Origin of the sequence: Mycobacterium gordonae (assembly GCF_002101675.1) — a bacterium.
Taxonomy (GTDB): Bacteria; Actinomycetota; Actinomycetes; order Mycobacteriales; family Mycobacteriaceae; genus Mycobacterium; species Mycobacterium gordonae.
Genome location: NZ_LQOY01000248.1, coordinates 1 through 57,671, shown reverse-complemented (window position 1 = coordinate 57,671; position 57,671 = coordinate 1). Strand labels below are relative to the sequence as shown.

Here is a 57,671-nt window from a genome sequence, read left to right as displayed (position 1 = left end):
GCAACTCGACGCTGGCCACCGACACCGCGCAGGCGAGCGGATTGGCCATGAACGTGGGCCCGTGCATCAGGGCGCCAGCGGTACCGGCGCTGATGGCGTGCGCGATATCGGTGCTGCACAGGGTGGCGGCCAGGCTGAGGTATCCGCCGGTCAGAGCCTTGCCCACGCACATGATGTCCGGGCTGACGCCGGCATGGTCGGCGGCGAACAGCTCACCGGTGCGACCGAAGCCGGTGGCGATCTCGTCGAAGATCAGCAGTACCCGGTGCCGACGGCAGATGTCGCGCAGGTCCGACAAATACTGCGGGTCGTGGAAGCGCATCCCGCCCGCGCCCTGTACCACGGGCTCGACGATGACGGCGGCCAGTTCGGCCGCATGTTCGGCCAGTTGGCCCTCGAACGCCGCGCTGTAGGCCGGGTCGTAGGCGCGTGGCACCTGCGGCGCGAACACTTGCGGAACCAGGACGTCGGCCCACAGCGAGTGCATGCCGCCCTCGGGATCGCAGACGCTCATCGGCGTGAACGTGTCGCCGTGGTAGCCGCCGCGCCAGGTCATCAGGCGATGCTTGGCCGGCTCGTTCAGGCTGCGCCAGTACTGCAGCGCCATCTTGACCGCGACCTCCACCGACACCGATCCCGAGTCGCTGAAGAACACGGTGTCCAGGCCCGCCGGGGTGATCTGCGTTAACAGCTGGGCCAACCGGGCCGCCGGCTCGTGCGTCAGACCACCGAACATGACGTGGTTCATGGTGCCCAGCTGAGCGGTCATCGCCGCGTCCAGAACCGGGTGACCGTGGCCGTGGATCGCGGTCCACCAGGAGCTCATCGCGTCCAGTGCCTGGACCGGGTGGCCGTCGCGGATCAGCGTCAGCCAGGCCCCGCGGGCGGCCACGGCCACCACCGGGGGTATCGCTTCGCGACCAATCGTGCTGTAGGGGTGCCACAAGTGAGCGGCGTCGATCGCGCTGATCTGCGCGGGCGTCAACCCGGGTTTCGCCTGTCCGCCCGTTGCCACGAAAGCCGACCTTAGTCGGTTGCGGTCGCAGAAAACCCGTTCATCGGGAAGCATGCAGGGCATGGCAGCACCCGATCAGTACCGCGGTACGGGCAAGGACCTGGAGAAGGAAGCGGCCGCACCGCGGGTGATCAGACTGCGCCTGGTCCCCTGGGACGTCGTCACCATGTTCGTGCTGCTGGGGTTGCTGATCGCCGCGGTGACGCTGACCAGTTGGCCCACCCGGCTGTTCTCCTTCACCGACAACGTCTGCCAGGGCGAGGACTGCCCGATGGTGCCGTTCGGCGTCAATTACTACATCTACCCACTGGTGTGGGGCGGCATCGGGGCGGCCGGAACCGCCGCCCTGCTGGGCCCGTTCGTGTCGCTGGTGAAGGGCTGGTTCATGTCCTTCTGGCCAATCGTCGCGGTGGCCGTACTGAGCCTCGCCTCGGTAGTGGGCCGCGCCCTGACCGATTTCAGCAACACGTTCGGGCGCTGAAGTCGCCGGGGCAACATCACGCGGCGGCATCATCTTTGAGACCGAAATCACAACTGCCATCACGAGATTGATCCTCCCCATCACCGTCGGGTCACGGTCCTACAAATAATGTTTCGCCGCTCTGGCGCCTACTTACCTCTGTTGTCAAAGTGTCTGTAGTGACTGGTGTGATTCACTCGGGCTGACCCTCCAGGGCCTCACACCATCAAGTCCAGCGGCGCTCGGCCCCGAAGAGGCGGCCCTTCGCACTGAACGGCGCGGATGCGCGCGGTCACCGCGCTGAGGCACAGAGGGGCCACCCGGGCCCCAGGAAACGAGGGAACGAAATGAAACGCGTCTACGCCTTCGCGATCGGGCTGGTGATGTTCGTGGCGCCGATGGCGACTGCCGCGGGCATAGCCTCCGCAGATCCCTACACCCGCAGCAATGACTACCAACAGGTGGCCGACACGGTGATCGCGCGCGGACTCTCGCAACGCGGCGTCCCGTTCTCGTGGGCCGGCGGCGGTGTCACCGGCCCCACCCGGGGCACCGGTTCGGGCATCAACACCGTCGGCTTCGACGCCTCGGGCCTGATCCAGTACGCATACGCCGGCGCCGGGCTCAAGCTGCCACGCTCCTCCGGCCAGATGTACCGGGTCGGCGAGAAGGTTCTTCCGCAACAGGCCCGCAAGGCTGACCTGATCTTCTACGGCCCCGAGGGCACCCAGAGCGTCGCGATGTACCTGGGCAACGGTCAGATGCTCGAGGTCGGCGACGTCGTGCAGGTCTCGCCGGTGCGCAGCAGCGGCATGGCGCCGTACCTGGTGCGGATTCTGGGGACCAATTCGTTGCAGACGGGACCGGTGCAGCCGGCGCCGCAGGCCCCCGCCCAGACGGTCCCCGGCCAGCAAGCCCCGGCCCAGACGGTGCCCGGTCAGCAAGCCCCGGCTCAGGCAGTCCCGGGCCAGACCGTCCCGGGCCAGACCGTCCCAGGCCAGACCGTCCCAGGCCAGACCGTCCCAGGCCAGACCGTCCCCGGCCAGACCGTCCCGGGCCAGCAAGCCCCGGCCCAAACGATCCCCGGCCAGCAGGCTCCGGCCCAAACGATTCCCGGCCAGCAGGCTCCGGTCCAGCAGGCGCCGCTGCAGCAACAGGCCCAGGTGCCACCGCTGCAGCAGGTGATCCCCCAGCCGCCGGCCCCGCTGGTACCGACGCCCCAGCCGCCGCTGCAGCTGCTGCCGGCGCAACCGGCACCTGCCGTCACCGCCCCGCGGTAAACCCGGGCAGCTCCCCAGGTTCTCCTCACAGCCGCCGCTTGCTCCGCAAAGGAGCAGGCGGCGGTTTTCGGTAAGTTAGCGGTGACCATGCCGACGCCGACCCTGCCCCAGAGCCCGGCTGCCACCGCGCAGTCCGGCGGCATGGGCACGCGTTCCTCGGGCTTCTACCGGCACGATCTGGACGGGCTGCGTGGCATTGCAATCGCTCTGGTTGCCGTGTTCCACATCTGGTTCGGCCGGGTGTCGGGCGGAGTGGACGTGTTCCTGGCGTTGTCGGGGTTCTTCTTCGGCGGCAAGGTGCTGCGGGCCGGGCTGGGCGGAAAGTTGTCTCCGGCGACCGAGGTGGTTCGGCTGATCCGCCGGTTACTGCCGGCGCTGGTGGTGGTGCTGGCCGCGTGCGCGCTCCTCACCGTGCTGATCCAGCCCCAGACCCGGTGGGAAGCGTTCGCCGATCAGAGCCTGGCCAGCCTGGGCTACTACCAGAATTGGGAACTAGCCAACTCGGCGGCGGACTACCTGCGCGCCGGTGAAGCGGTCAGCCCGTTGCAGCACATCTGGTCGATGTCGGTGCAGGGTCAGTTCTACGTGGCGTTCCTGCTGGTGATCGCCGCCCTCACCTACCTGCTCCGCAAGCCACTGGGCAGACACCTGCGGACCGTATTCGTAGGGCTGCTGAGCGCGCTGACGGTCGCTTCGTTCGTCTACGCGGTCATCGCCCACAACGCGTACCAGGCGACCGCCTACTACAACAGCTTCGCCCGGGCCTGGGAGCTGCTATTGGGCGCGCTGGTGGGCGCGGTCGTCCCCTACGTCCGGTGGCCAATGTGGCTGCGGACGGCGGTCGCCACGGTGGCGCTGGCGACGATCCTGTCGTGCGGCGCCCTGATCGACGGCGTCAAGGAGTTTCCTGGCCCGTGGGCGCTGGTCCCGGTGGGCGCCGCGATGCTGATGATCTTGGCGGGGGCCAACATGGCCGCCGACCCGGCTACCCGCGGCCGCATGCCCCTGCCCAACCGGGTGCTGGCCGTCGGACCGCTGGTGACGCTGGGGGCGATGGCCTACTCCCTGTACTTGTGGCATTGGCCGCTGCTGATCTTCTGGCTCTCCTACACCGGTCACCACCACGCCAACTTCCTCGAGGGCACCGGCGTGCTGCTGGTGTCGGGCGTGCTGGCGTATCTCACCACCCGCCACGTCGAGGACCCGTTGCGTTACCGGGCATCGGCCGCGCCGGCCGCACCGGTGCCGTGGCAACTGCGGTTGCGCCGACCGACGATCGCGCTGGGATCGGTGGTGGCGCTGCTGGGGGTCACCCTCACGGCCACGTCATTCACGTGGCGCGAGCATCTGGTCGCCGAGCGCGCCGGCGGCAAGGAGCTCAGCGGCCTGAGTTCTGCCGACTATCCGGGCGCTCGCGCGTTGGTCAACCACGTGCGGGTGCCCAAACTGCGGATGCGGCCCACCGTGCTGGAAGTCAAAGAAGACCTTCCCGCATCCACCAGGGACGGGTGCATCAGCGACTTCGTCAATCCGACGGTGGTCAACTGCACCTATGGCGACACCGACGCCCCTCGGACGATTGCGTTGGCCGGCGGCTCGCACGCCGAACACTGGTTGCCCGCGCTGGATCTGCTGGGCCGGCTGCACCACTTCAGGGTGGTGACCTACCTCAAGATGGGCTGCGCGCTGTCCACCGAGCAGGTCCCGCTGATCATGGGTAACAACGCGCCCTACCCACAGTGTCGGCAGTGGGTGGAGACGACGATGGCCAAGCTGGTCAACGATCGTCCCGATTATGTGTTCACCACCTCGACCCGGCCCTGGAACATCAAGTCCGGTGACGTGATGCCCGCCACCTACATCGGGATATGGCAGACGTTGTCTGACAACAACATTCCAATCCTCGGTGTGCGCGATACGCCCTGGCTGGTCAAGGACGGTCAACCTTTCAATCCAGCGGACTGCCTGGCCAAGGCCCGCAACGGCGAGTCGTGTGGGGTGAAGCGCTCGGATCTGCTGTCCGAGCACAACGGCACGCTGGACTTCGTCGCACAGTTCCCGCTCTTGAAGCCGATCGACCTGTCGGACGCGATCTGCCGGCCCGACACCTGTCGCGCGGTCGAGGGAAACGTGTTGATCTACCGCGATCCGCACCATTTGACCCCGACCTACATGCGCACGCTGGCCCCCGAGCTGGGTCGGCAGATCGCCGCGGTCACCGGTTGGTGGTGACACGCCACCCGGGGATGCCCGACACGGATAAGGTCTAGTGATGCCGCCGACGGAGCGTGAGAACGAAGGTTCATACGACGGCGCTGATGGCTCACCCGAATTGGTGACGGTGTGGCCCGGTGCGCCATTTCCCCTCGGAGCCACCTACGACGGTGCCGGGACCAACTTTTCGTTGTTCTCCGAAGTCGCCGACAAGGTCGAGTTGTGCCTGATCGAACGGGACGGCAGCGAGACCCGGATCAATCTCGACGAGGTCGACGGTTACATCTGGCACTGCTACTTGCCCACGGTGACCCCGGGGCAGCGCTACGGGTTCCGGGTGCACGGACCGTTCGACCCGGCCGCCGGCCACCGATGCGATCCGAGCAAGTTGCTGCTCGATCCATACGGCAAATCGTTCGTCGGCGACTTCGACTTCACCCAGGCGCTGTTCTCCTACGACCTGGCGGTGGCGGCCCAGGACCCGTCCGAAACGGGCACTCCCCCGATGGTCGACTCCCTGGGCCACACCATGACCAGCGTGGTGATCAACCCGTTCTTCGACTGGGCATCGGACCGGGCGCCCTGCACGCCCTACCACGAAACGATCATTTACGAGGCCCACGTCAAGGGGATGACTCAGACTCATCCAGGCATCCCGCACGAGCTGCGCGGTACCTACGCCGGCCTGGCGCATCCGGTGATCATCGACCACCTCAAGTCACTGAACGTCACGGCCATCGAGCTGATGCCGGTGCACCAATTCCTGCACGACCATCGGCTGGTGGACCTGGGTCTGCGAAACTACTGGGGCTACAACACATTCGGCTTCCTGGCCCCGCACTACCAATACGCGGCGACCCGTAAACCGGGCGGAGCCGTCGCCGAGTTCAAAGCGATGGTGCGCACCTTCCATGAGGCCGGCATCGAGGTGATCCTCGATGTCGTCTACAACCACACCGCCGAGGGAAACCACCTCGGTCCCACCATCAACTTCCGCGGCATCGACAACGCCGCCTATTACCGCCTGGTCGACGGTGACCTTCGCCACTACAAGGATTTCACCGGCACCGGCAACAGCCTCAATGTTCGGCACCCGCACACCCTGCAGTTGATCATGGATTCGTTGCGCTACTGGGTGCTGGAGATGCATGTCGACGGCTTCCGGTTCGACCTGGCGGCCACCCTGGCCCGCGAGTTCTATGACGTCGACCGGCTGTCAGCGTTTTTTGACCTGGTTCAGCAGGATCCGGTGGTCAGCCAGGTCAAGTTGATCGCCGAACCGTGGGATGTCGGCGAAGGCGGCTACCAGGTCGGAAATTTCCCAGGTTTGTGGACCGAGTGGAACGGGAAATACCGCGACACTGTGCGCGACTACTGGCGGGGCGAGCCCGCAACCCTAGGCGAGTTTGCTTCCCGGCTGACCGGGTCGTCGGACCTGTACGAAGCGACCGGCCGGCGTCCCGGCGCCAGCATCAACTTCGTCACCGCGCACGACGGTTTCACCATGCAAGATCTGGTGTCCTACAACGAAAAACACAACGCCGCCAACGGCGAAGACAACCGTGACGGCGAAAGCCACAACCGGTCCTGGAATTGCGGCGTGGAGGGTCCCACCGACGACCCGGACATCATCGCCCTGCGTTGCCAGCAGATGCGCAACTTTTGGGCGACCCTGATGGTCAGCCAGGGCACTCCGATGATCTCTCACGGCGACGAGATCGGCCGGACCCAGTCGGGCAACAACAACGTCTACTGCCAGGACTCCGAGTTGTCTTGGATGGATTGGTCGTTGGTCGAGAAGAACGCCGACCAGCTGGCCTTCGCCCGCAAGGTGACCCGGCTGCGCAGGAAGCATCCGGTGTTCCGCCGGCGTCGTTTCCTCAAGGGCCGGCCCATCCGCAGCGGCGAAGCCGACAGTCACGACATCGCCTGGTTGACGCCTTCCGGCCAGGTGATGACCGAACAGGACTGGGACAACGACTTCGGCAAGAGCATCGCGGTGTTTCTCAATGGCCAGGCCCTACCCGAACCGAATCGCCGTGGCGAACGCATCGTCGATGACTCGTTCCTGCTGTGCTTCAACGCCCACGATCAGGAAGTCACTTTTGTCATGCCACACGGCGACTATGCACAGCAATGGACAGTAGAGCTGGACACGACCCACCCGACCGGCGTGGCCGAACGGGTGGTCGAGGAGGGCGACGAGGTCGCCCTGCCCGGCCGTTCTGTCCTCATCTTGCGTAAGACGTTGTGACACATGACCTTTCCGATATCAGCAACCTACCGGTTGCAGCTTCGCGGTGCGTCTAGCGGTTTTGCGTTCACCCTCGACGACGCCGAAGGCCTGTTGGACTACCTCGACGAACTCGGGGTGTCCCACGTGTACCTGTCCCCGATCCTGACCGCGGTCGGCGGATCGTCACACGGCTACGACGTGACCGACCCGACCACGGTGTCTGCTGACCTGGGTGGCCCCGACGGGCTGGCGCGACTGTCAAAGGCGGCGCGGGCACGCGGCATGGGCCTGGTCATCGACGTGGTTCCCAATCACGTCGGCATCGACCAGCCGGCGCAGAACGCCTGGTGGTGGGATGTGCTGCGGCACGGGCGTGACTCGGAATACGCCGGCTTCTTCGACATCGACTGGACGTTGGACGACGCGGGACGAATCGTATTGCCTCTGTTGGGCTCTGACGCCGATGTCGCCGATCTGACCGTGGACGGCGACCTGTTGCGACTGGGTGATCTGGCGCTTCCGATCGCCCCCGGCAGCGGCGACGGCCCCGGCCCGGAGGTGCATGAGCGGCAGCACTACCGTCTGGTGGGCTGGCGCAACGGGATCGTCGGATACCGCCGGTTCTTCTCCATCACGTCATTGGCCGGGTTGCGTCAGGAGGATCGAAGCGTCTTTGATGCCAGCCACGCCGAGGTGGGGCGCTGGTTCAGCGCGGGGATCGTCGACGGGGTGCGCATTGACCATCCCGATGGATTGGCCGATCCGGCAAGCTATCTGATCTGGCTGCGCGAGTTGGTGGGACCCGACGCCTGGATCGTGATCGAGAAGATCCTCGCCGTCGACGAGGCGTTGGAGCCTACCCTGCCGGTCGCGGGCACCACCGGCTACGACGTGCTGCGGGAAGTGGGCGGGGTCTTCGTCGATCCGCGCGGGGCGGCCGCCCTGACCGAACTCGTCGAGTCCGCCGGTGTGGATTACGGCGCGATGCCGGAGATGTTGGCGCAGCTGAAGATTCGTGCCGCGACCGACACCCTGGCCAGCGAATTGGCCCGGTTGCGGCGCGCCATCGTGGCGACCGCCGGTGCCGACGACCCGCGACTGCCCGACGCGGTGGCCGCGTTACTGACCCACATCGATGTCTACCGCTGCGACTACCTGGGATTGTCGGCGATGCTGCCCGCAGCGCTGGCGAAAACCGAGGCGGCGCAACCCGATCTGGGTCCGGCGCTGGCCGTGGTGGCGGCGGCGCTGGCGCACGGCGGTGAGCCCGCCACCCGCCTGCAGCAGTTGTGCGGCGCGGTCACCGCGAAGGCGGTCGAAGACTGCCTGTTCTACCGCGACGCCCGCCTGGTGTCACTCAACGAGGTCGGCGGTGAACCGCACCGGTTCGGAGTCGGCGTCGCCGAGTTCCATCAGAGTTCGGCCACCCGGGCGCGGCTGTGGCCGGCAGCCATGACGACCCTGACCACTCACGACACCAAACGCGGCGAAGACGTCCGGGCCCGCATCGGTGTGCTCTCGCAGGTGCCGTCGCTGTGGGGAGAATTCGTCGGGCGTTGGGAGAGTCATGCCCCCTCCCCCGATCGCGCGACCGGACAGTTCCTGTGGCAGAACATCTTCGGCGTCTGGCCGGTGAGCGGCGAGGTCACCGGCCAGTTGCGCGACCGGCTGCATGCCTACGCCGAGAAGGCGATCCGGGAGGCGGCGCAGCACACGTCGTGGAACGACCCGGACTCGGAGTTCGAAGCGGCCGTGCATCGGTGGCTGGACGCGGTGCTGGATGGACCGGTGGCCGGTGAATTGACCAAGCTCGTGGGCCAGCTCAACCCGCACGGCGCCAGTGACGCGCTGGGCCAGAAGCTGCTCGCACTGACCGTGCCGGGCATCCCTGACGTCTACCAGGGCACCGAATTGTGGGACGACAGCCTGGTCGACCCAGACAACCGACGCGAAGTCGACTACCCAACCCGCCGCAGCGCGTTGACGGAGTTGCAACATCCCAAGATCCGCGTCGTCACGACGGCGCTGCGGCTGCGGCGTTCACGGCCGGACTGCTTCCTGCACGGCGACTACGTACCGGTGCTGGCCGCCGGGCAGGCCGCCGACCACATCGTGGCGTTTCGCCGCGGTCCCGGCATCCTGGTGGCGGTGACCCGCTGGACGGTGGCCCTGGCCGATACCGGCTGGGGCGACACGGTGTTGCCGCTGCCCGAAGGATCGTGGACCGACCGGCTGACCGGCGCCATGGCCAGCGGGCCGACGTCGGCCACCCAACTGTTCGGCGACTTGCCCGTAGTGCTGCTGGAGCGTCTCGATGACTGAATTCAAAGTGTGGGCGCCCAAACCCGAGCTGGTGCGCCTAGACGTCAACGGTGACGTGCACGACATGATCCGCTCCGACGACGGCTGGTGGCACGCCGACGTGGATGCGCCACCGGACGCCCGCTACGGGTTCCTGCTCGACGACGACCCGACCGTGTTCCCGGACCCCCGCTCACCCCGGCAGCCTGACGGCGTGCATGAGCGCTCCCAGCTCTGGGACCCGTCGACGGCAGCGTGGACCGACGGCGACTGGGCCGGCCGGTCAGTGGAGGGAGCAGTGATCTACGAACTGCACGTCGGCACCTTCACCGCCGACGGCACCTTCGACTCCGCCATCGCCAAGCTGGACTATCTGGTGGATCTCGGTGTCGACTTCGTCGAGCTGATGCCGGTCAACTCCTTCGCCGGCACCCACGGCTGGGGTTACGACGGCGTGCTCTGGTACAGCGTGCACGAGCCCTACGGCGGTCCCGACGGCCTGGTCAGGTTGGTGGATGCCTGCCACGCGAGGGGTCTGGGGGTTCTCATCGATGCGGTGTTCAACCACCTCGGCCCCTCGGGTAACTACCTGCCGAAATTCGCGCCGTATCTGTCCTCGGCCAGCAACCCGTGGGGCGAGGGCATCAACATCGCCGACGCCGACTCCGACGAGGTGCGCCGCTACATCATCGGGTGTGCGTTGCGGTGGATGCGCGACTTTCACGCCGACGGCCTGCGACTGGACGCGGTGCACGCGCTGGTCGACCTCACCGCCGTCCACCTGCTCGAAGAGCTCGCTACCGAAACCGACTGGCTGTCAAGACAATTGGGCCGGCCGCTGGCCCTGGTCGCCGAGAGCGACCTCAATGACCCGCGCCTGATCACTCCGCGCGAGCAAGGCGGTTACGGACTGACCGCGCAGTGGGCCGACGATATTCACCACGCAATCCACACCGCGGTGTCGGGCGAACGGCAGGGTTACTACGGCGATTTCGGGACCGTGGCAACGCTGGCTCAGACGCTGCGCCACGGCTTCTTCCACGCCGGCACCTACTCGTCGTTCCGTCGGCGCAGGCACGGACGCCCGTTGGACACCACCGAGCAGTCCGGGATCCCGGCAACCCGGTTGCTGGCCTACACATGTACCCACGACCAGGTCGGCAATCGCGCCCTCGGGGACCGCCCGTCGCAGAACCTGACCCCGGGGCAATTGGCCGTCAAAGCCGCCCTGGTACTCGGTTCTCCCTACACCGCAATGCTTTTCATGGGCGAGGAGTGGGGCGCGTCCACCCCGTTCCAGTTCTTCAGCTCCCATCCCGAGCCGGAGCTGGCACAGGCCACCCGGGATGGGCGCAAGGCGGAGTTCGCCGAGCACGGCTGGGACGCCGATGAGATTCCGGATCCCCAGGACCCGCAGACGTTTGAGCGCTCCAAACTGAAGTGGGACGAGATTTTAGGCGGTGAGCACGCCAGGCTGCTGGCGGTGTACCGGGAGCTGATCGCCCTTCGGCACACCGAGCCCGACTTGGCCGACCCGTGGCTGGACCACCTCGTCGTCGACTATGACGAAGATCAGCGCTGGATCGTGCTGCGTCGCGGCGGGCTGGCCATCGCATGCAACCTCGGCGCCGAGCCGGCGACCGTGCCGGTCAGCGGTGACTTGGTGTCGGCCTGGGACGCCCCGCAGATCGGCGACCAGGCGACCGAGCTCCCCGGACACTCCTTCGCAATAGTCCGGGCCTAGCCCGCGCGAGCAGACGCAAAAGCCCCGTGGAGCGAACGCTCCACGGGGCTTTTGCGTCTGCTCAGCAAGTCTCCAAGGATCCTCCAAGCACCCTGCGCGACGCTGTCGTCACAAAAGTTCCACGAGCGAGAGGGCAGGTACTTCCCGACATGACCACCATCAGCCCGGCACTGGCCTTCTCCGTCTTTGCGCCGCAGCGGCGCAACGTCAACCGCCGTGCCGTTTTCAGCCTGACGGTGGCCATCCTGCAATTCCTGTTGCCCTTCGTCCCGGCCGCACTGGTCACCGTCCCGCTCGCGATGAACGCGCTGGCCCACACCGAGTCCGGAGACCGCGAAGGTCGCGGCGTGGCGATCGCCGCGCTGGCGCTGTCGGTGGCCCACTTCCTCGTCTACGTCACGATGTTCGTCTGGCTGCTCGTCTAAAGCCCCGCGCTCACACGCCGGCGGGCCCGGTGCCATGGATAGCCTCGGCGATGGCGTCGGCCAGTGGCTCGATCTCGTCGTCCTTGAGATCTGCGACGGTGATGCGCATGCCCGGTGGCGTGTCCATCCGAAACCGCGTTCCCGGTGCGGCCGCCCAGCCCGCGTTGAGCAGCCGGGTGATGGCGACCGTCTCGTCGGGCACCGGGACCCAGACGTTCAGCCCGGAACGCCCATGCGCCTTTACGTCGCGCTCGGCCAGTGCGTCACGCAGCGCGGCGCGGTTGTGGGCATAACGCCCTCTGGCCTGGTGGACGAGTTCGGTCGCCGCGCCGTCGCACCACATGCGCACGGCGAGGTCCTGCAACAGCCGGCTCACCCACCCTGGCCCCAGCCGCAGTCGTCCATGCACCCGTTCGATGGTCCTACGGTCTCCGGCCAGCACGGCAAGGCGCAGGTCCGGGCCGTACGCCTTGGACACCGACCGGACGAAAGCCCAGCGCCGCGTCGCCCCGGCCAGGGCGTGCAGCGGCACACCGGAGATTCTGGCGCAGTGGTCATCCTCGATGACCAGCACGTCGCTGGTCTTGGCGGCCAACAGACTGCGCAGCGCCTTGGCGCGTTCCTTGGACAGCGCGGCGCCGGTCGGGTTCTGCGCGCGGGTGGTGACGATGACAGCCTTAACGCCGCGGCGCAGCGCTCGCGCCATGCTGAGCACCACCGGCCCCTCATCGTCCACCTTGACCGGCTCGGGGGAAAGTCCCAGTGCCGCAACGAGATCGAGCAGATTGGCCCACCCCGGGTCCTCGACCGCAACCCGGTCACCCGGGCGCAAGTGGGCACTGAGCACCCGCTCGATACCGTCGAGCGCACCGCTGGTCACCGCCAGATGCTCGGCCGGCACCCCGTCAGCGCTCAGGTCCGCGCGGGCGTGGTCGACCAACTCCGCCGACATCGCCGACTGCCCATAGAGCAGTGGGCGATCCTGCTTGCCCGGAGCCAACTGCACAGTGGCGATGGGCAACAACGTGGGATCGGGATTGCCGGTCGACAGGTCGCGGGCGCCCTCGGGCACCGCGAGTCCGAGCAACGACCGCGGCGTGGTGGCCGGTCGATTACGCACCCGGGTGCCGCGCCGGCCCGCGGTCTCGACTGCCCCGCGCTCGCGCAGCAGTCGGTATGCGGCGGCCACGGTATTGGCGTTGACCCCGAGTTGAGCCGCGACCTCCCGAATCGACGGCAGCGGATCACCCGGCGCCAGGGCGCCCTCAGAGATGCCCTCTTCGATGCTCGCGGCAATCGACTCGGCACCCGTCCCGGTGATGCTGTATCGTACTGGCACGGTGTTTATTATGTACTAGGACAAAAGCGAAGGCAAGCTGATGGACACGGCGTATCACCCCACCCCACGCACGACGCCGACCCGCTACCGGGATCGCGCGCACTACGACCGGGAGACCGTGCACCGGATCCTCGACGAGTCGCTGATCTGCCACCTCGGCTATGTCAGCGACGGTCGTCCCGTGGTGCTGCCGACCATCCACACGCGCATCGACGAAACGCTCTATATCCATGGCTCCTCGGGCAGTGGCCCTATGTTGGCGGCCCGGTTGTCCGGCATGCCGGTATGCGTCACCGTCACACTGATCGACGGACTCGTGCTGGCCCGGTCGGCGATGCACCACTCGATGAACTACCGCTCGGTCGTCGCGGTCGGCACTGCGCGCATTGTTGATGATCCTGACGAGAAACAGCGGGCGCTGCACGCGGTCCTCGACCACATCCGGGCCGGCCGGGCCGACGACTGCCGACCTCCGAACGCCCGTGAACTCGCCGCGACGGCGGTGCTCGCGCTGGATCTGGTCGAGGTATCCGCCAAGGTCCGCCAAGGGGGTGTAGCCGATGACGCCGAAGACCTGACCTTGCCTTACTGGGCCGGGGTGGTGCCGGTGGGCCTGGCCGCCGGGACTCCCCTTCCCGACGGCGACCTCGACCCGGCTACCCCGATGCCGTCGTATCTCCGGTGAACCGCCGAGCAGACGCGAAGGCCCCCGTTTTGCGCGATTATGAGGGGTCTTAGCGTCTGCTCGGCATCAGAGCAGCAGGTAACGGTAGGCCGGGGAACCCGGGAGCAGGGTTTCGACGTGCATCTCGGTCGCCCGCATGCGACCCAACAGGCCATCGAGATCCGCTGCAGAACCCAATTGAATACCGACGAGTGCCTCACCGGTCTCCCGGTTGTTGCGCTTGACGTACTCGAACAGGGTGATGTCGTCGTTGGGCCCGAGCACCTCGTCGAGGAACCGCCGCAGTGCGCCCGGCTCCTGGGGGAAGTCGACGAGGAAGTAGTGCTTGAGGCCCAGGTGGACCAGGGAACGCTCCAGCACTTCGCCGTAGCGGGATACGTCGTTGTTGCCACCCGAGATCAGGCACACCACGGTCGAGCCGGGTTCAACGTCGGCCTCGAGCAGACCCGCCACCGACAGTGCGCCCGCGGGCTCGGCGATGATGCCCTCGTTCTGGTACAGATCGAGCATCGCGGTACATACCGCGCCTTCGTCGACCGTCGTGATCGACACCATGTCCCCGGCCGCGGCCAGCGCGGCATAGGTCAGCGTCCCCGCGCGCGCCACAGCGGCGCCGTCGACGAACTGGTCGACGTGCTCCAGAGTCACCGGCTCGCCGGCCGCCAGCGCGGCCATCATCGCGGCGGCCCCTGCCGGCTCGATACCCAGCACCGCGGTGTTCGACGTTCGCTCGGCCAGGTAGCTGGTGATGCCGGCGATGCAGCCGCCGCCGCCGACGGGCACCACCACCAAATCCGGCTCGTCACCCAGGGCGTCCAGGATCTCGACGGCGATGGTGCCCTGACCGGCCATGGTGCGCAGGTCGTCGTAGGGCGGCACCAGCGTGGCGCCGGTGCGTGCGACGTCGTCGCGGGCCGCGGCGGCGGCCAGGTCGTACGTCGAGCCGCCCACGATCAGTTCGATGAACTCCCGCCCGTGGTAGCGGATCCGGTCGCGCTTCTGCTTGGGCGTCTTGGCCGGCACATAGATGCGGCCGTGCACCCCCAGCGAACGGCATGCGTAGGCGAAGCCCTGCGCGTGGTTACCCGCCGACGAGCACACCACGCCGGCGGCCAGCTCCTCGTCGGAAAGCTGAACCAACAGGTTGTAGGCGCCGCGAAGCTTGTAGGAGCGCACCACCTGCAGGTCTTCCCGCTTGAGGTATACGTTCGCGCCGGTGATCTCCGACAACCGGTCGCTGTACTGCAGGGGCGTCGGGGTGACCACCGGAGCAATTCGCTTCGCCGCGCCATCGATGTCAGCCGCGGACAGCGGCAACTCGCGAGGGTTCTGGCTCAGTTCGGCGGACACCGGTTAATGGTGCCATGCCGCCGCGAGCAGCGTCTCAGCTGCTATTCCTGGCGCCGGGCCAGTTCCGCAATCACGTTGACACGTCGGCACGCCGTCGCAACCTCGTCGGCGAACTCCCGGCGCAGCTTGGCGATGTCAGCCTGATCCGGGCCGTCGACCAGTTCACGATGCCGAGCCAGCCGCAGTGCGGTCTTGAACAATTCCATCGAACGCGATTCGGCGTTGGCGATCCTGCGCTGCAGCTCCCACTGCTTGCCTACTTCCAGGCACTCCGTGAGAAACGCCTCCTCGTCCAGGGCCTCGTCCTCCAGCGCCGCGAGCCGGTCGGCGACGATGTGATAGGCGTCCAGGAACGGACGCAGGACCAGGTGGGCCAGCAGCAGATCCGCCGACTCGAGCAGGCGCCGGACGTCGGCCGCGACGACCTCCTTGGATGTGTCCTCCACCGGTCCGATCAGCCTGACCTCGTCGGCCAGCTCCCTCTCGAACTGCGCGCGCGCCGAGAACAGGAACTCAAACTTCAGCAGCTCGCGCAGCCCGAGGGCTTCGTCGCGCACGGCCGCCGGCGACACCAAGCCGTCTCCGGAGTTCTCGGCGCTTTCCGAGGCCGCCAGCAACGCCAGCTCGGCGATCGCTCGGTCGACCAGGATGTGAATGGCGGTGTTGCGGTAGAACGCCGCGACCAGATGCTGATCGGCGCCGATGCCCCACACCGCTTCGGTGCCGGCGTCGTACACGCTCACCACTCCCGAATTCACCATTTGATGCAGCGTCCAGCGGATCGTCGAGCGGTTCGTCAGGTCCGCGGCACCGGCGACCGCCCAGTTGCGGGCGTTGATGTAGCTGGCCAGCGGGCGCACCGTGGCCAGCACCTCGCTGATGGACAGCGAGCGGTCGGCGCCCAGCAGCGCCAGGCTCACCACCGCCGTCGGTGTCACCGGGGTAGCGCGGTTGATCCGGTGCTCCACATCCAGGGCGATGCGTTCGACCACCGTCCCGGTGCCTGACGGGTCGGCCCGCAACTCCTCGAGGCGCTTGCGCAGCGGCAGCGGCTCGCCGAAATCGAGGTAGGCGCGGCCTAGGCGCTCCCCTTGCTGGCGGGACAGCCGGACCAGGAACCGGAGGTCTTCGGGGCGCTTGGTCGCGCCGTAGGCCTCGGTGGTCATCGCCTCCACCTCGTGCAGCTGGTCGTAGACGATCGAGGTCGGCACCAAATACACTTCCGGACCGTCGATTTCGTCGACGGCATCGGTGAGGTAGCGCAGGATGCCGAACACCGGTGGCCGCAGTTTGCCGGTACGGGTACGTCCGCCTTCGATCGACCAGGTGAGGTTGGTGTGGTTTTGCACCAGTTGCGCGGTATAGGCGCGCAGCACGAACCGGTAGACCGGAATGTCCTTGGTCTGGCGCCGGATGAAGATCGTCCCAGTGCGCTTGGCGAAGCCGCCCATCGGGAAGAAGTTCAAGTTAGCGCCGCCGAAAGTGAATGCCGACGACAGGCGGTTGGCCGCGATCTCCTCGGGCAGCAGCATCCCGTCCAGGTAGGACCGATGCGAGAACGCGAACGCCAGCGTCGCCTTCCGATCCAGCGAACGCAACTGCGCGATCTGGTCCTCGTCGACGAGCACGTCGTAGGCCCGCATCAGCCACCGGCTGAACCCGCGCCACGCCTGCACCGCGCGCTCGTCCAGCGAGGCCGCCACCTCGCGCAGATAGCCCGCGGCTTCGACCCGTACGCTCTCGGGATCGCGCCCGAGCTCTTCGGCCAGCGCCTCGAGCCGCTCGCCGAACCAATCGGCATCCAGCAGTTGGGTCACCGCTTGCGGATCGGTACCCAACGCCGTAGTCGATTCGTCGACCAATCCCGTGCGCTGCAGCAACTTTCGCACTCCGCTGCGGCCGACCTCGCGTGCCGTCATCGCCTTCCCCCCGTCAGGCCGGCTGCGGCGTAGAGGCGCCGCTGTGCTCGTGGATAGGTGGTACTGGTTCACTCATGCAGAGCTCCTCAATCTCGGCGGCCTACCTGGCGTCTTACACTCTCAGGCACCGGACCGCTTCCGTCGTTGAGCCTACGTTGCGCCCCTGCGTGAAGCTGGCCGCACGCTCGAAAGCGAACGTGAAGCTGATTGCCCGCTCGGCGGCAGACATCGCGGGCGCGCTCAAACCGGTAATGCCTGATGAATCCCGCAGCTGCAGGCGTCGATTGACGGACACGTGCACCGCATCCCCCACTCGATGACCTCGCGCGCCCGCGCCAATGACGCCATCTGGGCGTCGATCTCGGCGAGTTTGGCCTGGCCCAGCGCACGGCTGACGGGGCGCCCGGGCGCGTCGTCGGCCAACAACACCTGGATTTCCTCCAGCGCGAATCCCGCGGACTTGCACAGACGGATCACTTCCAGTCGTGCCAGCACCGCGTCGTCATAGCGACGCTGGCCACCTTGGCGGGCGGGTGCCGGAATCAAGCCGATCTGCTCGTAGTAGCGCAACGTGGTCGCTGCGATCCCGGCTTGGCGAGAAACATCTCCGATGGTCAGGCGCATCGCCACCTCCCAGGCTTGACTTAGAGTCAACTCTAAGTTGTTGACTGTCGGTCATGCACACATTCCTGGGAAATTCGCGATACGCACTGCTGCGGTCGTTCCGCCGCGACGGCACACCCGCCGACACCCCGATCTGGTTCGCGTTCGACGGCGAGGCGCTGGTGTTCCGCACCAAGGTGGGCCCAAAGACCAAGCGGCTCAAAGCCCAATCTCACGTCCAACTCGCCGCATGCGACTACCGCGGCCGCGGCGCCACGCAGTGGACGCCCGGTCGCGCCACGATCCTGTCCGGCGCCGACGCGCTGCGCGCCAACGGGCTGCTGCACCGGCGTTACGGCTGGCAGTGGAATATCGTGCCGCTCTTGAAGATTCCGGGCGTGACGAACGTCCACCGCGACTTACCGCTGCGCGAAAAGCTACGACGCGCACGCGACCGGGGTCTGTGGGCCGACAGCGCCATCGTCCGCGTCGACCCTGCCTAGCTGCACCCAGGCCGTCGAGTGTTATGCCAGGCGCACACCCGGCGCCGAACGTGAGGCTGGGCGTACCCGCGGGGCGACGACGGGCGGCTTAGCTGCCCAGACACCCCGGGCCGAGCAACTCCTTGAGATCCCCCATCAGCGCCGGCGACGGTGTCACCCGCAGCGACTGATCGAGTTCCAGCGTGGTGATCCGGTCGCCACTGATCAGTCGCAGATGCACCTGCGACGTGCCCGGATGGCGGGCCAGGACCTGCTTGAGAGCGGTCACCTTGTCGATGGTGCACTGCCGGGTGGGCAGGCTGACGGCCAGCGGCCGGTTCGGTTGAGCGTTGGAAAAGTCCGGCACCACAAGCTCGTTGGCGATCAAGCTGATGCGGTCATCTCGGATGGCAACCTTGGCGTTGACCAGTACTACCACGTCGTCGGCGATCTCGGCGCCGTAGTTGGAATACGTGTGCGGGAAGAACATCACCTCGATACCACCGGTGAGGTCTTCCAATTGGGCTGACGCCCAAGGCATCCCGTTCTTGTTGACGCGCCGGTTCACCGAGGCCAGGATGCCGCCCACCCGCACCTGGGTCTCATTGGCGATGTCACCGTCCAGGATGGCCGGGATGGCGGTGTCGACCTGCGTGGCCAGCAGGTGGGCGACCCCGTTGAGTGGATGCCCAGACACGTACAGACCCAGCATCTCGCGCTCGAGGGCGAGTTTGTGTTTGTCTTCCCACTCGTCGTCGGGCACCTTGATGGTGAAGACGGCCTCGGTACAACCGTCGTCCCCGCCGAACAGGTCGAACTGCCCCATCGCCTCGGCCTTCTTGGTGCCCAGCACCGAATCGACGGCGTCGGTGTGCACCAGGAACAGGCCTTTGCGGGCATGTTTCAACGAATCGAAAGCCCCGGCCTTGATCAACGACTCGGTGACCTTCTTGTTGCAGGCCGAAATGTCGATCTTGTTCAGGTAGTCCGAGAAGTCGGTGAACTTGCCCTTCTCATTGCGGGTCTTGATCAGCGAGCCGACGACGTTGGCGCCGACGTTGCGTACCGCGCCCAACCCGAACCGGATGTCCTGGCCGACCGAGGCGAAGTTCACCAGCGACTCGTTGACGTCGGGCGGCAGGACGGTGATGCCAAGCTTGCGGCAGTCGGCCAGGTAGACCGCGGCCTTGTCCTTGTCGTCACCGACGGAGGTGAGCAGGCCCGCCATGTACTCGGCGGGATAGTTGGCCTTCAGGTACGCCGTCCAGTAGGAGACCAGGCCGTAACCGGCGGCATGCGACTTGTTGAACGCGTACCCGGCGAACGGAAGAATGGTGTCCCACAACGCTTTCACCGCTTTTTCGGAGAATCCGTTGGCGGTCATGCCTTCGTAGAAGCCCTTGTACTCGGCTTCGAGCACCTCGAGCTTCTTCTTGCCCATCGCCTTGCGTAGCGCGTCGGCCTTGCCCATCGTGTAGGAGGCGACCTTCTGGGCGATGAACATGATCTGCTCTTGGTAGACGATCAGACCGTAGGTCTCCGACAAGATTTCGCGCAGCGGTTCCTCGAGTTCCGGGTGGATCGGCTTGACGGCCTGGCGACCGTTCTTGCGATCGGCGTAGTCGTTGTGGGCGTTCATACCCATCGGCCCCGGCCGGTACAAGGCAAGGACGGCGACAATGTCGTTGAACTCGGTGGGCTGCATGCGGCGCAGCAGATCACGCATCGGGCCTCCGTCGAGCTGGAACACCCCGAGGGTGTCGCCGCGGCCCAGGAGTTCGTAGGTGGCCTTGTCGTCCAGCGGAACCGATTCCAGGTCGAGGTCGATGCCCCGGTTGGCCCTGATGTTTTCCAGCGCATCGCCGATGATCGTCAGATTGCGCAGGCCCAGGAAGTCCATCTTCAACAGGCCGATGGCCTCACACGACGGGTAGTCCCAGCCGGTGATGATCGCGCCGTCCTGCGGCCGCTTCCACAACGGGATGGCCTCGGTCAGCGGCTCGCTGCTCATGATTACCGCACACGCGTGCACGCCGGCGTTGCGGATCAAGCCTTCCAGACCTCGCGCCGTCTGGTAGATGGTGCGCACGTCGGGGTCGGTCTCGATCAGGCCGCGCACCTCGGCGGCTTCCTTGTACCGCTCGTGGGCCGGATCGGTGATGCCCGAAAGCGGAATGTCTTTGGCCATGATCGGCGGCGGCAGCGCCTTGGTGATCCGGTCGGCGATCGCGAAGCCCGGCTGGCCGTAGTGGATGCGCGCCGAATCCTTCAGCGCCGCTTTGGTTTTAATGGTGCCGAAGGTGATGACCTGGGCAACCCGGTCCTGCCCCCACTTGTCGGCGGCGTAACGCACCATCTCGCCGCGACGACGGTCGTCGAAGTCGATGTCGATATCGGGGGCCGATGGGCGTTCGGGGTTGAGGAAGCGCTCGAACAGCAGACCGTGGGGAATGGGGTCGATGTTGGTGATACCCATGGCGTAGGCCACCAGCGAGCCCGCCGCCGACCCACGTCCCGGCCCCACCCGGATGTCGACCGAACGCGCGTAGTTGATCAGGTCCGCCACGATCAGGAAGTACGACGGAAAACCCTTGTCGCAGATGACCTTGATCTCGTACTCGGCCCGGTCGATGTAGTCCTGCCCGACGCCGTCCGGGAAGCGTCGCCGCAGCCCCGCCATCACCTCGTGATGCAGCCACGATGCGGTGTCGTGCCCGTCGGGCACCGGAAAAATCGGCATCCGGTCACGCGGTGTCCACACGTCGGCGTAGGACTGGACCCGTTCGGCGATCAACAGGGTCGAGTCGCAGGCCCCCGGGACCTGGCCGTCCCACAGCTGGCGCATCTCGGCGGCCGACTTGAGGTAGTAGCCGTCTCCGTCGAATTTGAAGCGGTTGGGGTCCGACAGCGTCTTGCCCGTCTGCACGCACAACAGTGCCTCGTGGTTGTGTGAGGCGTCGCGGGTGACGTAGTGGCAGTCGTTGGTGGCCAGCGGCGGAATACCGAGCTTGCGGCCGATTTCCAGCAGGCCTTCGCGGACCCGGTGTTCGATCGAGATGCCGTGGTCCATCAGCTCGAGGAAGAAGTTCTGCGCGCCGAAGATCTCCCGCCATTTGGCGGCCGCCTCCAGCGCTTCGCGCTCGTGACCCAGCCGCAGCCGGGTCTGCACCTCGCCGGACGGGCAGCCGGTGGTGGCGATAATGCCGGCGGCGTGCTCGGCGATGAGCTCAGCGTCCATGCGGGACCACTTGCCGAGCTGGCCTTCGAAGGACGCCAGCGACGACAGCTTGAACAGGTTGCGCAGGCCGGTAGCGTTCTCGGCCATCATCGTCATGTGTGTATAGGAGCCGCTGCCCGACACGTCGTCGGACTTCTGGCTGGGATCACCCCAGGTGATACGCCGGGTGTCGAATCTGGACGCCGGGGCGATGTAGGCCTCGACTCCGATGATCGGCTTGATCCCCACCTTGGTGGCCGAGTTGTAGAACTCGCTGGCGCCGAACATGTTTCCGTGGTCGGTCATGCCGATCGCAGGCATTTCCAGCCGTTGGGCCTCGGCCAGCATCGGCGAGATCTTCGCGGCACCGTCGAGCATCGAATACTCGGTGTGGTTGTGCAGGTGCACGAAGGACTCGCTCATAGGGACGCCAGTCTATGACCGTCCACCGACACATCTTCGGCGTGTCGCCGAACGTGTCTTGCCCAGTTTCAGGCGTACCGCTCGACGAACAATTGCAGCGACTTTTCTACGTCCCCCTTGACGGCTCGCGCGGCGGCGGAGCCGACCGGGCCGAATAGAGCACGCCCGCCCAGCTCAAGGCGCAGACCCATCGTCGATCCGTCGTCATGGGGTGTCACGGTGACGGTCACCCCGTACTTTGCTCCGCCTTTGCCCGAGCCTGACATGGCGACCTCGTGAGGCGGGTCCCACTTGGTGATGGTCCACGTCACCCGGTTGCGCAAGCCCTTCGAGCGCGCCACTCCGATGATCTCGGTGCCGACGGTGATCTCGTCGGGGATGTCGCTGCGCCACCCCTCGTGCATGACGAGCCACTCGCCCAACTCGGAAAGATCCGAGACGCGCTCCCACATGTCCTCCGGGGGCATCGGGACGTTGGAGGTCAACTCAACGGAAGCCATCGGTTGAGCCTAGCGAGGGTCGCGAGCCCGGCGCAGCCGGGCGCTGCGGGCCCGAGCCCATCAGCCGAGCGAGGGTCGCGAGCCCGGCGCAGCCGGGCGCTGCGGGCCCAACACAATCAGTCGAGCACCGGGGCGGCCCCCGCGACCTCCGGCCGGATGTTCGCAGTGCCGTTACGCTCGCAACAGAGGAGGGGCGAGTGGTCGAGGATCGGGCGGGTTCGCAGTTCGGGCCGTATCGGTTGATCCGGATGTTGGGCAGCGGTGGGTTTGGCGAGGTGTACGAGGCCGAAGACACCACCATGCACCGCACCGTGGCGCTCAAATTGTTGAGCAACACCTATTCCCAGGACCCGGTGTTCCGCGAGCGTCTCTTCCGCGAGGCCCATACCGCCGGACGGCTGCGTGAGCCGCATGTGCTGCCGATCCACAGTTGCGGGGAGATCGACGGCCAGGTCTACATCGACATGCGGCTGGTCCGCGGCGTGGATCTGGAGACCCTGCTCAAGCGGGACGGGCCGCTCGATCCGGCCAGGGCGGTGCGGCTGATCCGCCAGGTCGCCGCCGCCCTGGATGCCGCGCACGCCGAAACGGTGCTGCACCGCGACGTCAAGCCCGCGAACATCCTGCTGTCCGGTGACGACTTCGCCAGCCTGGTCGATTTCGGACTGGCCAGTGCGGCCGGCGACGCCCGCCTCACCAAGACGGGCAAAGCCGTCGGCACCTTCGATTATGTTGCGCCAGAACGACTTTCGGATGCACCGGTAGACCACCGCTGTGACGTGTACGCGCTCGCCTGTGTCCTGTACGAACTGCTCACCGGAAAGGCGCCATACGACGAGCAACGGGATCTGTCGGCGCTGATGACCGCCCACCTGACGGCGCCGATCCCACGACCCAGCCAACAGCGGCCCGGCACTCCCGCCGCGCTGGACGAGGTGATCGCCCGCGGCATGGCCAAGAAGCCCGACGATCGCTACCGCAGTGCCGGTGAACTCGCCGCAGCCGCGGAACAGGCCCTGAGCCCCGCCGCACCGACGCGCGAATGGACGGTCGCCCCCCCGCCGCCGGCTTTCCCTCACCAACCGCCCATGCCGACGCCACCCGCTCCCCTACCGCCGTGGGCGCAGCAGCCCACCCGAAGGCGCCGTGGGCGCGCGGTGTTGCTGGCAGCCGCGATCGTGCTGCTGGCAGTGGCGATCACGGTCGGGATCGTCGCGATCGTGCACCGGCACGACGACGCCACACCTTCGGCCGCCAGCACGGCGCGGCCCTCCTCCACGATTCCGACCGTGCTGAAATTTCCGAACCTGGTGAAGCCGCGCGGAGTAGCGGTCGACGAAGCCGGGACCGTCTACGTCGCCGAGATGACCAACCATTCTCCGGAAGGCCGGGTATTGAAACTGCCTGCCGGACAAAGCGCGCCCACCGAATTGGCGTTCGGGGAGGTCTACGGTTTGGACGTGGCGGCGGATGGGGCAGGCAATGTCTACCTCGCCGACATCCACGCGCCCGGGGTGTGGAAGCTCGCTCCGGGTGCCCGCGGCCCGATTATGCTGCCGTTCGGCCACATCGGCAGGCCGGCGGGTCTGGCGGTGGGTAAGGACGGCAGCGTCTATCTCACCGACAACGCACTGAAACAGGTGCTGAAGCTGGCCCCCGGGGCGACCAGCGCCACCCAACTGATGCCCACCGTTCCGCTGAACGGGCCTGGGGGCATCGCGGTGGACAAGGACGGCAACGTCTACATCGCCGATACCGATGACCGCCGCGTGCTCAAGCTTCCCGCCGGCGCCGCCACTCCCACGGAATTACCGTTCGCCGGGCTCCAGCAACCTTACGGTGTGGCGGTGGACCCCGGCGGCACTGTCTATGTCTCCGATCTCAACGGGCACGGGATCTTCCGGCTGGCCACCGGCGCGACCAGCGCGACCCGGCTCGCCTTCCCCGGCCTCAACTACCCGCTCGGCATCGCGGTGGACAAGGCCGGCGACCTGTTTGTCGTCGACTGCCATCGCACCGACGAGTGCGCGACGGGCAAGGTGCTGGAACTGGGGCCGCCCCAATGACCGACGATCCCACGGTCAGACACGCATCGCACTCGCGCGTCGGCACCCGCTTCGGGCCGTACCTGCTGCGGCGACTGCTCGGCACCGGCGGGTTCGGCGAAGTCTACGAGGCCGAAGACACCGTCATGCATCGCGTGGTTGCGCTGAAGCTGTTGTCCAGCAGCTACTCCCACAATCCGGCTTTCCGGGAACGGCTTTTCCGCGAGGCCCGGACTGCCGGGCGGCTGCACGACCCACACGTGGTGCCTATCCACGGTTGCGGTGAGATCGACGGGCAGCTCTATATCGACATGCGACTCATCGACGGGACGAACCTGCAGAGCATGCTGGAGCGCGACGGCGCCCTGGCCCCGGCACGCGCGGTGAACATCGTGCGTCAGATCGCGGCGGCGCTGGATGCCGCGCACGCCGAAACGGTAATCCACCGTGACGTCAAACCGGCCAACATCCTGCTCGGCAAAGACGACTTCGCCTGTCTGGTCGACTTCGGGCTGGCCAACGCCGCCACCGACACCAAGCTCACCAGCGAGGGCACCACGATCGGGTCATTCGCCTACCTCGCCCCCGAGCGTCTGGCGTCTGGCGAAGTCACGCCCGGCGCCGACATCTACGCGCTGGCCTGTGTGCTTCACGAATGCCTGACCGGCGCATCGCCCTTCCAGAGCCGCACCGAGATACCTGCCCTGGTCGCAGCCCACCTGACGTCGCCACCTCCGCGTCCGAGCCAACAGCGGCCGGGGATTCCGGCCGGTTTCGACGAGGTGATCGCGCGCGGCATGGCCAAGGAGCCCGAGCGTCGCTACCGAAGCGCCGGCGAACTCGCTGCGGCCGCCCAGCACGCGCTGAGCACACCGGTGGTCCACCCATCCTGGACTCCCCAGTCCGCTCCGCCGACCCAGGCCTGGCACCCGCCGGTGCCGGCCCCGGCGCCGACAATGCAAGTGCCGCAAGCATTCCGGCGCAAATCCCGGCGCCGTATCGCGGTCATCCTGGCCGCGCTTGGCGCCATCGTTGTCGTCACCGCCATCGTGGTGGCGGTTTCGAGCCCACCGAACTCATCTCAGCCCGCCCGCAGCACCACCAACGGCCCATCCACCCCGACCGCCCCGATCGCCGGCGCCGCGCCGCCCTTGAACGCCACCCCATTGACGACCATCGGTTACGGCGATCTGGGCGGTGTGACGGTCGACGCCGCCGGCAATGTGTTCGTCGTCGACACCGGCACCAAGAAGGTGTTCAAACTCGCCGCGAACTCGAACGCTCCCACCGAGATCCCGATTCGCGGCCTCACCAAGCCCAAGTCGGTGGCCGTGGACTCCGCCGGCAACCTATACCTCACCGATTGGTCCACCCCTGGTACGGGGCAGGTGTGGAAAGTCCCCCCGGGCGCAACGTCACCCGTCGAGCTGCCGTTCGGCGCGATTCTGCCGTCGGGTCTGGCGGTCGACGGCGTCGGCGACGTGTACGTGGCCGCACGCGACCAGGTGCTCCGGCTCGCCGTCGACGCCTCGGCACCCACGGTGCTTCCGTTCGGGGGCGGCCTGTTCGAGAGCGTCGCCCTGGACGGCGCCGGCAACGTCTATGGCCTGCAGATGGGTCGGGTCCTCAAACTGGCACCTGGGGCAACCAGTCCCACGCAGTTGCCCTTCTCTCAGCTCGGCCGGGCGCAGGGCATTGCCGTCGACGCCAAGTCGACCATCTATGTGATCGACAACTCCGACAACCTGGGCAAACTTCTGAAGCTGCCGGCCGGGGCTACGACGTCGACCACACCCACGGTGCCGGAGAACCAGTCTTTCGGCGGCGTGGCCGTCGATGCGGCGGGCAACGTCTACCTGACCGAGAACAATCGACTGCTCAAGGTTGGAGCCGGTTGATGGGCGACCTGAAAAGTCAACTGGCGCAACATGGCCCCCTCGACCCGGGCCGCGCGGTCGACGTGGTGCGCCAGATCGCGTCGGTGATCGACGCTAGCCACGCTCAGCAGACGGTGCACCGCGACGTCACCACCGCAACCATCCTGCTCGCCGCCGACGGCATCGCATATCTAGCCGACGCAGGCGGCAGCACGCCGTCCACCGAACGGACCCGCGCACTGGTCACCAACACCGACGCGACTTACCGTGCCGACATCGCCGCGCTGACGGCGGTGCTGTACGAGTGTCTGACCGGACACCCCCCGGACGCCGCGGCGGCACCGCCGAGCCGGCAGCGCCCCGGCATCCCGCCCGGGTTGGACACCGTCGTCGCCAGGGGCCTGGCCGCCAACCCCGATGACCGATACCGCAGCGCCGCCGAACTGGCCGGGGCCGCGCAAGATGCCCTGGCGGCGGCGATCACCCAGACGGTTCAGCTGCCGCCGACGCCGCCCCCGAATCCTCCTCCGCCGCAATGGAATACCGGACGGACGGTGTCGTACCCGCATACGCGTCCGACGGTGCTGCCACCGCCCCCGCCACGACGAAGGCACCTCGCCCCCCTCATCGCGGTAGCCGCGATCGTGGTCGCGGTGGTGGCGGCGGCGCTCGCGATCCCCAAGCTCGTCCATCACCCCGGGAAATCCGCACCCACCACGCAGACCACCACGACCGCCCCACCCAAGCGCAGCTATACCGCATTGCCCACGGCGCTGCCGTTCCCAGGTCTGGGCGTCACCGAAAGCGTCGGCGTCGACGGGGCGGGCAACATTTACGCGCTGGCTTCCCTGGTAGGCGACGGGTCATTCGAGTCGATGCCGACGATGCTGTTCAAGCTGGCGCCCGGCGCCGGGGACGCGGTCGCCGTCGACATACCGGGTGTCAATGTGCGCTCGGCAACGGACCTGGAGGTCGACCAGGCCGGCAACATCTACTACAGCGAGGGCAGTCAGGTTTGGTTCTTGGAGGCCGGTAAGACCAGCCCGATGCGGTTACAGTTCCGCGGGTTCTCGCGGATCGACGCCATCACCTTCGATACGGCAGGCAACGTCTATGCGGTCGGCGGGCTTCTGACTTCCGACCTGAAGCTGAAGTACGGGGTGAAGAAGCTGGCCCCGGGCGAAAATCGGCCGACCGACCTGTCATTCAGCGATCTGTACGTACCCAGAGGAATAGCGGTGGACAAAGCCGGCAACGTCTACGTCAGTTCCGGCGTCGAAGGCACCGGACACGGCAAGGTCTTCAAACTGGCACCCGGCGCCACCACCGCCACCGCGCTGCCCATTCCAGATCTTTTGGAGCCACGCCAGGTCGCATTCGACAGCGCGGCAAACATCTTCGTCGCCGACGGCTTCGGCAGAAGATTCTTCGAATTACCGGCTGATGGCGGCGGCCCCATCGCGATACCGATTCCCGCGAGCTCGCACGGAGTGGCTGTCGACTCGGCCGACAATCTCTACGTTTTGACTGGCGCGGTTGCCAACAAATCGGACAAGACCGTGCAGCCGGGTCAGGTGCTCAAGATCGTGCCCGAGAAATAGCTCTCAGTGACTCGGCCCACCGCGCAGCTTGTTTCCGATCCGGATCGCCGGCAGCAGCACACTGCGCGGTAGCAGCCGGCCCGTCGTGCTGGCGACCTTGGGTACCAGACCGGGGACCACGCCGCGCCTGCCGGACAGCATGCCCTGAATGGCTTGTTCGGCGACGTCCTTCGGGGAGACCTGCGCCAGGGGGATGCTGAACCTCTCGGCGCTGGCGATCTCGGCCCATTCGGTGGGCACCGGCCCAGGGCACAGCGCCGTGACCGACACCCCCGTGCCATGTAGTTCCTCCTGAACCGCCTCGGAGAACGTCAGCACAAACGCCTTGGTGGCCGAATACACCGCCATGAACGGGAGTGGCTGAAATCCGGCAATCGAGGCGATGTTCAGCACGGCGCCGGCGCCCCGCTCCACCATGCCGGGCAGCACGGCCCGGGTGAGCTCCATCAATGCCAGGGCATTGAGGGTGACCTCCTCGCTCTCGCGTTCGGCCGGCAGCTCGTAGAAGCGCCCGCTGGTGCCGAACCCGGCGCTGTTGCACAGTCCCGCAATCGGATCGGTGCTTAGCCGCCGCGCGAGCTCAGCACGCGAACCGGCGTCCGAAAGGTCCATCGGAAGCACTTCGACGTCGACCTGGTCACTCGCGCGCAACCGTTCGGCCAGCTCATCGAGACGCTCGCGGCGCCGCGCCACCAGCATCAGCGGAAAACCCCGGCGCGCGAGGCCTTTTGCGAGTTCGGTACCGATGCCCGACGAGGCCCCGGTGATGACGACCGTCGTCTGCTTGTCGGGTTTGGGAAGGCTCATGAGGTCACCAGTGAATACCTCGCGTGGCCTGCAGGAAGGTTTCGCTCCGCTTGTCGAGATCTGCTGCCTCGCTTGACTTTTCGCTACCCTTGGCCGCCGAGGAGTCGTCGAACATGCCGAAGGCACGGTTACGCACCCGGTCCATCACCGCCGGGTTGACGGCGTCGGCGACCGCGGCGAACTGCCCGAACGGCGAACTGGCCCGGCGGGGCCGGTGGATCAGCGCGTCGGTGATCACCCCGGCCGCCTGATCGGGCGTCAGGGTCGGGAAGTGGTCGTACATGGTGGTCGGGCTGATCATCGGCGTGCGCACCAGCGCCATGTGCACGGTGGTGAACCGGACATTGTCACTGACCGTCTCCGCCTGCAGCGCGTCACACAGGCTGTCGAGCGCGGCCTTGCTGGCGATGTAGGCGCCGAAGCGCGGCGCGCGTGTCTGTACGCCGACCGAGGAGACGTTGACGATGTGGCCGAAGCCGCGCTCCCGCATACCGGGGATGAACTTGAGAATCAGCTGGACCGCGCCCAGGTAGTTGAGCTGGATGGTGCGCTGATAGTCGTGGATGCGGTCGTAGGACAGTGCCAACGAACGCCGGATCGAGCGGCCCGCGTTGTTGATCAGAATGTCGACCCCGCCGAGGTCCTCGAGCACCTTGTCGGCCATGGTGGCGATGGCGTCGGTGTCGGACAGGTCGCATGGGTAGACGTGCGCGGTGCCCCCGTTGGCGCGAATGTCGTCGGCGACCTTCTCGAGATTTTCCAGAGTGCGGGCGACCAGCACTACGGTGCCGCCCGCCTCGGCGATCTTGTGGGCGGCGGCCTCGCCGATTCCTGAGGACCCGCCGGTGATGAGAACGGTCTTGCCTCCGACCGCGTCGCTGAGCTTGCGGCCCTGCACGGCGTCGAGCAGATTCCTCAGGTAGAACGGCCGGTACCGACCCGCGGAGTTCGGCGTGTTGATCATGTTCGACACAGCCGCGAACGGTTTTTCGACCAGATGCGTGAGGTCACCAAGATTCATCGACAGTTGCTCCTGATGGCGGTGTGGAAGGTGTGACAGGGCGTCATGAAGCCAACCTAGGACATCGACCGGTGAATAGGTATACGGGTCAGGGCAGAGGCACCGAACGCCCTGCGCCGACACCCACCAGCGTGCGCTGTTACTCGGGGATCTGATGGCGAGCGCCCGCGTGTTGCCACCAACACGCCGCCGCGCCCGGCATTTTGCGGACCCTCACCAATGAGGGACGGCTCGGGTGAAGCAGCGGCGCCAAAGTCTGAGACGCCCGCGACGGCGTGTCGCGGGGGTGCTGCTCCCCGCAACCCGGTAGTCAGCAGGTATGAGACTGATGCTCGCCGTCCTGGTCGTACTGCTCGTCAGCGCCTGCGGTGGCCAGTCCGGCGGCTCCCGGTCTGCGGCGTCGTCGCTTCCCCCTTCGTCAGCGACCACCTCCAGCACGCCGGCCGCCCCGGCGGCGACGTTCGACTGCGCCAAGCCGGCGAACAAGGCTCAGCAGTTGGTCTGCGACGATCCACAACTGACCGATCTGGACCGCCGCGTGCAGGCCGCCTACCAGCAGGCGCTGGCACGGCCGGGCGCCGACCAGCCCGCCTTGACGACCGCGCAGAGCGCGTTCGCGACAGCCCGTGACGGGTGCGCCGATGTCGTCGAGGTGCGGACCTGCGTGCTGGAGGCCTACCAGACGCGCCTGGTCGAGCTGGCCATCGCCGACCCGGCCACCGGCGCGCCCCCGGTCGTCACCTACAGCTGCCCCGCCGACGCCGGAACACTGACCGCGCAGTTCTACAACCAGCTCGATCCCAAGACCGCAGTACTGGACTGGAAAGGCGTGCGCGTCATCCTGTTCATCCAGCCCTCGGGCAGCGGCGCTCGATATGGCCGGCAAGGGTCGGAATACTGGGAGCACCAGGGCGAGGTGACCCTGGATCTGGGCGGCACCAAATTCGTCTGTCACACCCAGTGATTCACGCCCGCCCGTCGGCCGGCGCGTCGAGACGCACGGTCCGATATTTGAGACCAGGGTGCTCATCGAACCCGCAAGCCTGAGTGACAATGCTTTGCATGCGCTCGTTCGAGGATCTCGTCGCCGAAGCGGTGGCGGCGCCCGTCGAAGGCTGGGACTTCTCATGGTTGGACGGCCGCGCAACCGAACAGCGGCCGTCCTGGGGGTATCAGCGGCTGATGAGTCGGCGCTTGGCGGACGCGTCGGCGGCATTAGACATCCATACCGGCGGTGGGGAGGTGCTGGCCGAGGCGGAGAAGTTCCCTCCGACCATGGCCGCCACCGAATCATGGCCGCCCAACGCGGCTTTGGCCGCCAAGCGACTGCATCCCCGAGGCGTGGTCGTGGTCGCCACCGGCAACGAGCCACCGCTGCCGTTCGCCGACGAAGCCTTCGATCTTGTGGTCAGCCGTCACCCGATCGCGGTGTGGTGGAGCGAGATCGCCCGGGTGTTGCGACCTGGCGGCACGTATTTCGCGCAGCATCCCGGTCCGGCGACGGTGGCGGAGTTGGTGACCCACGTCGTCGGGCCGCAGCCGCAGCTGTGGGCGTTGTACGAGCCGGATGCCCAGCGCGCCGGCGCGCAAGCCGCTGGGCTGCGGGTGGTGGACATGCGCATGGAACGGTTACGGGCGGAGTTCTTCGACGTCGGCGCGGTGGTCTACTTTCTGCGCAAACTGATTTGGACGGTGCCGGATTTCACCGCCGAGCCGTACTACTCGCGGCTGCGCGAGTTGCATGAATTGATCGCGGCCGAGGGACGATTCGTCACCCATCCGACTCGGGTTTTGGTCGAGGCCCGCAAGCCGGGGCGGTCAGCCCTCGACGCGTAGCACGTCCAGGGCGTGCTGCAGATCGTCGGGATACGGACTGACGATCTCGATGCGCCGCCCGTCGGCCGGATGCGCAAAGGCCAGAGATCGGGCGTGCAACCATTGACGTTGCAGGCCAAGCCTTTTGGCGAGCTTCGGATCGGCGCCGTAGACCAGGTCGCCGCAACACGGGTGGTGGAGCGCGGAGAAGTGCACCCGAATTTGATGGGTGCGCCCGGTTTCCAGGTGGACGTCGAGCAGGCTGGCGGCGACGAACGCATCCTTGGTGTCGTAGTGGGTAATGCTGTGCCTGCCGTCCCGGGTGACCGCGAACTTCCACTCCGGTCCCGGATGGCGGCCGATCGGCGCGTCGATTGTTCCGCTGGACGGGTCGGGATGGCCCTGAACCAGTGCGTGATACCGCTTTTCCACGGTGCGCTGTTTGAACGCCCGTTTGAGCATCGTGTAGGCGCGTTCGGAGATCGCCACCACCATCACCCCGGAGGTGCCGACGTCCAGGCGATGCACGATCCCCTGTCGTTCATGCACACCGGAGGTGGTGATCCGGTAACCCGCGGCCGCCAAGCCACCCAGGACCGTCGGGCCGGTCCATCCCACCGAGGCGTGCGCGGCCACCGCTGCCGGTTTGTCGACGGCGACGATGTCGTCGTCGGAGTAGAGGATCGTCATGCCCTCGATGTCGACGGGAGTGTTCTCCGGTGGTTTCGGCGGCTCCGGTATCTGCACCTGCAACCAGGCACCGGCGTTCAGGCGGTCGGACTTGCCGGCCGTGGCGCCGTCGAGTTCGACACCGCCGTCTTCGGCGATGGCCGCTGCGGCACTGCGGGACAACCCAAGCAGGCGGGCCAGGCCGGCGTCGACGCGCATGCCCGCCAGTCCGTCCGGGACCGGCATCGAGCGCTCAGTCAATGCGCCGCTCCTCGTTGTCGCCGTTCGACTTCCGGCGACCAACGGTGTCGAAATCGAAACCGAAGATGGACAGCACGACGAGCAGGATCGCGCCGCCCACCACCGAGGGGTCGGCAACATTGAACACCGGCCACCAGCCGACCGACAGGAAGTCGACGACGTGACCGCGCAACGGACCGGGTGCCCGGAAGAAGCGGTCGACCAGGTTGCCCATCGCACCGCCCAGGATCATGCCGAGGCCCAGCGCCCACCACGGCGAGACCAGCCGCCGTCCCATCCAGAAGATGCCGACCACCACGCCGGTCGCGATCAGGGTCAGCACCCAGGTGTACCCGGTCGCCATCGAGAACGCGGCGCCCGAATTGCGCACCAGGGTCCAGGTCACGGTGTCACCGATGATGGAGACCGGCTGGCCGGGTGGCAACAGCTTGACTGCGAGGACCTTGGTGATGATGTCGAGCGCAAGCACGACTCCCGCCACCGACAGGAGCAAACGCAACCGCCGTGGCGACGCTGGAGGTGCGGAAGCAGCGGGTTGGTGTGCGTCTTCTTCAGCGTTGACGGCCGAAGTGCGCGAATCAGCGGATCCGGTTGGTTCGTCGGGCACCCCACCATCATCCACTAACTAAGGTCTGTACCCGTGATTGTGCTGCTACCTCCGTCGGAGACCAAGCGGGGCGGAGGCGACGGACCGCCGTTGCGACTCCGGGAACTCGCCAACCCGGGACTGTGCCCGCTGCGATCGGCCCTAGTCGGCGAGCTGGTCGATCTCGCCGCCGACCCGGTGGCATGCCGAGCGGCCCTGGGTCTGTCTGCCGCACAGGACGCTGAGATCGAACGCAACGCCGCATTGTACGAAGCGCCGACGTTACCGGCCATCCGCCGCTACACCGGTGTTCTCTACGACGCCCTCGATATCGAGTCGCTGCGAGGCGCGCAGGCGACGCGCGCCCAGACGCGGTTGTTCATCGGTTCCGCATTGTTCGGGCTGCTTCGCGCTGACGACCAGGTGCCCGCCTACCGGCTGTCCGCGACGTCGAAACTCCCCGGCAGACCAACGCTGGCCGTCCGATGGCGGCCCCTGCTCGAGCCGGTGCTCGCAGAGTTGGCCGCCGAGAACCTGGTCGTCGATCTCCGCTCGGGCTCGTATGTAGCGCTGGGAAGGACATCGAGCGCGGTCAGTGTCGATGTGGTGGCCCAGCATGCCGACGGTCGCCGTACCTCGGTGACGCATTTCAATAAGGCATACAAGGGCCGGCTGGCCCGCGCGCTGGCCACCACACGAGCCGAACCGAACGATGCCGCCGCGGTCGCCGCCGTGGCCCGCAGATCCGGTATGTGCGTGGAGCGCAGGGGAAACGCACTGACCCTCGTCGTCCCCGCGGGACCGGGGCACTGAAGGATCAGCGCTACGCGCGCTCAGAATTGGTTACGGAATGATTCCCTCATGAGCCGCGTCACCGTCATCACCACCGGAGGGACGATCTCGACAACCACCGGCGCCGACGGCGTCCGCCGGCCCGCCCACGGCGGGGCCCAGCTCGCCACCGGTCTTAGGCAGGCATTCGACGTCGACTTTGTCGATCTGATGGCAGTCGACAGTTCCGAACTCGTCACGGCCGACTGGGACCGCATCCGCGCCGCAGTGCTCACCGCGATCGACGACGGCGCCGCCGGAGTCGTCATCACCCACGGCACCGACACGATGGAAGAAACCGCCCTGTGGTTGGAGCTGGGGTATGCCGGTGCGGCCCCGGTGGTGCTGACCGGGGCCATGCGCAGCGCGGACGCCCCCGACGCGGACGGCCCGGCCAACCTGCGCGACGCGCTCATCGTGGCGTCCAGCCGGAAAGCCCGCGACTTGGGGGTCCTGGTGTGTTTCGCCGGCCGGGTGCTGCAGCCGTTGGGCCTGCGCAAAGCCAACACCCAGGAGGTGGGCGGGTTCGCCGGGCCCCTGCTCGCCACCGTGACCGGCGAGATGACGCTGACCGGCGCCAAGGTGCGTCCGTATCTTGGCGACCTGAGCGCCGCCGGCGCACCGCGGGTCGATATCGCCGCCGCCTACCTCGGCAGTGACGCCGTGGCCCTGGACGCCTTCGCCGCCGCCGGTGCCCGCGGTGTGGTGCTCGAGGCAGTGGGATCCGGCAACGCCGGAGCGGCCGTTGTCGAAGGGGTGCGTCGGCTGTGCCGCGAGGGTGTGGTGGTCGCAGTGTCGACCCGGGTTCCGAGCGGCAGGGTCAGCGCCGCATACGGACCCGGCCACGATTTGGTGGAGGCCGGCGCGGTGCTGGTGCCCCGGCTGGCTCCTTCACAGGCCCGGGTGCTGGTCCTGGCGGCGCTGGCGGCCGGGCTACCGGTCGCCGACGCCGTCGGCCGCTGGGGTTGACGGCGCCGCCACCGAATCCGGTTCCTGGTCACGCAGTTGGCCCACGTAATCCGGCCAATCCAGGCTGTCGACCGGGTTTGCCGCGCTGATGTCGGCGGTGTCGATGGGAAACGTGCGGGCCGTGCCCGGTCCGGTACCCCGGGTCTCGAATCGGACGGTGACCACACCGTGACCGGCCCCCTGAACCCACCCGTGTCCCCACACCTGATGCGCGACGTCGTCGCCGATCCGCCACGACGAGCCGTCCTGTCCGGTGAGCAGCGCGGCGCGCATCGTGTCGAAATCCTGGTGCGCCTCGGTCTCGGGCGACAGGTCCAGCTCCGGGAACAACGATTCCTGGCGTACATCGCTAAGGCCCGAAAAGCCAACGCCGAGAAGGCGAATCGGGCCGATTTGCAGCGGGTCGAGCAGCAGCCTGCGCGCCACCGCCGTCAGGGCGCTCGCTTCGGCCGTCGCGTAGGGCAGTGTCGCCGAGCGTGTCAGGGTACTCATGTCGGACTTCTTGAGCTTCACGGTCACCGTGCGAGCGCCGCGGCCGTCTTTGAGCAATCGTCGATGCGCGTGTTCGGCGATCGGCTCGATCGCCTCCCTTAGCTGGTCCAGAGTGGTCAGGTCGGCGGCGAACGTGGATTCGGCGCTGATCTGTTTGGCTTCGGCGCGTTCGGCGACTGGGCGGTCGTCGATACCCCGGGCCAGCCGGTGCAGCGCGGGCCCGACGGTCGCGCCCAGAATGTTGGCCACCTCCGCGTCGCTCAACGCGGCCAACTGCCCGATGGTCTCGATGCCGAGGCGGTGCAGCTTTTCCTCGGCGACCGGACCGATCCCCCACAACCGTCGCACCGGTAAACCGTCGAGCAACAGCTTCTCCTCGGCGCGGCGAACCACCCGGATGCCGTCGGGCTTCGCCAGACCCGAGGCGATCTTGGCGATCTGTTTGCCCGAGCCCGCACCCACCGAAGCGATAAGGCCGGTCTCGTCACGGACCCGTCGCCGCAGCAGTTCGCAGAACTCCTCGGCGTCGGCCGCCGACGCCCCGACAAGCTGTGACGGCTCGCCGAATGCCTCGTCGAACGACAGCTGCTCCACCACGGGGACCAGGCTGCGCACCGTGTCGAACACACGACGGCTGGCCACGCCGTAAACCACTCCGCGCGGCGGCAGCACCACCGCGCTCACCCCCACCAGCCGGCGGGCCTGGTGCATCGGCATGGCCGAACGGGCGCCGAACACTCGCGACTCGTAGCTGGCTCCGGCCACGACGCCTCGACCACCCAGTCCACCCACCAGCACCGGACGCCCGCGCAGGGTCGGCCGGGTGAGTTGTTCCACCGATGCGAAGAAAGCGTCCATATCCAGGTGCAGCACCCAACGGGACTCCACGGCTATCGATGCTAGGGGGACAGCGGCGTGCGGTCCGGTTCAGGAGGCACCTGCCAAGTGTTCGCAATTATCCGTTGAAACTTCGCGCAGCGCTTAAGAAGTACGAACAGCGAAGCATTTATCCGATAAATGACGTAAAGACCGGGTGACGCTGACAAAAACTCGTCGTTATACGCACGTTTAGTTCTCTCGAATTCTGGTCATCATGCAGCTAGCGAGGCGTGTGATCGACATCACCGGGTCGAGGGGGATACTTGTGTCCGTTTTGATTGCTCCTGAATGGGTTGAGTCTGCGTCTCAGGAATTGTCTGGAATTCGGTCGGCAATAACGCAGGCCTCACAATCAATCGCAGCTGCCACTACGGGCATTTCACCGGCAGCCGCCGACGAGATTTCAGCTGCCATCGCGGCGATGTTCGACGACCTTGGCCGCGAGTACCAGGCCCTCAGTGCGCGAACGCAGGCGTTCCACGCCGAGTTCGTCAAGGCGCTGAACTCCAGCGTCGGGGCATACGTCAGCGCCGAAATCGCCAACGTCGAGCGGATGTTCGCAAGCGGCCTGCCCGCGGCCGGGGCAGCGCCCGCCGCATCGATCCTGGACGGTCTCACGGGCGGCCTCGGGGCTTTCCCGTCCCTTCAATCACTGCTGCCGGGGATATTCGGGCCGACACCCGGACCCACACCACCAAGCCTGGCCGCTATTACGGGCCCGTACGAGGCACTGGTTTCCAACACAATCAACAACCTGCAAAGCCTCGGCAATGGCCTGGCCGCTAACCCGTTTCCCTTCCTGCGCCAGTTCGTCACCAACCAGTCGGGCTACGGGCAGATAATCGCCGCCGCCTTCACCAATGCGAGCCAACACCTGGCCAGTGGGGCTGGCGCGGCGCAGGTCCTGACCGACTTGGTGCCGATCGCGTCCATACCGGGTCGCATCGGGCAAAATGCGGTGAACGTGCTGGCGACACTGGTCGACTTCTCCTACTCTGTCGGGGTCAACCTGACCAACCCGCTGCAGATCGGCGCCGCTTTCTTCGGCCTGCCCATAGCGCTGGGCATCGATGCCATCGGTTCGCCCATCACCACGGCCAACGCCATAGCCTCCGTAGGGGCGGCCTTCAGCAGCGCGGTGCAGAGCGGAGACGGGTTTGGAGCCGCCGTCGCGGTCCTCACCGCCCCTGCCGTCGTCGCGAACGGCTTCCTCAACGGGCAGTACACGCTGGGAGTGACTCTGCCGGGAGTGCCCCTGCCGGTGCTCGGCGGGGTTCCTGCCATCACCGTCCCATTACACGCGAGCATCCCGGTCGGAGGGATACTCACTCCCCTTTCGACCGTGACGGTCAACATCGATCCGCTACCGGGGAGTCCGATTGTCAGCGTCCCGATGGGCGGCACGCCCACCGGCGGAATCCTGCCCGGACTCCTGCTCTACGCACCGCAACAACTCGCACAGGCCATCGGGGCGCCGCCCTTACCGAGCCCACTGCTTCCCCTGCCGCAGATCACCGTGCCGGGCCTGCCGTCGCTGGGGTCCTTGCTGCCCGGGCTGAGCCTGCCGTCCCTGCCGGATCTGGGATCTCTGTTGGGCGGGCTGGGCACTCTGCCATCCCTGCCGGGACTGCTGGGCGGACTGGGCACTCTGCCGTCCCTGCCGGGACTGCTGGGCGGGCTGGGCACGCTGCCATCCTTGCCGGGCCTGACCGGGTCACCCTCCACGCCGCTGCTGGGTGGCTTGCTGTAACGACGCGAGTCAAGTAGCGGCTAGCTCAATCTCGTTGTCGGACTGGTTCATTGCCCAGTCCACATAACGGTCTATGCCGGCCCATATCTGGACCCGTGGCGCAAACCCGATGCTGCGCGCCAACTCGATGTTGGCCGGATAGCGGGCGACCTCCCCGGGCCGGGGCGGACCCTTGACGACATGCACCCCAAACTTGCCGGCGATGTATTCGGCGATGTCGCGCACGCTGGTGTTGATGCCGCTGGCGAAATTGATGGCCTGGCCTCGCAGACCCGGGTTGTCCAGCACGAGCAGGTAGGCCCGCACCACGTCGCTGACGTGGAGGTAGTCGCGGGTCGCGGTGCCCTCACCGAAGATGGTGAGATCCTTTCCCGCCATCGCTTGGCGAACCAATATCGGGATCAGTGCTCCGAAGGCGCCGCTTTTCTGCCGCTCGCCGAAGATGTTGAACGGACGGACCACGCTGACGTCCATGTCGTAGGACCGGAAGTAGGAGTAGCAGAGCCGGTCGGCCGCCGCTTTGGACGCGCCGTAGGGACTGGCGGGCATCAGTTCGGCGGTTTCGTTCAGGGTGTCGCCTTCCCCGAGATCCTGGCCGTCGCCGTATACCTCACAGGTTGAGGCGTAGATGACCCGCGATCCGTTTCGGCGCGCCGCCTCGAGAATGTTGTAAGTGCCCATCACGTTCGTGTCCAGGAAACTCTTCGGGTCGCTCAGCGATTTGTCGACGTTGACGTTTGCCGCGAGATGGAAGACGACGTCATGCTCCGGCACCGTCTTGGCGGTCAGTTCCGCATCGGTCACCGAGCCGAAGACCAAGTCGGCGCCCGTGGCGCCTTTGAGGCGGCGGGTGTTTCGCTTGGCAGCACTGGACAGGGTATTCAGCACGGTCACTTGATGTCCCGTGGCGAGCAGCGCCTCGGCAAGATGGCTTCCCTGAAAGCCCGCTCCCCCGGTCACCAGAATTCTCACCGCACAAAGTCCCCCGCGTTGCGTGCCGTTCTTCGCTGAACCGGCTATCAGCTTACTGGCCCGCCGTGGCGGACCGGGTTAGCCGGGCGCGACACGTACGGTGGCCGTGAGAGGTTGAGAGGGGGGGTTGCTCGGTGTGTCCGACTGATACCGGATCCGCTGACGCGGTAGATCTGGTGCGCCGGGAGGTCGAAGCCTGGGCCACCCACCCGGCCCTGAGTCAGCTGGTGGGGATGTTCGGCGGAGCCGTTCCGACTGACCTCGATCTCGCCGCGCGGTTGGCGTGGCTCGACGAGTTCAGCAGTGTGTGGGACTACCGCGGCCGGGCACGGGCACGCGCGGGCCGAGTGCACAGCCAGGACGCCGCCGGCGCGGTGCGGTGGCTGATCCCCCGTTTGCAGATGCCTGCCGCGCAATTGGATCAGATTGTGGCGCTGGCCGACGCACTGGGTCTGATCGGTGAATCATCGCCCAGCGCAACGGATTTCGACTACCTGTTGGTGATCGGCGGCGGCCGGTACACCAACAGGCTGCGGGTCGGGTACGCGCGGGAGTTGGCTGCCGGGCGGCGCATCGGCCACGTGGTGCTGGCCGCGGCCTCGCGCGAACTCATGGATTCCGAACAAGACGCCGTAGCCGCCATCGCGCCGCAGGCCCGCACTGAATTCGACCTGCTGGCCGCCGCGGCCGGCGAAGCCCTGGGACTCGACATCCGCGAGGTTCAGGACCACGCACGGCGACGGGTTGATCGGCCGCACCGCGACCAGGCCGTCTGGCGATTCGCGGCTGACAGCAACGAGATGCGCGTGCCGGTCACCCTGCTGGAAACGCCGTCACCCGACCCGGACAACCGTCGGGCAAACTCCGCTGACACTTACACCTTCGCCGCGCAAACGGTCGGCATGGATAACTCGACGTGTCTGCTGGTGACCGGCCAGCCGGTGGTGCCCTACCTGCACTTCGAGGCGCTGCGGACGTTGGTGCTGCCGTTCGCAATCCGGTTGGAGTCGGCAGGATTCGGGGTCGAGCGCTACAACCGACTGGGCGAGTTGGATGAGCAGCACCCGGCCAAGATTCTGCAGGAGGCGCGATCGGCCATTCGGTCGGCGCGCGCCGTGGCCGAGCGGCTCACCCTGCAACGGTGATGCTGCACGGGGTGGCGGCCGGATAGGTGCCCGACACCGGCCGGGGCCGTCCTTGCGGCGGCCACGGCAGCAGGCCCAAGTTGCCCAGATACCGCAGTGGGCTGGTGTGCACGCCGTCGGTGTGAACTTCGAAATGCAGGTAGCCGTCGGCCGATTCGCGTTCGGGGCCGACGGTGCCGATCCGCGCGCCGGCGGCGATCTGGTCACCCACGCAGAGCTGGTCGGCGGACCGGAACACGTAGACCAGGTCGACGTCGGCGTTCGACAGCACCGTCAAGCGCAGCCCGTCACCGTCCAGATCGCGTGTGCGAGTGACCGTTCCGGATGAGACGGCGTGGACGGCGGCGCCCGGTTCGGCGGCGAAGTCGACACCCGGGTGAAACGCGCCGGCGCGCGGGCCGTAACCGGCGCCGAGCGCGAGGTGCTCGCGCTCGATCGGCAGGCGGGTGCCCACCTCGACCGGATCGAAATCGCCGCCGACCCGCTTGCGGTAGTCCGCCTTGAGCAGCTCGACCTCGTCGCGGGCATACCCGAACAGCAGGGCACGGTCGTAAGGAACGCCGTAATTCAGCCGACAGTCCGGATCGATCTTGCGGTAGTGATCGACCTTCGCTACCCGTTCGGCCAGGGTGGACCAGCCGTGGTGCACCAGGCGCACGTCATACACCATCCCGATGCGGCCGTGTTCGGTGATGTTCGCGGGCCAGTGCGGGTTGTGGATCATCCGTGTCCCGGCCCGCAGTTCCGGGCGCCAGCGCCAGAACGGTCCGCGCACCGACTCCGCCGGCCCCATGATCGGAATCATCTCCGGGAACTCGGGATCATGCCACGTCGGGATCATCGGGCACATCAGCGCCGCCACGTCATCTGGAGTGGCCGCCAGCATCTCGCGGACGTCGACGTCGGCTTCGACCACCTGATCGGAGTCGATCATTGCGATCCAATCAGGCCGACAGAAATCGGCCATCCGGTACAGCAATTCCAGGCCCGGAGGTTCCGGGATCAGCCACGGGGTGGGTGGGAGATCCGGCCGCGCCCGGACGAAATTCGTGACCGCCGGATGCTGAGCCAGGATGTCGGCGGAGTTGTCGGTACTGCGGTCGTCGATCGCATAGATGTCGTCACACCACCCGGACAACGAATCCAGGACGCGGGGCAGAATGTCCTCACCGTTGTGCACGCGGAACAGCCCAAGAACCCGCATCGTCCCCCTCCATTCCGGTCGTGGCTCAATCAGAAGCGCGCTGAATAAAAACCTTCACTCCATCCCCGATCTCGGCCCCGTCCGCCGGCTCACCGAATTCGAAACGGGTAGCCAGGATTTCGCCGGCGATGAGGTCGCGGTGCGTCGCCGCCCAGGCGGTGCGCTCGGTGGGCACCGACATCACGACGGCAATGCGGTCGGAGACGTCCAGCCCGGTCGATTTGCGCAGCTCCTGCAGTTCCCGGATGCGGTCCTTGGCCCAGCCCTCTGCCTCCAGCTCCGGAGTCACCGTGCCGTCCAGTACCACGAGCCCGGCGCCACCCGGCAACGCCGCAGTGAACTCCGGGTCGGCGGCAACCAGTCGCGAGCTGTACTCCTCCGGTTGCAACACCGCGGGACCGGCGGACAGGGTGCCGTCCGGGTTGACCACGCCCTCCCCCGCTTTGACGGCCTTGATGGCGGCCTGCACGTCCTTGCCCAGCCGTGGGCCGGCGACCCGCGCATTGACCGTGAGCTCGAATCGGCCGTAGGTGTCGATCGCGTCGGTCAACTCGACCGCCTTGACGTTGAGCTCATCGCCGATCAATTCGGTGAACGGCTGCAACTGCGCCGGGTTCTCCACTGCCACCGTCAGTTTCGGCAACGGCAACCGCACCCGCAGCTTCTTGGCCTTGCGCAGCGACGACGCCGCCGAGCACACGTCGCGGACCTGGTCCATCGCGGCGACCAAATCCGGATCGGCCGGCAGTTCGCCGGCCTGCGGCCAGTCCGTCAGGTGCACCGAGCGGCCGCCGGTCAGTCCGCGCCAGATGATTTCGGTGATCAACGGAAGCAGCGGGGCGGCCAACCGCGAGGTCACCTCCAGGACGGTGTGCAGGGTGTCGATCGCGTCGGCGTCTTCCACCCAGAACCGTGAACGGGACCGTCGCACATACCAGTTGGTCAGCGCCTCGGTGAATTGCCGCAGCTGCTCGCAGGCACCGGAGATGTCGCAGATGTCGAGCGCCGCGGTCAGGTCGTCGCGCAACACCGCGAGCTTGGCCAGGATGTAACGGTCCAGCACGTGCGCTGAATCAGTGCGCCATACACCGACTTTCGGCGCGTACAGGGCCAGGAAGCTGTAGGCGTTCCACAACGGCAGCAACACCTGGCGCACCCCGTCGCGGATGCCCTGTTCGGTGACGATCAGGTTGCCGCCGCGCAGGATCGGCGAGGCCATCAAGAACCAGCGCATCGCGTCGGAGCCGTCGCGGTCGAACACCTCGGTCACATCTGGGTAGTTGCGCAGCGACTTGCTCATCTTTTGGCCGTCCGACCCCAGCACGATCCCATGCGCCACACAGGTTTTGAACGACGGGCGGTCGAACAGCGCGGTGGCGAGCACGTGCAACGTGTAGAACCAGCCGCGGGTCTGGCCGATGTACTCGACGATGAAGTCGCCCGGGTAGTGGCTGTCGAACCAATCCGCATTTTCGAACGGGTAGTGCACCTGCGCGTAGGGCATCGAACCAGAGTCGAACCAGACGTCGAGGACGTCGGTGATGCGGCGCATCGTGCTGTTGCCGGTGGGGTCGTCGGGGTTGGGCCGGGTGAGCTCGTCGATGTAGGGCCGGTGCAGGTTGTCTGGCCGTACGCCGAAGTCACGTTCGAGTTCGTCGAGGCTGCCGTAGACGTCGATGCGCGGGTAGGCCGGGTCGTCGGATTTCCACACCGGAATGGGGGTGCCCCAGTATCGGTTTCGCGAGATGGACCAGTCGCGGGCGCCCTGCAGCCACTTGCCGAATTGCCCGTCCTTGACGTGCTCGGGGTACCAGGTGATCTGCTGGTTGAGTTCCACCATCCGGTCGCGGAACTGGGTCACCCGCACGAACCACGACGACACCGCGCGGTAGATCAGCGGGTTTCGGCAGCGCCAGCAGTGCGGGTAGGGGTGCTCGTAGGTCTCGTGCCGCAGCAGCACCGCCCCGTTGGCCGCGGCGGGGCCGGTCCCGTTCTTCAGGTCGCGGATGATCTGCGGGTTGGCCTCGAAGACGTGCTGTCCCTGGTAATCCGGGAGTGTCGCGTCGAAGCGGCCCTTGGAGTCGACCGGGGTAACAGGCACGATGCCGACCGGGTCGGTGGTCGCCATGTCGTCCTCGCCGTAGGCCGGTGCCATGTGGACCAGGCCGGTGCCGTCCTCGGTGGTGACGAAGTCGGCGGAGAGCACCTGAAAAGCCTTGGGCGAGTCCATGAAGTACGGAAACGGCGGCAGATACCGGACGCCCAGCAGGTCTGCGCCCCGGTAGGTGCCCAGCACCTCGGGCTCTTCCCCCAGTTCGCGGGCATAGGCGGGCAGCCGGGCCTCGGCGAGCACGAATCGCCGGTCACCGCAACGAACCTGGACGTAGCTGACCTCGGGATTGACCGCGACGGCGAGGTTGGACGGCAGGGTCCAGGGTGTGGTGGTCCAGATGAGCAGGTAGGCGCCCTCCAGCTCGCCGCCGCGCACCTGGAATCCGACGGTGAGTGCGGGGTCCTGGCGGCTCTGGTAGACGTCGTCGTCCATGCGCAGTTCGTGATTGGAGAGCGGAGTTTCGTCGCGCCAGCAGTACGGCAGCACGCGGTAGCCCTCGTACGCCAGGCCCTTGTCCCACAGCTGTTTGAACGCCCAGATCACCGACTCCATGTAATTGGGATCGAGTGTCTTGTAGTCGTTGTCGAAGTCGACCCAGCGCGCCTGGCGGGTCACGTACTGCTGCCATTCATCGGTATAACGCAGCACCGAGGCACGGCACGCGTCGTTGAAGGCGGCGATTCCCATCGAGTCGATCTGTGACTTGTCGGTGATGCCGAGCTGCCGCTCGACTTCCAGCTCGGCGGGCAAACCGTGTGTGTCCCAGCCGAATCGGCGCTCCACCTTGTCGCCGCGCATCGTGCGGTAGCGCGGCACGATGTCTTTGACATAGCCGGTCAGCAGGTGCCCGTAGTGCGGTAGGCCGTTGGCGAACGGCGGCCCGTCGTAGAACACATACTCCGGAGCGCCGTCTCGGCGGGCGATGCTGGCCCGGAAGGTGTCGTCGTGGAACCAGTAGTCGAGCACCTCGAGTTCCAGCGTCGGGAAGTCGGGCGCCCCGCTGGCCAGTTTCGGATAGGCCGTGTGTTCGGTTCCGTCGCTCACGTGGGTTGTCTCCGGTGCCTCGAGAAGTTCAGGCACGGGGACGACGGATGCGCTGGTGCGCTAACGCCGCGGTACCACCCCGCTTGCCACGCTCACGCGTGGCCACTCAAAAGGCTGTGACGGGCCTGCCCGTTCGGGTCTACTGGGCCGATTGGCTGTTCTTCCGAAAGCTCCCCGGTGATGGCCGGATCGATGCTGGTGGGTCTGATTCTAATTGCGATCGCAAACCCGGCGTAGCCGGGTGCAAGCGGGTCGCAACCATCAGGCCGAGTTGCGATCGCAAACCCGGCGTAGCCGGGTGCAGCGGGTCGCAACCATCAAGCGAGCACTCCGAGGGGTTGGCCCGCCGCAGGCATCACCTGGCGGCCGGCCAACCCCTCGGAGTCCCGGGTTGATCAATGTCCAACGGAGTCACCCCTGGACTTCGAGCACACCGATGCGCCACAGCGCGGCGTACATGTGCCGCAGCGGAATGTTGAGCAGACGGGCGGCGCCGGCCACCAGTGGGTCGCCTCCGGCAGCGAGCACCTCGTCGGTACGGCGGGCCTTCTTCGGCGCCGGGGCGGCCGGGACGTCACGCACCACGTGCAGTTTGGGCGCAGCGGTTACGGCAACGACTTCGTCATACAGGGCAGCGGTCATGATCGCCTCCTCACAGGATCAAACGTTGACAGGTGGACCTTCAAAGATTCTTGGGAAGTCCCGTCCCGCAAACGGTTCCGATCGGAGCGTGATTGACGGCTCAGCCGAGAACGTCGCACCGGAGACCGGTCAGGGACGAAACAGCACCCGGATATCGACCCGGACTGCCACTGGAACTCATGCGTCCCTCACCTCCTCTCGGTCACGACCCACGCGAGGACTCGCGCGATCTGGTGCGCACACAAAGGAGAACAGAATGCCGGCGATCAGCCGGAAATCCGCACCCCTCTCGTCAGAGCTTTGGCACTACCCGACGTGTCCGGCGAACCGGAAGCCACCTGGGCTCAACCCTTAAGCCGGGAGGAGCTGTCCTGACCCGGGGCGTCTTTCGACGTTCGGGGTCAGTGGCCTGTGTTCGTGTAGCCGCCTCACCTAACGAGGTGCTTGCCTGACCGATCATGCACCACTCGTGAGCCCCGGTCAACGCGGCACCCCCGGCTTTCGGGATCTTTATGCTTTCGCTACGCGCGCACACAGCTTTCACCCAGAGAATAGGCCTCTGAAATGGGAAAACAACTGCGGCGCGGAGTGGGCCGCCAGATTACGTGCGGCTATGTGTTCGCTAGGTCACATCGGTGAGGCGGCCGATGGTGTCGATGTACTCCTCGACCATGTCGAGCACCACCGCACGCGTCGGCCGGACCCGATCGAGCGACCCGACGACCTGGCCGACAAAGTACGTCGCCAATTCCCGGGCTTTCGCGCCGGGGTGGGCGGCGGCCTGGTTGATCCGTATTTGGGAATCGGTGATCAGCGCGGTCTGCAGCGGCATGCCCAATGGGTCAGGTGTGTCGGGGCGTTCCCATTCGTCGGTCCAGGCGGTGCGCAGCATGCGGGCCGGCTTGCCCGTCATCGACCGGGACCGCACCGTGTCCGACGACTTCGCGGCCAGGAATTTGTCCTTGACCACCGGGGCGGTCTCGGCTTCTTCGGTGGTCAGCCAGACCGATCCACACCACACCCCTTCGGCGCCGAGCGCCATCGCGGCCGCGATCTGGCGGCCGCGGGCGATCCCGCCTGCCGCGAGCACGGGCGTCGGCGCCACCGCGTCCACGACTTCGGGAACCAACACCATGGTCGCCACCTCGCCCGTGTGCCCGCCGGCCTCGGTGCCCTGCGCGACGATCAGGTCAACCCCCGCCGCCGCATGCCGGCGGGCATGCTCGGTGGTGCCGGCCAGCGCGGCGACCAGCACGTCGTGGTTGTGCGCCCGCTCGACCAGGTCGGGCGGCGGCGGCCCCAGCGCGCTGGCGATCAGCCGAATCTTGTGCGCGAACGCCACCTCCAGCAGCGGTTCGTAACCTTTGGGTGAGATGTTGAGCCCACCCCTGATGGCCTCTTCCTGTTCGGCATGGGGCGCAACGCCGTAACGCGTCAGGATCTCGTCGACGAACGCCCGGTGCTCGGCCGGCAACAGGTCCTGGGCTTGCCGTGAGTTGACCCCGCCGGTGTCGGCGCCGACATACTTCGGTGGGAGCAGCAGATCGACCCCGTAGGGCTTGCCGTGCGTCTGCTCCTCGATCCAGGTGAGCTCACTTTCCAGCCGCTTTGGGCTGTGGGCGGTCGCGCCGAGCACGCCGAAACCGCCCGCGTTGGTCACCGCGGCCACTACGTCGCGGCAGTGGCTGAAGGCGCAGATCGGAAACTCAACGCCGAGCATCTCGGCAACTCTGGTTCGCATGCCGCCGACGCTACGCCCTACGAATCAGACGAGGAGGGCGCCCGCCCGTCGGGTGGCCAGGCCGCCACCCCGTCCTCCAGCGGAACCTCCAGGCTCTGCAGGATCGATGCGACCATCCGCCACGCACCGATGACCGTGACAAGCTCGACGAGAACGGTTTTGTCACCCCCGAATTCGCGTTCGCAGGCACCCCAGCTGGCGGCGCTCACCACGCCGTCGCGCACGACGTCGTCGGTCGCCGCCAGCACGGCTCGCTCGGTGGGCCCGAAACCGTTGTGGTGCTGCCAGTCTCGCACCCCGAGCAGATCGTCGGCCGACACCCCGAGGCGCGAGGCCACCCGCCAGTGCTGGGTCCACTCGTAGTTGCAGCCGGTGAGCCACCCGATCCGCATAATCGCCAGTTCGCGCAATCTCCGGTCGAGAACACCGTGCCAGAGCATGCTGGCAAGCAGGTCGTTGAACACTCCGGCCAACCGCGGGTGGTTCAGCAGCGCCTGAAAAATGCTGAGCTCGGCCATGTAGTCGGGCACGCCCGCCTCATCGGCGGCGGCCCTGGCCTCCTCGACGGGCAGCAGCGGTATCCGGGCGGGCTTGCTCATGCGGACCCCTCAGGCGTCCAATCGGGCGAACGCCTTGTCCTCGTACATCTGCACCGACTGCTGGCGGCGGATTTTTCCACTGGTGGTGATCGGGATCGAGCCGGGCGATACGAGCACCAGGTCGGCCACGTTCAACCCGTGCGAGTCGAAAATGGCGGCGGTGATGTCGCGCTTGAGCTCCACGAGCCGCTCAGCCAGATCCTGCGCCGACTCGTCGCTCTTCTGCTTGATCTCGACGATGGCGGCCAGCTTCTCGACGCCGTCCTGCGGCACGGCGATCGCCGCGCACCGGCCGGCGCTGATCTCCTGGATGGTTGCCTCGATGTCGTCCGGAGAGTGGTTGCGTCCGTAGACGATCAGCAGATCCTTGATCCGGCCCATGATGAAAAGCTCACCGTCGGAGAAGAATCCGGAATCCCCGGTGCGCAACCAGGGGCCTTCGGGCGTGCCTTCGGAAGGGTTGACGATCGTGGCACCGAACGTGTCCGCCGTGGTATCCGGCTTCTGCCAGTAGCCGGACGCGACATTGCCGCCCTGCACCCAGATCTCGCCAACCGTGCCCTCCGGGCACTCGGTGCGGGTGTCACCGTCGACGATGCGGACCAGTTGCGATTGCGGTACGCCGTAGCTGACGAGCGGTGTGCCGCTTCCGGTTTCGACCCGGATCGCCTGCCCGTCGGGCAGTTTCTCGGAGTCGAAGTCGACGATCTCCGGCGGATCGCCCACCTTGCGGGTTGCGATGTAGACGGTGGCTTCGGCCATGCCGTAAGCCGGCCGCAACGCCTTCGCGGCGAAGCCGAACCGGGCAAACCGATCGGCGAATCGCTTGAGCGTCCCGGGCTGTACCCGCTCACTCCCGTTGAGGATGGTGTGCACGCCGCCGAGATCGAAGCCGGCCAGATCATCATCCGACGTCTTGCGCACAGCGATGTCGAACGCGAAGTTCGGCCCCGCCGAGATCGTCGTGCCGTAGCGCGCCAGCAACTGGGGCCAGCGGGCCGGGCGCTGCAGGAAAGCCACCGGGCTGGTCAGGACGGTGCGTCGCCCGGCCAGGATCGGCATGATCGCCCCGAGCAACAAGCCCATGTCGTGGTAGAGCGGCAGCCAGGACACCACATTCATGTCCGCCGGCGGCACTCCCCCTTCGTTGACGAAGAAGTCGGCCATGATCTGTTCGAAGTTGGCGAAGACGTTGGCGTTGGAAACGGTGACGCCGGCGGGGGTGCGGGTGGAGCCGGATGTGTACTGCAGGTACGACGTCCGCGAACCCTCGTCCGCAACGCGCTCCGGCCGCGACGATCTGGGCCGGGAATCGAGGTCCAGCCGGTCGACTTCCAGGATCACCGGTGGGTTGTCGCCAGCCTGTGGCTCGACGCACTCCTTGACGTTGCCGATGGCGGCCGACGTCGTCAGGATCACCGACGGTGCGGTGTCGGCCAGCACCGAGATCGTTCGCTCGTCGTGCGCGCCGCCATACGGCACCGACAGCGGCACCCCGATGAAGCCGGCCTGCAGCGCGCCGAGGAATCCCACGACGTATTCGAGTCCCTGAGGGGCCAGGATCAATGCGCGATCGCCGGGCGAACCGTTCTGCTTGAGCTGCTCGGCGATGTTGAGAGCGCGGCGGTGCAGCTGCGCCCAGGTCAGCGTCTCCTCGACGCCTTCCCATTCCTGGTCGTAGTTGACAAAGGTGAGCGCCGGGCCGTTCGGATTCAGGCTCGCGCGTTCGCGCAGCACAGCAGGGATAGAAGAGCCAACCACGGGATCGCACACTACCCGCCGGGGCATGCACCACGTGGTCCGTATCGCCGAAGTCGGGCTGGCTCGCGTGCAGACCAAGACCGGAACATCGGCGCGTTGCTCCCCGCTCGATGGTTGCTGAGCAGGGAAGATGACCTCGGGCCCGGTCCATGAAGAGGTGGGATGACGGTGGAGCAGCGACAGGTCACTGCGGTGGCGGTCATCGGCATGGCATGCCGCCTTCCGGGCGGCATCGACTCACCGGAGACGTTGTGGGACGCGCTGTTGCGCGGCGACGACCTGGTGACCGAGGTTCCGGCCGACCGCTGGGACGCCGAGGACTGCTACGACCCCGAACCGGGTGCGCCGGGCCGGTCGGTGTCGCGCTGGGGCGGCTTTCTGAACGACGTCGCCGGCTTCGATCCCGAGTTCTTCGGCATCAGCGAGCGCGAGGCGACCGCCATCGACCCCCAGCACCGCCTGCTCATGCAGACCTCGTGGGAGGCCGTGGAACACGCCGGCGTACCGCCCGAATCGCTCGCGGACTCGCTGACCGGCGTTTTCGCCGGCATGTGTCACGACGACTACGCCCACGTCACCGACGCCGCGGGCGCCCTGGGCGACGCCTACGGATTCACCGGCACCGCGTTCAGCATGGCCTCCGGTCGGGTGTCCTACGCGCTGGGATTGCGCGGTCCGTCGATCACTGTGGACACCGCATGCTCGTCGAGCCTGGTCGCCGTTCACCTGGCCTGCCGCAGCCTGCATGAGCGGGAGAGCGACCTGGCGCTGGCCGGGGGCTGCATGGTGATGCTCGAACCGCAGATGTTCGCTTCGGCCTCCGGGCAGGGCATGCTGTCCGCGACCGGACGTTGCCGCAGCTTCGACGCCGCTGCCGACGGCTTCATCCGGTCCGAGGCCTGCGCGGTGCTGTTGCTCAAGCGCCTGCCCGAGGCGCTGCGCGACGGCGACCGCGTCCTGGCGGTGGTGCGCGGCACCGCCGTGAATCAGGATGGCCGCACCGACACCATCACTTCTCCTTCGGGGCGGGCACAGGTCCTCGCGTACCGGTCAGCGTTGGCCGCGGCCGGCGTCGACCCGGACACGGTCGGCATGATCGAGGCGCACGGCACCGGCACCCCGGTGGGCGATCCCATCGAATTCCGTAGTCTGGCAGAGGTTTACGGCGCCAACGGGAACGCCTGCGCGCTCGCGTCGGCCAAGAGCAATCTCGGCCACACCGAGGCGGCCGCGGGTGTCGTGGGAATGGTCAAGGCGATCCTGTCGCTGCGCCATGGCGTGATACCGCCGATGGCGCACTTCACCGGGCTGCCCCCCGAGCTCGCCGCCGTCGAAACCGGACTGTTTGTGCCGCGACGGATTACGCCCTGGCCGGGCGGCTGGGAGTCGCTGCCGCGCCGGGCGGCGGTGTCGTCGTACGGCATGTCGGGAACCAACGCGCACGCCATCCTCGAGCAGGCGCCCGACACCGCCGCACCGGCCGAAAGCGAACGTGAGTCGCTGCCGCGACCCTTTGCGCTGTCGGCCAGCTCGCCCGAGGCGTTGCGGCAGACGGCCCGGCGGTTGGCGAACTGGGTGGACGAAGAGCGGCCACACCTCCGGGATTTGGCCTACACGCTGGCATCCCGGCGCGGCCGCCGGCCGGTCCGGCGAACGCTGATCGCCGGGGACAACCATGAATTGGTTCGGGCACTGCGCGGGTTGGCCGCCGGCGACGGTCCGCTCGAGCAGGCGGTCGGCCTCGACGACCGCGGACCGGTGTGGGTGTTCTCCGGGCAGGGCTCGCAGTGGGCGGCGATGGGAGCCGACCTGCTGTCCACCGAGCCGGCCTTCGCGGCCACCGTCGCCGCCGCCGAGCCGTTGATCGCGGCCGAATCAGGTTTTTCGGTCACCGATGCCCTCACCGCAGCGGAGACGGTGACCGGCATCGACCGGGTGCAGCCGACCCTGTTCGTCATGCAGGTGGCGCTCGCCGAAGCGATGAGGGCGCGCGGCGTGCGTCCCGGGGCGGTGATCGGCCACTCCCTGGGCGAGGTTTCGGCTGCGGTGGTGGCGGGCGCGTTGTCACTGCAAGACGGGCTCCGGGTGATCTGCCGGCGGTCCCGGCTGTGTCTGCGCCTGGCCGGCGCCGGCGCGATGGCGGCCGTAGAACTGCCCACTGCGCAGGTCCGGGAGGAACTGACCCGGCGCGCCGTCAAGGACGTGGTGATAGCCGTCGTCGCTTCCCCGCAATCCACCGTGATCGGCGGTGCCCCGGAAACGGTGCGTCAACTCGTCGCGGCGTGGGAGGAGCGCGAGGTGCTGGCACGCGAGGTGGCCGTCGACGTGGCCTCGCATACCCCACAGGTCAACCCGATCCTCGACGAGCTGGCCGGGCTGCTGACCGAGTTGACACCGTTGCCACCGCGGCTGCCCTACTACTCGGCGACGCTGTTCGATCCGCGGGAGCGGCCGCTGTGCGACGCCCGCTACTGGGTGGACAACCTGCGCCACACCGTGCGGTTCTCCGCCGCCACGAAAGCCGCCCTGCAGGACGGCTTCCGGGTGTTCGCGGAACTCTCTCCGCACCCGCTGCTGACCCGCGCGATCGAACAGACCGCCGCAGGCCTGGACATGCCGGTGGCTGCGGTCGCCGCGATGCGACGCGGCCAGCGGGACCCGCACGGCTTGCTCGGCCTGGTCGCTGATCTGCACGACGCCGGCGCCGCTGTCGACTTCGCGCAGCTCAATCAGCCCGGGCAGCTGGTGGACGCCCCGCTGCCGGCGTGGGCGAATCGACCGTTGCTGCTCCGCGCGCAGCGAGCCGACGTCAGCGCCAATCCTGCCGCCGCACAATCACTTCTCGGTGTGCACGTCCGACTTATGGAGGAGCCGGAACGGCACGCCTGGCAGGCCGATGTCGGTACCTCGGCACTGCCCTGGCTGGCCGATCACCGAATCAACGACGTCGCCGCCCTGCCCGCGGCGGTCTATTGCGCTATGGCGCTGGCCGCGGCCGAAACCGTCCTGGGCGAGGGCGCCGAAGTCCGCGACATCAGCTTCGAGGAGATGCTGCTGCTGGACGCCGAGACCGCGGTCGGCGCCGTCGCCACGGTGCACCAGATCGGCGAGGCCGGCTTCGCGGTGCACACCGACTCCGGCGGCCAGAAGGTGCGGCGGGCCGCCGCGGTCCTGCACTCGACCGCCCAGCCGCAACCGGCCACCCACGACATCGACGCTCTACTGGCCGCACATCCCCGCCGTCTCGACGGCGACGGGCTGCGGGACTGGTTCGAGGGCCGCGGTGTGCGGTTCGGCCCCGCCTTCACCGGCTTGCTGGCGGCACGGGTCGCCGACGGTGCGGTCAGCACCGTGCTGGCCGAGGTCAGCGCGCCCGGCGCGATCCGGAGGCAGCACACCGGATCGGTGGTTCACCCCGCAGTGCTGGACGCCTGTTTCCAGTCGGTGGCGGCCCACCCCGCGATGCGCGCCGCGGGCAACGGGGGCTTGGTGCTGCCGCTGCGCGTCCGCCTATTGCGCGCCCACGGCGTCTCCGGGCGCAGACTGCGGGCCCCCCGATACTGCTACACGACCGTGACAGCCTGCGGCAGCAATGTCGAAGCCGACATCGACGTGACGGACGAACACGGAACCGTGCTGCTGGAAATCCGCGGTCTGCTGATGGGAACGGGCTGCCCAGCTGGTGTTGAACGGGACCGGCTGCTAGGTGAACGGCTGCTGGGCGTCGAGTGGCAGCAGCGCGAGTTGCCCCCGCCCACCGCCAACCCCGGAAAGTGGTTGGTAATAAGCACTTTCGGTTCCGTGGCGAGCGATCTGGCCGATGCCCTGGCGTCCGCTGGCGCGGAGTGCGCGACGATGGGCTGGTCGCACGAAGATGCAGCGCTGCGCACCACGCTGGCCAGCGGCGGGTTCACTAGTGTGCTTGTGGTCGGCGGCACCGCCGGTCCCGACCCGCAGGACATCGGTTTCGTGCGGGAGCTGGTGCGCATCGCCCGCGAACTGCTCGACGTCCCCGGCGAAGCGCCGCGGCTGTACGTGCTGACCAACAACGCCCAGGTGGCGCTTCCCGACGACCCGGTCAACCTCGCCCACGCGGGCATCCGGGGCCTGCTACGGGCGATCGGCGCCGAGCATCCCTACCTGCGGCCCACCCACATCGACGTCGACGCCCTGACCGGACCGGACAAAGTCGCACGGCAACTCCTGGCCGCCACGGCCGAAGACGAGACCGCCTGGCGCCACGATCGGTGGCTCACGGCGCGCCTGTGCCCGGCACCGCTGCGGCCCGACGAGCGGGTGCGCACAGTGGTCGACCACCATCGCGACGGTATGCGCCTGCACGTGCGCACCCCAGGGGATCCAGAGACGATCGAATGCCTCAAGGCCGCCCGCATTCGGCCCGGACCCGGACAGATCGAGGTTGCGGTGCGGGCATCCAGCGTCAACTTCGCCGACGTGTTGGCGGCTTTCGGCCGCTACCCATCCTTCGACGGACAGCAACCGCAGCTCGGATTGGATTTCGCCGGAGTGGTGACCGCGGTGGGACCCGACGTCGCTCACCTTCAAGTCGGCGAACGTGTCGGCGGGATGTCCCTCGGAGGCTGCTGGGCGTCCTATCTCACCTGCGACGCCGCGCTTGCGGCACCGCTGCCAACCGGGTTGAGCTGGGGCGACGCCGCCGCGATCACCACTGCGTCGGCCACCGCCTGGTACGGCCTGCACGACCTGGCCCGCATCAAAGCCGGCGACAAGGTGCTCATCCACTCGGCCACTGGTGGCGTGGGCCAGGCGGCGATCGCGATCGCCCGGGCCTCCGATGCCCAAATCTTCGCCACGGCCGGTACTCCACACCGCCGGAAAATGCTGCGCGACATGGGAATTAACCATGTCTACAACTCGCGCAGCACCGAATTCGCTGAGCAGATCCGCCGCGACACCGACGGCTACGGCGTCGACATCGTGCTTAATTCGCTCACCGGCCCCGCGCAGCGCGCCGGGCTCGATCTGTTGGCCTTCGGCGGCCAGTTCGTCGAGATCGGCAAACGCGACATCTACGGCGACACCAGGCTCGGCCTGTTCGCGTTCCGGCGCAATTTGTCACTGCACGCCGTCGACCTGGCCCTGCTGGCGGCCACGCATCCGCATCGCGTACGGGCGACGTTGAACGAGGTATACCGCCGCACCGCTGACCAATCGCTGCCGAAGCCGCAACGCACCCACTATCCGGTTTCCCACGCCGCCAAGGTGATTCGGATGATGAGCGCCGCCCAGCACACCGGCAAACTGATCCTCGATATGCCGTCGACGCCCCCCACGGTGATCCTTCCGCCCGAGCAGGTTCCGGTCGTGCGCGCGGACGGTTCCTACCTCATCACCGGCGGCCTCGGCGGGCTGGGATTGTTTCTCGCCGAACAGATGGCCGCCGCCGGCGCCGGACGCATCGTGCTCAACTCGCGGACAACGCCGAGCCGAAAGGTCATGGAGACAATCGAACTGGTCCGCACCACCGGCGCGGACGTGGTGGTCGAGTGCGGCGACATCGCGGCGCCCGACACTGCCGAGAACCTCGTTGCGCTAGCGGTGGCCACCGGCCTTCCGTTGCGGGGCGTCCTGCATGCGGCCGCGGTGGTGGAGGACGCGACGCTGCCTAACATCTCCGACGAACTGCTGGAGCGGGACTGGGCGCCGAAGGTACACGGCGCGTGGCACCTGCACCGGGCCACTGCGACCGCCCCGCTCGACTGGTTCTGCGTCTTCTCCTCCGCGGCAGCGCTGTTGGGTTCGCCGGGCCAGTGCGCCTACGCCGCAGCCAACAGCTGGCTGGACGGCTTCACCCACTGGCGACGCGCGCAAGGCCGTCCCGCCACCGCGATCGCCTGGGGCGCGTGGGCGGAAATCGGGCGCGGCGCCGGCCTGGCTACAGGTGACACCACGATGATTGCACCCGAGGAAGGTGCGCACGCGTTCACAACGCTGCTGCGCCATACCCGTTGCTTCTCCGGGTACACCCCTGCCACCGGCTCGCCGTGGCTCGCCGCCCTCGCCGAACGCTCCCCGTTCGCCGAAAGGTTCGCCGCGGTGGCTTCGAACGGACGACGGCGCAACGAGCAGAACCGGTTCCGGGCCGGGTTGTTCGAGCTGCCCGTCGACGAATGGCCAAGCCGACTGCGACGTTTGGTGTCAGAGCAGGTCGGCATGATCCTGCGGCGCGGCGTCGACCCCGATCGGCCGCTGTCCGACCACGGACTGGATTCATTGGGAAACCTGGAACTACGCACCCGCATCGAGGCCGAAACCGGAATCCGGCTGAGCTCCACCGATATCACCACGGTGCGCGAGCTGGCGGACCACATGTGTGCGAAGTTCCAGCCGGCACCTGACGCTCCGGTGTCAATGTGAGGGATCCCGGTCGCCACGAAATACGCTGTTTTGTCGGCAAGTTCGGAAGCTGGTAGGAGCGAAGATGGTTGTCATGGGCCATCTGGGGCTCGGGAAAGTCAGTGACTGGACCCCACCCCCCGGAGCGGCCTGGCTGTGGCGCGCCACTTCGGCTTCGCTGGACACGGCGCGGCGAGCGCCGGTGAGCGCAGTGCCCCCGAGCTATATCCAGGCCCGGCACCTGCGTGGCTTCCACGAACAGCGGCGCCGCGGACTGGACATGTCCCGCCTGTTGATCGTCGCGTTCGACATTCCAGGCGAATGCGATATCCGGGCGATGACCTACGTCTTCACCGCGCACCTGCGCCGGCACGACACCTATCGGAGCTGGTTCACGTTCACCGACAGCGGCGAAATCGTCCGGCATACCATCGCCGACCCCGCCGACATCGAACTGGTCGCCGTCGAGCACGGCGAGATGACACCCAAGCAGTGGCAGGACCATTTGCTGGCCACGCCGAGCCCGCTGGAATGGGACTGCTTCAGGTTCTCGATCATCCAGCGCGACGACCATTTCACCGTCTGCATCGGCGTCGACCATCTCCACGTCGACCCCATGTTCATTGGCAGCGTCTTCTGGGAGATCCGCGCGATGTACAACGCGCTGATGGACGGGGAAGGGCCGATCGCACTTCCCGCGGCCGGCAGCTACGCCGACTACTGCCTGCGCGAGCGCGCCGACACGAGCGCGCTGACTCTCCAGTCCCCGGAAATTCGCCAGTGGATGGAATTCTTCGAGCACAACGACGGGTCGCTGCCCTCTTTCCCGCTGCCGCTGGGCGACACGTCGCCGCTGACCAACGGTGAGCTCTTGTCGCTGCGTCTGATGGACGCCCACCAGACGGCCCGCTTCGAAACGGCGTGCACCGCCGCGGGCGCCCGCTTCAGCGGCGGCGTTTTCGCCGCCGCCGCCCACGCCGAATACGAATTGACCGGTTCGCGAACCTATTGCGCAGTGACTCCCGTCGGAACCCGCAACAGCCCCGCGGAGTTCTTGACCACCGGATGGTTCATCGGCCACGTCCCCGTCGCCGTCCCGGTCGGCCGGTCGTTCGGGGAAACCGCCCGCAGCGCTCAGGCTGCCTTCGACTGCAACACCGCACTGGCCAAGGTGCCGTTCGAGCGCGTATTCGAGCTGGCGCCCTGGCTGCGGACGCCCTCGCCCCATTCAGCGTTCCCGATGTTGTCGTTCCTGGATGCGGGCCTACCTCCGCTGTCAGCGGTCGTCTCAACCCAGTTGAACCGAATGAACACCAGGGCTTTCAGCGACGGCCGCATCGCGGCGCGCGTCTGCGTGTGGATCAACAAATTCCACGACGAGACGACGGTGACGGCTTCTTTCCCCAGCAATCCGATCGCCTACGAGTCTGTCGCCCGCTACCTGGACACCATGAAGTCGGTATACCTGCGCGTGGCAGAGGGCCGTGGGGTGCCGCTCGCCCTGCACACTGCTCAGTTGCAGTCGCACCGGCCGTAGGACAGACCACCGTCGATTGCACACCTCTTGGCGACGATCTTCGCTCCGGCGGTCTATCCGCGGGGGTCCGCCGGCCGAAGAAATGAATATATGCCGAGAAAGACCACAGATCGCAGGCCAGCGGCGTGAAGCTGCCGACTCGCCGATTCTTCGCCGGCCCGCAGTCGGTGAACGGTTTAACAGACTCAACCACATCGCCGTGGGAGGTTTCGATGGGTTTCGTCATCGCGAGTCCGGAGCTGTTGGCCAGCGCCGCAACGCATGTCGCGGATCTTGGATCGGCAATCGATGAGGCCCGTGCCGCTGCGATCGGCCCGACTACGGCGGTGTTGGCCGCGGGTACCGATGAGGTGTCGGCGGCCATCGCAACCGTGTTCGGGGAATACGGTCAGGCCTACCGGGCGATCAGCGGCCAAGTCGCGGAATTCCATACCCGGTTCGTGGCGGCGTTGACCGAGGGGGCGAATTCCTACGCGACCGCCGAGGCCGTCGCAGCTACGCCGTTGCAGAGTTTGCTCGACCTGGTCAATGCCCCGGTGCGGGCGCTGACCGGGCGCCCGTTGATCGGCAACGGCGCCAACGGGGCTCCCGGCACCGGCGACTCCGGTGCAGCTGGTGGGTGGTTGATCGGCAACGGCGGGGCCGGCGGGTCCGGTAAGGCCGGCAGCCTCAGCAGCCCGGCCGGGGCCGGCGGGGCCGGCGGGGCCGCCGGACTGATCGGCATGGGCGGGGCCGGCGG

At 67.2% G+C, this 57,671-nt stretch carries 39 protein-coding genes, 1 pseudogene and 1 riboswitch (1 of these 41 running past the window's edge); of the genes and pseudogenes, 21 read left to right on the top strand and 19 right to left on the bottom strand.

Annotated features, from left to right (window positions below; all coding sequences use genetic code 11):
• Positions 1 to 1,015 carry the 5' portion of an adenosylmethionine--8-amino-7-oxononanoate transaminase gene (locus AWC08_RS32395; RefSeq protein WP_069433724.1) on the bottom strand. The gene continues 299 nt to the left of window position 1, outside the view, so only the first 1,015 of its 1,314 coding nucleotides appear in the window; its start codon is at positions 1,013 to 1,015; its stop codon lies off the left edge, out of view.
• A gap of 61 nt (positions 1,016 to 1,076) precedes the next feature.
• On the opposite strand from AWC08_RS32395, the gene AWC08_RS32390 reads away from it, so the two are divergent.
• The 7 genes and pseudogenes from AWC08_RS32390 (at position 1,077) to AWC08_RS32360 (ending at position 11,675) form a co-directional block, all read left to right on the top strand.
• Positions 1,077 to 1,496, top strand: coding sequence for a hypothetical protein (locus tag AWC08_RS32390; RefSeq protein WP_065134066.1), 420 nt, complete (start codon positions 1,077 to 1,079; stop codon positions 1,494 to 1,496).
• Between the two features lie 326 nt (positions 1,497 to 1,822).
• Positions 1,823 to 2,470 (top strand): annotated as a pseudogene (gene ripD, locus AWC08_RS32385) (NlpC/P60 family peptidoglycan-binding protein RipD); the annotation flags it as partial.
• Between the two features lie 372 nt (positions 2,471 to 2,842).
• Positions 2,843 to 4,987, top strand: coding sequence for an acyltransferase family protein (locus tag AWC08_RS32380; RefSeq protein ID WP_069433725.1), 2,145 nt, complete (start codon positions 2,843 to 2,845; stop codon positions 4,985 to 4,987).
• A gap of 40 nt (positions 4,988 to 5,027) precedes the next feature.
• Positions 5,028 to 7,223: a glycogen debranching protein GlgX gene (glgX, locus tag AWC08_RS32375; protein WP_065134033.1), complete on the top strand. Its 2,196-nt coding sequence runs from the start codon at positions 5,028 to 5,030 to the stop codon at positions 7,221 to 7,223.
• Between the two features lie 3 nt (positions 7,224 to 7,226).
• Complete coding sequence (gene treY, locus AWC08_RS32370) at positions 7,227 to 9,527, top strand: malto-oligosyltrehalose synthase (RefSeq protein ID WP_069433715.1); 2,301 nt, start codon at positions 7,227 to 7,229, stop codon at positions 9,525 to 9,527.
• Positions 9,520 to 11,250: a malto-oligosyltrehalose trehalohydrolase gene (gene treZ, locus AWC08_RS32365; RefSeq protein WP_069433716.1), complete on the top strand. Its 1,731-nt coding sequence runs from the start codon at positions 9,520 to 9,522 to the stop codon at positions 11,248 to 11,250. The genes treY and treZ overlap by 8 nt, the downstream gene beginning before the upstream one ends.
• A gap of 149 nt (positions 11,251 to 11,399) precedes the next feature.
• Positions 11,400 to 11,675, top strand: a complete 276-nt coding sequence (locus AWC08_RS32360) for a hypothetical protein (RefSeq protein WP_065134036.1) — start codon at positions 11,400 to 11,402, stop codon at positions 11,673 to 11,675.
• Positions 11,676 to 11,685: 10 nt separating this feature from the next.
• Here the strand turns inward: AWC08_RS32360 and AWC08_RS32355 are convergent, their stop codons facing one another.
• A complete protein-coding gene (locus tag AWC08_RS32355; RefSeq protein ID WP_069433717.1) occupies positions 11,686 to 13,014 on the bottom strand; it encodes an aminotransferase class I/II-fold pyridoxal phosphate-dependent enzyme in 1,329 nt (442 codons plus the stop codon).
• Positions 13,015 to 13,054: 40 nt separating this feature from the next.
• On the opposite strand from AWC08_RS32355, the gene AWC08_RS32350 reads away from it, so the two are divergent.
• A complete protein-coding gene (locus AWC08_RS32350; protein WP_069433718.1) occupies positions 13,055 to 13,699 on the top strand; it encodes a pyridoxamine 5'-phosphate oxidase family protein in 645 nt (214 codons plus the stop codon).
• Positions 13,700 to 13,765: 66 nt separating this feature from the next.
• On the opposite strand, the gene ilvA is transcribed toward AWC08_RS32350, so the two are convergent.
• The 3 genes from ilvA to AWC08_RS32335 form a co-directional block, all read right to left on the bottom strand.
• Entirely contained in the window at positions 13,766 to 15,049 is a 1,284-nt protein-coding gene (gene ilvA / locus AWC08_RS32345; RefSeq protein WP_069433719.1) for a threonine ammonia-lyase, read from the bottom strand.
• A gap of 41 nt (positions 15,050 to 15,090) precedes the next feature.
• On the bottom strand, positions 15,091 to 16,968 hold the full coding sequence (locus AWC08_RS32340) for a lysophospholipid acyltransferase (RefSeq protein WP_065134040.1): 1,878 nt from the start codon (positions 16,966 to 16,968) through the stop codon (positions 15,091 to 15,093).
• Between the two features lie 240 nt (positions 16,969 to 17,208).
• On the bottom strand, positions 17,209 to 17,592 hold the full coding sequence (locus tag AWC08_RS32335; RefSeq protein ID WP_174900799.1) for a MerR family transcriptional regulator: 384 nt from the start codon (positions 17,590 to 17,592) through the stop codon (positions 17,209 to 17,211).
• A 53-nt stretch (positions 17,593 to 17,645) separates the two neighbouring features.
• On the opposite strand from AWC08_RS32335, the gene AWC08_RS32330 reads away from it, so the two are divergent.
• Positions 17,646 to 18,074, top strand: coding sequence for a PPOX class F420-dependent oxidoreductase (locus tag AWC08_RS32330; RefSeq protein ID WP_069433721.1), 429 nt, complete (start codon positions 17,646 to 17,648; stop codon positions 18,072 to 18,074).
• An 88-nt stretch (positions 18,075 to 18,162) separates the two neighbouring features.
• Here AWC08_RS32330 and dnaE read toward each other — a convergent pair whose 3' ends face one another.
• Together dnaE and AWC08_RS32320 are read right to left on the bottom strand one after the other, a co-directional pair.
• Entirely contained in the window at positions 18,163 to 21,693 is a 3,531-nt protein-coding gene (dnaE, locus tag AWC08_RS32325; protein ID WP_065134043.1) for a DNA polymerase III subunit alpha, read from the bottom strand.
• Positions 21,694 to 21,761: 68 nt separating this feature from the next.
• Entirely contained in the window at positions 21,762 to 22,193 is a 432-nt protein-coding gene (locus AWC08_RS32320) for a type II toxin-antitoxin system Rv0910 family toxin (protein ID WP_069433722.1), read from the bottom strand.
• 197 nt (positions 22,194 to 22,390) lie between these two features.
• Here AWC08_RS32320 and AWC08_RS32315 point away from each other — a divergent pair, with 197 nt between their 5' ends.
• From AWC08_RS32315 to AWC08_RS32305, 3 genes are read left to right on the top strand one after another with little or no spacing between them, the layout of a single operon-like run.
• Positions 22,391 to 24,259 carry a serine/threonine-protein kinase PknD gene (locus tag AWC08_RS32315; RefSeq protein ID WP_069434444.1) on the top strand — a complete coding sequence of 623 codons (1,869 nt, stop codon included), beginning with the start codon at positions 22,391 to 22,393 and terminating at the stop codon, positions 24,257 to 24,259.
• Positions 24,256 to 26,136 (top strand): serine/threonine-protein kinase, encoded by a 1,881-nt coding sequence (locus AWC08_RS39300; RefSeq protein WP_065134046.1) that lies wholly within the window; start codon positions 24,256 to 24,258, stop codon positions 26,134 to 26,136. Before AWC08_RS32315 ends, AWC08_RS39300 begins: the two co-directional genes overlap by 4 nt.
• Complete coding sequence (locus tag AWC08_RS32305; RefSeq protein WP_197522024.1) at positions 26,136 to 27,716, top strand: hypothetical protein; 1,581 nt, start codon at positions 26,136 to 26,138, stop codon at positions 27,714 to 27,716. The genes AWC08_RS39300 and AWC08_RS32305 overlap by 1 nt, the downstream gene beginning before the upstream one ends.
• A gap of 3 nt (positions 27,717 to 27,719) precedes the next feature.
• On the opposite strand, the gene AWC08_RS32300 is transcribed toward AWC08_RS32305, so the two are convergent.
• Both AWC08_RS32300 and AWC08_RS32295 read right to left on the bottom strand, forming a co-directional pair.
• A complete protein-coding gene (locus AWC08_RS32300; RefSeq protein ID WP_069434443.1) occupies positions 27,720 to 28,523 on the bottom strand; it encodes an SDR family NAD(P)-dependent oxidoreductase in 804 nt (267 codons plus the stop codon).
• Between the two features lie 4 nt (positions 28,524 to 28,527).
• Positions 28,528 to 29,544 carry an SDR family NAD(P)-dependent oxidoreductase gene (locus tag AWC08_RS32295; protein WP_065134048.1) on the bottom strand — a complete coding sequence of 339 codons (1,017 nt, stop codon included), beginning with the start codon at positions 29,542 to 29,544 and terminating at the stop codon, positions 28,528 to 28,530.
• A gap of 319 nt (positions 29,545 to 29,863) precedes the next feature.
• Between AWC08_RS32295 and AWC08_RS32290 the strand changes: the two genes are divergently transcribed.
• Together AWC08_RS32290 and AWC08_RS32285 are read left to right on the top strand one after the other, a co-directional pair.
• The gene (locus tag AWC08_RS32290) at positions 29,864 to 30,508 is read left to right on the top strand and encodes an MliC family protein (RefSeq protein ID WP_069434442.1); all 645 of its coding nucleotides are present in this window, start codon (positions 29,864 to 29,866) and stop codon (positions 30,506 to 30,508) included.
• A gap of 98 nt (positions 30,509 to 30,606) precedes the next feature.
• Positions 30,607 to 31,380 (top strand): class I SAM-dependent methyltransferase, encoded by a 774-nt coding sequence (locus AWC08_RS32285; RefSeq protein ID WP_069434441.1) that lies wholly within the window; start codon positions 30,607 to 30,609, stop codon positions 31,378 to 31,380.
• On the opposite strand, the gene AWC08_RS32280 is transcribed toward AWC08_RS32285, so the two are convergent.
• Positions 31,363 to 32,289, bottom strand: a complete 927-nt coding sequence (locus AWC08_RS32280) for an RluA family pseudouridine synthase (protein ID WP_069434440.1) — start codon at positions 32,287 to 32,289, stop codon at positions 31,363 to 31,365. The genes AWC08_RS32285 and AWC08_RS32280 overlap by 18 nt on opposite strands.
• Entirely contained in the window at positions 32,282 to 32,896 is a 615-nt protein-coding gene (lspA, locus tag AWC08_RS32275) for a signal peptidase II (RefSeq protein WP_065134068.1), read from the bottom strand. Before lspA ends, AWC08_RS32280 begins: the two co-directional genes overlap by 8 nt.
• 33 nt (positions 32,897 to 32,929) lie before the next feature.
• Here lspA and yaaA point away from each other — a divergent pair, with 33 nt between their 5' ends.
• A complete protein-coding gene (gene yaaA / locus AWC08_RS32270) occupies positions 32,930 to 33,688 on the top strand; it encodes a peroxide stress protein YaaA (RefSeq protein ID WP_065134052.1) in 759 nt (252 codons plus the stop codon).
• A 48-nt stretch (positions 33,689 to 33,736) separates the two neighbouring features.
• The gene (locus AWC08_RS32265; protein ID WP_069434439.1) at positions 33,737 to 34,675 is read left to right on the top strand and encodes an asparaginase; all 939 of its coding nucleotides are present in this window, start codon (positions 33,737 to 33,739) and stop codon (positions 34,673 to 34,675) included.
• On the opposite strand, the gene AWC08_RS32260 is transcribed toward AWC08_RS32265, so the two are convergent.
• A complete protein-coding gene (locus tag AWC08_RS32260; RefSeq protein ID WP_069434438.1) occupies positions 34,640 to 36,055 on the bottom strand; it encodes a DNA polymerase IV in 1,416 nt (471 codons plus the stop codon). The genes AWC08_RS32265 and AWC08_RS32260 overlap by 36 nt on opposite strands.
• A 205-nt stretch (positions 36,056 to 36,260) precedes the next feature.
• Here AWC08_RS32260 and AWC08_RS32255 point away from each other — a divergent pair, with 205 nt between their 5' ends.
• On the top strand, positions 36,261 to 37,796 hold the full coding sequence (locus AWC08_RS32255) for a PE family protein (RefSeq protein WP_082986345.1): 1,536 nt from the start codon (positions 36,261 to 36,263) through the stop codon (positions 37,794 to 37,796).
• A gap of 9 nt (positions 37,797 to 37,805) precedes the next feature.
• Here the strand turns inward: AWC08_RS32255 and AWC08_RS32250 are convergent, their stop codons facing one another.
• The gene (locus tag AWC08_RS32250; protein ID WP_069434437.1) at positions 37,806 to 38,768 is read right to left on the bottom strand and encodes a dTDP-glucose 4,6-dehydratase; all 963 of its coding nucleotides are present in this window, start codon (positions 38,766 to 38,768) and stop codon (positions 37,806 to 37,808) included.
• 134 nt (positions 38,769 to 38,902) lie between these two features.
• Here AWC08_RS32250 and AWC08_RS32245 point away from each other — a divergent pair, with 134 nt between their 5' ends.
• Positions 38,903 to 39,913, top strand: coding sequence for a hypothetical protein (locus AWC08_RS32245; RefSeq protein ID WP_069434436.1), 1,011 nt, complete (start codon positions 38,903 to 38,905; stop codon positions 39,911 to 39,913).
• Here AWC08_RS32245 and AWC08_RS32240 read toward each other — a convergent pair.
• From AWC08_RS32240 to AWC08_RS32215, 6 genes are all read right to left on the bottom strand, one after another.
• Positions 39,897 to 41,117 carry a peptidoglycan DD-metalloendopeptidase family protein gene (locus AWC08_RS32240; protein ID WP_069434435.1) on the bottom strand — a complete coding sequence of 407 codons (1,221 nt, stop codon included), beginning with the start codon at positions 41,115 to 41,117 and terminating at the stop codon, positions 39,897 to 39,899. The two genes, AWC08_RS32245 and AWC08_RS32240, sit on opposite strands and share 17 nt — an antisense overlap.
• Before the next feature lie 25 nt (positions 41,118 to 41,142).
• Entirely contained in the window at positions 41,143 to 44,274 is a 3,132-nt protein-coding gene (gene ileS / locus AWC08_RS32235; protein WP_069434445.1) for an isoleucine--tRNA ligase, read from the bottom strand.
• 411 nt (positions 44,275 to 44,685) lie between these two features.
• A complete protein-coding gene (locus AWC08_RS32230; protein WP_065134059.1) occupies positions 44,686 to 44,916 on the bottom strand; it encodes an Rv1535 family protein in 231 nt (76 codons plus the stop codon).
• Between the two features lie 277 nt (positions 44,917 to 45,193).
• Positions 45,194 to 45,363, bottom strand: a riboswitch (M-box (ykoK) riboswitch).
• A 175-nt stretch (positions 45,364 to 45,538) separates the two neighbouring features.
• Positions 45,539 to 46,657 carry an NAD(P)H-dependent flavin oxidoreductase gene (locus AWC08_RS32225; RefSeq protein ID WP_065134060.1) on the bottom strand — a complete coding sequence of 373 codons (1,119 nt, stop codon included), beginning with the start codon at positions 46,655 to 46,657 and terminating at the stop codon, positions 45,539 to 45,541.
• Positions 46,658 to 46,674: 17 nt separating this feature from the next.
• Positions 46,675 to 47,256 (bottom strand): carboxymuconolactone decarboxylase family protein, encoded by a 582-nt coding sequence (locus tag AWC08_RS32220; RefSeq protein WP_085088734.1) that lies wholly within the window; start codon positions 47,254 to 47,256, stop codon positions 46,675 to 46,677.
• Between the two features lie 9 nt (positions 47,257 to 47,265).
• Positions 47,266 to 49,017 (bottom strand): AMP-binding protein, encoded by a 1,752-nt coding sequence (locus AWC08_RS32215; RefSeq protein ID WP_085088743.1) that lies wholly within the window; start codon positions 49,015 to 49,017, stop codon positions 47,266 to 47,268.
• A 162-nt stretch (positions 49,018 to 49,179) separates the two neighbouring features.
• On the opposite strand from AWC08_RS32215, the gene pks2 reads away from it, so the two are divergent.
• From pks2 to AWC08_RS39295, 3 genes are all read left to right on the top strand, one after another.
• On the top strand, positions 49,180 to 55,416 hold the full coding sequence (gene pks2, locus AWC08_RS32210) for a sulfolipid-1 biosynthesis phthioceranic/hydroxyphthioceranic acid synthase (RefSeq protein ID WP_069433501.1): 6,237 nt from the start codon (positions 49,180 to 49,182) through the stop codon (positions 55,414 to 55,416).
• A gap of 64 nt (positions 55,417 to 55,480) precedes the next feature.
• Positions 55,481 to 56,932, top strand: a complete 1,452-nt coding sequence (locus AWC08_RS32205) for a condensation domain-containing protein (RefSeq protein WP_232007843.1) — start codon at positions 55,481 to 55,483, stop codon at positions 56,930 to 56,932.
• A gap of 212 nt (positions 56,933 to 57,144) precedes the next feature.
• Positions 57,145 to 57,671 (top strand): PE family protein (locus tag AWC08_RS39295; RefSeq protein ID WP_085088731.1); only part of this gene is annotated, 527 nt, incomplete at its 3' end.

Bases quoted from the DNA above. Each gene is read 5' to 3' on its own strand.
- treZ (WP_069433716.1), top strand. From the start codon at position 9,520: ATGACTGAATTCAAAGTGTGGGCGCCCAAACCCGAGCTGGTGCGCCTA.
- AWC08_RS32290 (WP_069434442.1), top strand. From the start codon at position 29,864: ATGAGACTGATGCTCGCCGTCCTGGTCGTACTGCTCGTCAGCGCCTGC.
- AWC08_RS32295 (WP_065134048.1), bottom strand. From the start codon at position 29,544: ATGAATCTTGGTGACCTCACGCATCTGGTCGAAAAACCGTTCGCGGCT.
- glgX (WP_065134033.1), top strand. From the start codon at position 5,028: ATGCCGCCGACGGAGCGTGAGAACGAAGGTTCATACGACGGCGCTGAT.
- AWC08_RS39300 (WP_065134046.1), top strand. From the start codon at position 24,256: ATGACCGACGATCCCACGGTCAGACACGCATCGCACTCGCGCGTCGGC.
- AWC08_RS32340 (WP_065134040.1), bottom strand. From the start codon at position 16,968: ATGACGGCACGCGAGGTCGGCCGCAGCGGAGTGCGAAAGTTGCTGCAG.
- AWC08_RS32330 (WP_069433721.1), top strand. From the start codon at position 17,646: ATGCACACATTCCTGGGAAATTCGCGATACGCACTGCTGCGGTCGTTC.
- AWC08_RS32220 (WP_085088734.1), bottom strand. From the start codon at position 47,256: ATGAGCAAGCCCGCCCGGATACCGCTGCTGCCCGTCGAGGAGGCCAGG.
- AWC08_RS32255 (WP_082986345.1), top strand. From the start codon at position 36,261: ATGCAGCTAGCGAGGCGTGTGATCGACATCACCGGGTCGAGGGGGATA.
- AWC08_RS32350 (WP_069433718.1), top strand. From the start codon at position 13,055: ATGGACACGGCGTATCACCCCACCCCACGCACGACGCCGACCCGCTAC.
- AWC08_RS32240 (WP_069434435.1), bottom strand. From the start codon at position 41,117: ATGCGGGTTCTTGGGCTGTTCCGCGTGCACAACGGTGAGGACATTCTG.
- AWC08_RS32230 (WP_065134059.1), bottom strand. From the start codon at position 44,916: ATGACCGCTGCCCTGTATGACGAAGTCGTTGCCGTAACCGCTGCGCCC.
- AWC08_RS32360 (WP_065134036.1), top strand. From the start codon at position 11,400: ATGACCACCATCAGCCCGGCACTGGCCTTCTCCGTCTTTGCGCCGCAG.
- AWC08_RS32320 (WP_069433722.1), bottom strand. From the start codon at position 22,193: ATGGCTTCCGTTGAGTTGACCTCCAACGTCCCGATGCCCCCGGAGGAC.
- AWC08_RS32300 (WP_069434443.1), bottom strand. From the start codon at position 28,523: ATGAGCCTTCCCAAACCCGACAAGCAGACGACGGTCGTCATCACCGGG.
- AWC08_RS32305 (WP_197522024.1), top strand. From the start codon at position 26,136: ATGGGCGACCTGAAAAGTCAACTGGCGCAACATGGCCCCCTCGACCCG.
- AWC08_RS32380 (WP_069433725.1), top strand. From the start codon at position 2,843: ATGCCGACGCCGACCCTGCCCCAGAGCCCGGCTGCCACCGCGCAGTCC.
- AWC08_RS32265 (WP_069434439.1), top strand. From the start codon at position 33,737: ATGAGCCGCGTCACCGTCATCACCACCGGAGGGACGATCTCGACAACC.
- treY (WP_069433715.1), top strand. From the start codon at position 7,227: ATGACCTTTCCGATATCAGCAACCTACCGGTTGCAGCTTCGCGGTGCG.
- pks2 (WP_069433501.1), top strand. From the start codon at position 49,180: ATGACGGTGGAGCAGCGACAGGTCACTGCGGTGGCGGTCATCGGCATG.
- AWC08_RS32335 (WP_174900799.1), bottom strand. From the start codon at position 17,592: ATGCGCCTGACCATCGGAGATGTTTCTCGCCAAGCCGGGATCGCAGCG.
- AWC08_RS32390 (WP_065134066.1), top strand. From the start codon at position 1,077: ATGGCAGCACCCGATCAGTACCGCGGTACGGGCAAGGACCTGGAGAAG.
- dnaE (WP_065134043.1), bottom strand. From the start codon at position 21,693: ATGAGCGAGTCCTTCGTGCACCTGCACAACCACACCGAGTATTCGATG.
- AWC08_RS32285 (WP_069434441.1), top strand. From the start codon at position 30,607: ATGCGCTCGTTCGAGGATCTCGTCGCCGAAGCGGTGGCGGCGCCCGTC.
- AWC08_RS32225 (WP_065134060.1), bottom strand. From the start codon at position 46,657: ATGCGAACCAGAGTTGCCGAGATGCTCGGCGTTGAGTTTCCGATCTGC.
- AWC08_RS32205 (WP_232007843.1), top strand. From the start codon at position 55,481: ATGGTTGTCATGGGCCATCTGGGGCTCGGGAAAGTCAGTGACTGGACC.